The sequence below is a fragment of the Streptomyces sp. ADMS genome (genome assembly GCF_033441795.1).
Lineage (GTDB): Bacteria > Actinomycetota > Actinomycetes > Streptomycetales > Streptomycetaceae > Streptomyces.
This window is the reverse complement of the sequence record NZ_JAVFVX010000071.1, coordinates 1-40,690: the sequence shown is the minus strand read 5'-3', so window position 1 is coordinate 40,690 and position 40,690 is coordinate 1. Positions and strand designations below refer to the sequence as shown.

Below are 40,690 nucleotides of genomic sequence, written 5' to 3'. Positions count from 1 at the left end.
TGTGGCCGCCGGGGACGCGTTCGCGGGTTCGGCTCAGGTAGCCGTGGGCTTCCAGTTCGCGCAGGGCGGCGGCGATACGGTCCGGACCCTCGGGGAACCTCTTGGCGAGGCTCTTGATGTCGACGGGGGCACCGGCGGGCAGCGACTGGATGTGAGTGCCCAGCCCGATCGCGAGCAGCGACAGGTCGGGGTGCTGGGCGAGATGGTTGCCGATCACCGTGAAGCGGGTGGTGTGGCGGGCGTTGTCGTGGATCACCCCGGAGACGCCGGAATTCGGGCGCCTGTGGGGGTGGTTCTTGCCCGGGGTACGGGACTGGGCGTGCGGGGGCACGCTAAGGTTTTTCGTGTCCATCGGGAAGGGCCTAACTTCCTTGGTGGTCAGGCCCTCGCATTGGGAGTGCAATCCCGGCGAGGGCCGTCTCATGTCTGCGGCTGTCTGTGAAGTTGCTGGTGGTGCTGCGCTGAGCGTAGGGCAGGCAACCGGTGGCGGATCCAGCCGAGTTGCCGATGTTCACTCGGGCGAGTGAGTTTGCGCGGCGACGGCAGCGAGGACAGCGGTGGCTGTCCCGGCGGGCGGGAGGGGTGGGGTTTGGTTGGGGTTCTTTCTCTCCAGATGTTCCTTTGGAAAGAGCGCCGGTCACACCGGAACCCACGCGGCCAGGATCCGGGGCGGGTTCACGTTCCGGTAGGAGAAGATGTCTGGCATGCCCAAGACCACACAGCTGCGTACGTACACCGTCCGGGACGGTCGGCTCGACGAGTGGGTGGAGCGGTGGCGGGAGGAAATCGTGCCGCTGCGACTGGAGTTGGGATTCACGATCGGAGGGGCCTGGGTGGACCGGGAGCACAGCCAGTTCTTCTGGCTGATCTCGTACGAGGGCCCGGAGACCTTCGCGGAGCGCAACGCGCTGTACTGGTCGTCACCCAAGCGCGAAGCCATGAGCCTGGACCCGGACGACTACCTTGTCCGCACCGAAGAGCGCACGGTCGAACCGGCCTACTGATCACCGGGTCACGCGGGGTCGAGCGGCAGCAGATGATGCCGCCGTTCCTCGCGGGTGAGGGTACGGAAGACCCTTCCGCGGGCGACCGCCTCCAGCCGGTCGTAGTCCGGCTCCGCCCGCCACACGCGCGCCGTCCCGTCGGCCGATCCCGTGAGCAACCTCGTGCCGTCCGGGGACCAGGCCACGGAGGTCACCTTGTCCTGGTGCACACCGACGACGGCGATCTCCTCGAAGGTGGCAGCGGACCAGACCCGTACGGTGCGGTCGTCGGCGCCCGTGGCAATGTGTCGGCCGTCGGGTGACCAGGCAACGGCACGAAGCCGTCCCTCATGCCCCTTCAGCACCTCGATGCGCCGCCCGGTGACGACGTCCCACACGGCGGCCGTCCAGTCGCCGGAAGCGGTGGCGATCCTCGTCTCGTCCGGGGACCAGGCCGCGTCCTCCACGTAGTTGTCGTGCCCGCGCAGCACTGTGAACTGCCGCCCCTCCCCGATGTCCCACACTCGGCACGTACGGTCGTCGGAACAGCTGGCGAGCAGGCGTCCGCTCGGCGACCAGGCCACGCGCCCCACCCAGTCCTGGTGTTCTGTCAGTTCCAGCAGCTCGGTCCCGTCCGGCGCCGACAGGACACGCACGGTGCCGTCGTGGCCACCGGTGGCGACGCGTCCGCCGTTCGGAGACCAGGCGCACCCCTCGACGACCTCACCGTGTCGTTCGAACAGCGTGCCGCCGCGCCCGTCGGTGATCCGGAGCAGGCCGTCGTTGGTGCTGAACGCAAGCCGTTCCCCGTACCGGGCCCAGGCGACGGCCCAGACCCGGTCCTCCAACTCCGTCACCGGTCCCGCCGGAGCACCGGTGGCCGCGTCCCACACCCGTACGGTGCCGTCGTCCGAGGCCGTGGCGAAGCGGGCACCGTCCCCGGACCACGCGGCCTGGTTGACCGGGTCGCGGTGTCCGTCGGCCAGCACGGCCTCGGCGCCACGCGGGCGCAGGTCCCACACCATGCCGGTGCCGTCGGTGGAACTGGTGGCGAGCCTGGTCCCGCAGGGTGACCAAGCGACGCCCCACACCGTGTCTGCGTGGCCGCGCAGGACGGCCAGGACCTTGGCATCCTCGGTGCCGACGATGCGCACGGTGCGGTCGGAGGATGCGCTGGCCAGCATCCGCCCGTCCGGCGACCAGGCCAGGTTCCACACGTAGTCGGTGTGTCCCCGCAACAGCAGGCGCAGGTCGCCGGTCCCGGCGTCCCAGATACGGGCGGTGTGGTCCCCGGAGCCGGTGGCGATGTGCCGCCCGTCCGGTGACCAGGCGATGCCTTCGACGAAGTCGGAGTGCCCGGTGAGTGTGACGGCCGCTCGTCCGGTCGTCAGGTCCCACACGATCGCGGTCTGGTCGTGTGAGGCGGAGGCGAGGCGGTTGCCGTCCGGTGACCAGGCCACGCCCCATACGTCCTCGTCGTGCCCGTTCAGCTCGTGCACGAGCCGCCCGGCATCGGCCTCCCAGACCCGTACGATCCGGTCCTTGGAGCTCGCCGCGACATGCTGCCCGCCCGGCGACCAGGCCACCTGTCGGTTGATGTCTCCGGCGCCGGTGAGCAGCCGAACCGGCTCCCCCGAAGTGGCGTCCCAGATGCGTACGACGCGGTCGCGGCCGGCGGTTGCCACCCTCGCCGAGTCCGCCGACCAGGCGACGGACTCGACCATGACCCCGTCGCAGGGCAGAGCCAGCAGGCTGCGTCCGGACCGCGCGTCGTGAACACGGGCCGTGCCGTCCCTGGATGCCGTGGCCAGCATGTGCCCGTCGGGGGACCAGGCGATGTGCCGGACAGTGTCGGTGTGTCCGTCCAGCCGGGAGCGGAGGTGACTCGCCGCCAGCGCCGTCATCAGCCCGCGTCGGGCCGAGGGCGTGGGCGTGCACTCGCCGAGCGCGGCGAGCGAGAGCAGCAGGGAGCGCTCCGGCTCGCTCTCCGCGCTGAGAAGGACCTGACGGCCGATACTTTCGGAGACCCGGCTCAGGAAGGTCAGGTCGCGGCGCTGTGAGCACTCGACGAGAGCGCGGGTGGGCGCGGACGCCTGCCCGGATTCCTCCAGTGCTTCGAGCCAGCGCCGGGCCACCGTGAGGCGCTCCCCGGTGAGGAGATAGTCGTCGCTGCGTCCGGCCCTCTCCCAGTCGGCCGCCCATCGCTCCAGTTCGGCGCGCTCGCGAAGTCGTTCGGCCCGCGCCTCGACCTCCTGCCGCAGCGGGGCCCACTGGCGGAACAGGGCTTCGTGCGTCACCTGGGCACAGGGCTCCCTGACGGTAGCGGAGCCGCCGCCTGTGACATCGGTGCGCAGCAGCCGCGCCTCGACGAAGGCATCGACGACATACCGGTCCCGTTCATCGAGTTCGGACAGCGGCACGTGGCGGCGGGCCACGTCCTGGCCCTCGACGGTGACGAATCTGAGCAGGACGCGGAGGACTGAGTCGATACCCACGCCCGTACCGAGCCCGGTCACGGTGTTGTCCGCCTGGCGGGCCAGCGCGCCGGGCACTCCGCCGAGCCGCCGGTACAGCTCCTCGGTGACAGTCCCGCCAGGGCCGGCGGCGAAGTACAACTCCTGGAGGAGGTAGGCGAGCAGCGGTAGTGCGTCGTCCGTACCGGTCTCACTCACGATGGAGTCGACGACTCCGGGCTCGAAGCTGAGGCCGACGAGGGCGCCGGGTCGCTCCACGACGTCGGCGAGCTGTGATCTGCCCAATGTGCCGATGGCGACGGGATGTTGGAGGAGTTCCGCGTGTCCGGTGCCCAGGAGCCGACCGAGGAGGTCCACCCGGAGAGTGACCAGTACGCGGACGGCCGAGTCCTGTTCCACGCAGGTGCGCAGCGCTTCGAGGAACTGGGCGCGTTCACGCTCGCCCGCCAGGGTGACGATCTCCTCGAACTGGTCGACCACGAGGAGTATCCGCCGGAACCGGCCGCCACGCAGCCGCGACAGCTCGGCACGCAGCGCGTCCGGCCCCTGGCGCAGCCTGCGCAGTACGGCGCTCGCCGGTTCCTGCCCGTCGGCGACGGCGGCCAGCGCGCCCGCGAGGGCACCCAGCGGGTTGGGGCCGGGGGCGAAGGCCGGTACGACGGTCCAGCGGCGTTCCCGAAGCCGGGGCATCACCCCGGCCCTGACCAGCGAGGACTTTCCACTCCCGGACGCCCCGACCAGCACCAGGAACCGATCTCCGGGGCGGGTCGCGGTGGCGTTCAGCCTTCGTGCCAGTTCGGCGGCCTGTGCCTCCCGGCCGAAGTAGACGGCTGCCTCGTCCTCGTCGAATGCGTCGAGGCCCGGGTACGGAACCCGCTGACGCGGCCACTCGGTCCGGGGCGGCGCGGGATTCTCCAGCCGGTAAACGACGACCTGCCCCACCACCAGTGCCCCGATCAGCAGCCCGATGGCCGGAACGGAGAACCGCTGAATCGCCTCCAGCACCCAGGGAACATCGTCGGTGCTGGTCGCGTAGTTGGTGGCGATCCCCAGTAAGCAGGCGACGAGTGCCAGCACGATCTGAAGCGCGACCTGAAAGCGGTTCCTCACCCGGCACCGCTCATGACCTTGTCGCCACCCGCCAGCACCGCTCAGCCCCCGTTCCACCGACCTCGAAACGCCGGCACCGCGTCATCCGCCCGCTCCCCCTTGGACCGGTGGGGCAGGCGCTCATGACCATCTTCAGGGGCTTCGCAGGCGCGTTCAACGGTGCGTACGGGTTTCGGCCAGGCAGGCCGCGGTGTGCCGGATCCTGCGCGAACCGGGAAACGTCAGGGCGCGTTCTACGTCAGGTGTTCGCGTTTCGAGGCATCGCATCCGATGGGAGTACGACCTCTGCCCACACCGTTTTGCGCGGGCGCAGCACTGGATCCCACCCCCAGCGATCGGCGAGCGCCTCGACCAGGGCCAGGCCCCGCCCGGACTCCGCGTCGTCAGACGGGGGTTGGGGGCAGGGCGGACGGTCCCCGCAGGTGTCGGTCACCTCGATGCGCATGGTGGCGCCGATGACGTACACGGTGAGCCGGAAATCGCGGCCCGGGACGCGTCCGTGGGTGGCCGCGTTCGCTGCCAACTCGGCCACGATCTGGCGGGCCGGGTCCACCGGGATTTCCCAGGAACGGAGTTGCTCGGCGGTGAGCAGCCGGGCCAGGCGGGCACCACGGGGCGTGGGAGACAGACGCACGCTGAAGTTGCGGAAGGCGTGTTCGAGTTGGGCCTCGGGGGCGGCGGTTTCTTGATTCACGTCACTCAGAGTGGCCGTACATGCCTACCGTGAGCGGTGACTCCGCCGTTGCGTACGGTGACTGTCCGGAGCTTGTCCGGTCGTGTCCGGGCTGTCGGGACGGGGCCTACGGGTAGGGGCGGGGGCAGAACGGCGCGGTACGACGGAGGGCGCGGGCATGAGCGTGGACAGCGACGCGGGGCAGCTCAAGAGCGAGACGGACGAGCCGGGTTGGGAGGTGGATCCCGACGACGAGTGGGGTGTGGCGGTCGTGGAGACCGTCGGGCGTCAGCTGAAGCTGCGCAGGGAGACGGTGGGGATGCGGGCGGCCGACTTCGGCAGGACGCTCGGGTACGGCGAGGACATGGTCTACAAGATCGAGGGCGGGAAGCGGATCCCCCGGCCCGAGTATTTGGTGAAGGCGGACGAGGTGCTGGACGCGGGCGGCTTGCTCGCGGCGATGAACGAGGACCTGGAGAAGGTCCGGTACCCGAAGAAGGTGCGGGCCATCGCGAAGCTGGAGGCGAAGGCGGTGGAGATCGGGGTCTACGAGTGCACCAACATCGTGGGTCTGCTGCAGACGCCTGCGCACGCGCGGGCCTTGTTCGAGGTGTGGCAACCGTCGTACTCGGAGGGGGAAATGGAAAGTCGGGTGGTAGCTCGCATGGCCCGCCAGTCGGTCTTCGACCGAGACCCCGCCCCCGCACTCAACTTCGTCCAGGAAGAGGCGACGCTACGACGCCGAGTCGGAGGGACAATGGAGCGGCGACAGCAGTTCGAACGTCTGCTGGAGGCGGGGCAACTGCGCAACGTCACACTCCAGGTGATGCCGATGGACAGTGTGGCCCACCCCGGTATGGGTGGCAGGATTGAGCTGTTGAAGTTCGCGGACGGCACGGCAATCGGACGCTCCGACGGCGCGTTCAACGGCCGCCCGATTTCCGAACCGAAGCACCTGAGGATCCTTGAGCTGCGGTTTGGCACCATCCGGGCGCTGGCTCTCCCACCGGGGGAGTCACTGGCCCTCATCGAGCAACTGCTGGGAGAAACATGATCCACGAGACTTCCGCCGGGGACGCCTCCGAACTGGAGTGGTTCAAGAGCAGCTACAGCAGCGGACCTGATGGCGACTCCTGCGTCGAGATCGCCACCACCCCCAGCACCATCCACGTGCGCGACTCCAAGAACATAGAGAGCGGCCCCCGCCTGGCCTTCGCGCCCACCACCTGGGCCGGCTTCGTCCCGTATGCGTCCCACGGCTGACCGGGCTCGCGTCTCATACGAAGCAGGCCAATGCGCTACGCCGGGATGTCCACAGAGGTCACTTGGTCCATTGAGGCGGATGCGAATCGCTCTTTCCGAAGCTGGAGTGCGATTACCGCAGGGGCTCTACAGGAGGGACGATCATGCTCTCCGATCTTGTGTACCCACTGCCGGACCAGCCTGTCGAACTGCTCGATGCAGTGGCCGAGACGTTGTATTGGCGTGAATGATGGCAAGTGAGCACAGCAGAGGGTTCAGGGCTTGGGAAGGTTTCGCGCTCGCCGGGGCCACTATCGCCCTGGGCACCATGGTTGTCATGGCGCTCGGCTTGTGGAAGTGGTTCGCCCGGACGACAGCGCCAGCGGTGCTCAACTGGCCCGGCGGGTCATGGGCGTTCGGTGTTGCCGCCGGGGTGATCGTGACCCTCGGCTTCCTCGGCGCCCGGTGGTTCTCTGAACTGACCTTCAGGGGCTCGCGGATGCGGCGGGCCGGTCATGGGGTCGGCACGGCGATCTGCGGGGGAACGGCATTCGCCGTACTGATGTACATCCTCGCCTCCCTGCCCGGCAAGAACTGCCCGTCATACAGGGCCGGTTGCCAGTACATCCCCGGCACGGGAAGTGCCCTCATCGCCTGCCTGGCCACCTCGGCGGTTCTGGGATGGGGCGCGCACTACATCGCGAACGCTCGGGCCGAGGAGCGCCAGAAGCGTGAGCGTGAGCGAATACGGAAGCTGCGCAAGAAGGGCAAAGGAAAGGCCCGCATGGCGCGGTAGTTCGCGCCTTGCGGACCGGATCGCCGCGTTGACACGACGGTCACGGCAATGCCGGAGCCCGGCGGCTGAAGCGCAGCTCAATCGGCTACCTCAGGCAAAGTATCCGTTTCTGCGACCGGTTCGGTGAAGGAGACGGTCTGGAGGATGGCTGCCATCATGTCGCAGAACTCGGCCCAGTAGTCCGTGGATGCTGTGTAGAGGGTGAAGATCGCGGTGAACGGTCCGGTGGAGAAGGGGACATGGACCTGGATCTGCCCCGTGAGGAGATCTGCCGCCTCACCGCTCGCCGTCACTTCCGGCCTCAGCTTGAGTTCGCGCAGGGTTACGCAGAACACCGCAGGGCCGCATGGCAGGTCGAGCCAGCGAGCGTCGTTGTACGAGTCCCTGGAGAGAGTTGCGAGGATTCCCTGGGCCACGATGTCCGTGTCGGCAGCGGCTTGGTCCGTCGGGATGGCAGCCACGGTGAACGCGCACTGGACGGCACCGTCGGAAAGGCTGTGCCTGGCAACATCTCCGTTTTCGTCTCCGTCTTCTTCGTCGTCCGCTGTGGAGAACAGGCCCATCGCGGCGTACGAGACTCCGGTGCCGGCCATGAGTTCGGCTATCGCTGCGTAGTAGGGGGCGGCGGGTTCCCAAATGGTGTCGTCGCCGCCGGAGTAGAGCGCTCTTACGAAGATCTGGGCGTGCTCGGCACGTTCTTCGGGGGTGGCGGCGAGAGGGAGTGCGAAGAAGCCTTCCGGGACGTTGAACGAGAGGGGCGGGGGCTCCACAGCAGCCGGGGTGGGCGGGAGCGTCCTCGTCGAGTCGGTAGGGGATGTCATGGCGGTGAGGTCGTCCTTGGAGAGGTCAGAGGCAGAGCCGGAGTTCAGAAGTCGTCTGGGTGGAGGTCCGCGAACTCAGCCGCCTCGGTGCCCTGTGCGTCCATGATCAATGTGCTTTCGGTAAGACCGAAAGCCGCATTCACTTTGCTCGGTACGACGAACTCGACCCGGTAGTGACCGCAGGGATGGAGACTGACCACCGGGGGTGCCGCGTTCGGCACATTGGATTCGGCAACGAATTTCTCGACAGTGCTGCGCTGCCCCGGCGTGAGCGCGTCCAGAGGGATGAGTTCATGAGGAAGGAGGTACCTGGTGAAATTCTCTCGCGTGATGGCGCCCAGTCTGCACCACGAGCCGTCACTGAAGACGATCTCGGCATCGGTCCCGTCCTTGAAGCGCCTTGGCGTTACCTGGCGGATCTGGGCCAGGGGGATTTCCCAGAGGACTTCGTCCTCGATGAGCTTGTCGTTCTTCTTGGAATAGGGGAAGCCGACGATGACCAGTCGGCGGTCCGTGACGATCGCATGGGTGCGGTAGTGCTTCTCGGGGGAGCGTGCGGGATCCAGCTGCCAGGGAAGGGTGCGAGCTATGGTGCCGGGCGCGGCCCACATGACAGGGAAGTCCAGTACCTCGTTGTTCCGGTCGTCAGGGGTGTCAGAGCCGGATTTATGGGGGCTGTAGGTATCGCTGCCGAGACTGCCGCCGCCACCGCTGAGCACTGCCAGGACAGCGACGCCCAGCGCGATTGCCGTGCCTTTGACGGTGTTGCGTCCGACCACACCCCCCGTCGAACGCGCCGTGTACACGGGGCCCTCGGGCCAGCCGGGCAGTTCGTGCTGGATGTCGTTGCGCTCTGTGTCGCGGAACCACCGCATGCCGCTGACGCGGGCGGCGGCGCCGGTGGCGAAGGTGACCAGCGCGCGGGCGAGAAGAGTCTCGCCCGGTTCGGGCTGCCAGATGTTCATGACCGTATGTATCTTCCTGAGTGGGCGGGTCCGGGCACTTCGCTCCGCGTGTTCACTCTGACAGCGCGCGTCAGCAGTTCAGTGACCGGTGGCCGACTTCTCGAACTGGTCTCCTGGGAAGAGAGCCTCTCCCACGTGCTGGTGGATGCTCGTGATCTTGGGGAAGATCTTGAGCCCGGCATCCATGGCGATGCCTGCCCCCAGGGGGTTGATGGTCACGCCCGGAATGAGATTGGCTCCCTTGGAGCCCACCCACTGGCCGGCGTGGTAGCCCTGGTTGACGATCCCTCCCATGCGTGACAGCACGCTGCTGGTTCCATGAGCGACCTCGTACACGTGGGTGGCCGTACCGCCGAGCACCACCTTGCCGGGCAACAGTTTGACCCCGCCGGTGACAGCCTTGGCCGTATCGCCGGTGGCGAGCAGTACCCGTGAGGCAGCAACCTGCGTTGCCGTAAACCCCTCGCCGAGTGCGGCGGCTTTGGCGAGCCCAGCCGTCCTGGCCGCCCCGCCGGTTTTACCAACCACCTTGACCCCCTTGCTGAATGCCCCGATACCCGGCAGGAGCCCCAGCGCGTCGAGTCCGATCTGCATCCAGCTCACATCCGCACCGCCCGCCTTGGCAACGCCGTGGGCCGCGAGTGCGAGCCCGCTGGTGACGAGCGTGGCCGTGGCGAAGATCGCTGCGAGGGGCGGGAACGGAAGCGTAATGATGGTCAGCAGGGCCAGGATCGCGGTCAGGTCACTCAGCAGGTCGCCGATCAGTTTGATCTGGTCGGCATGTTCCTTGATCCAGTCGCCGGTGGCGTCCCAGGCGTCCGCGACGCCCTTGGTGAGCTTGTCCCAGAAGCCGGGCTCGTCGGGCGCGATGTCGGCGGCCTTGTCGAGTTCCTTGCTGATCTTCGCGGCGGCCAGACCGTAGCGGTCCTCAAGGTCGTGGAGTTTGTCGATGACCCCGTCCACATCACCGGAGGCCTTGCCGTACTCGTCGGTGCCTTCCTTGGCTTTCGCCTTGGCGTCGATCTTCTCCCCGGCGGTCCTCTCCAGCCGGGCCGTCTCGTCCTGGAAGTCCTGGAGTTCGCCCGCCCAGCGATGCAGCGCGCGTGAGGCCTTGTCGAAAGAGTCGTGGCTCTTGCGTATGAGCGGGGTGACGTCCTCGCCTATGTACTCGGTGAAGGCCAGCGCGGCCTTGCCCTTCCACTCCCCCGTTTCGATCCGCTCCAAGTCCCGCAGGGACGTGCCCAGCTCACTCGCCAGCTTGCCGAGTTGCCTGGCCAGGTCGCGGGTGTCCTCGACACTGCCGGGGGTGGGGTCCCGGCCGATGTTCGGCAAGGACGAAAGACGGTCTTTCACGTCACTTGCCCTTCTTCTTGGCCCTGGCGGACTTGAGCGATTCGGCAAGGTCCAGGTCGAGTTTGCTGAACGTGTCGTCGATGTGGTTGATCATCTTGACCGCGCCCTGGGTGTGCTTGCCGAGCTGCTTGATGCCGTAGCCCCAGTCGTCGGCGAAGTCCCGCAGATCCTCGACGAGTTTGCTCTCACCGAGAACCGAGGCGTCGGTGGCGCGCAGGCTGCGGCGGGCCGTCTCCATGCGGTCGCTGATGGTGGAGAAGGTCTTCTTCAGATCCTCGAAGATCGTGTCTTCGAGGCGCAGGTCACTCATGTCGTGTTCCGGTCTCTCCGGGCCGCTGACGGATAAGGACGCGCAAGCTCTTCACCGGTCACCGGTCACCGGTCACCGGTCAGCGGTTGACGGCCTGGATTTCCTGGACGGTGATCGCCTGTTCCCCGCCGAACGTGCCGTCCGGCAGGTCTCCGCCCGCGCCGCCGGTTCCGGTCCAGGCGATGTCCCAGGTGATGGTCGCCCGGAGGTTGAACGTGCCGTTCCCCGAGGAGCGGAGGTACTTGATTCCGCACGGCGGAGTCTGGTTGGACTTGCCCTGGGCGTAGGGCTCGCCGATGGAGCCGTCGGCGTTGATGATGCACTCGCCGGAGGCCGGGTAGGTCGTGGCATCGGTGGTGCCGGGTTCAAGTTTGAGGGAGAGAGGCTTGGCGGTGGCCGTCGCCTGGATGTTGAGGCCGGCGACGTTCAGGGCCGCGGTTACGGAGACCTCTTTGAACATGGCCTTGTCGAGCCAGGCCCAAGTGGCGAGGTTGACCTTGGTTACGTTCTCGGGCGCAAGGGTGACCTTGGTGTCGGGGAGCTGGATCGCGCTGTAGGCGGCCTCGGCCAGCAGCTGGGGGGTGACTGCTTGAGTGACACCCGGGTTGGCGTTGTTCTCCACCCAGAAGGGGGCATTGCTGCACTCCCAGCTGGCGGGGTCGTCCTCACGGTCGGGGTTTCGGACAGCGACCCACCAGTTGCCCTTGCCGGCCTCCCCCTCGTTGTAGTCCCTGTACTCGCCGTCCTTGTAGATGTTCCGGAACTGACCGACCGCGGCCTTGGCGTAGTTGGCTTGGCCAGGAGTGTTGATCGTCTCCTCGTAGAACGCCTCGACGTACGTTCTGAACTCGTCGACGGAACGGGGTTCGTACCAGCACGCAGGCGGCGTCCAGTCGGTGACCGGTTGGACAGCGGCGCCGCTGCCGCTCGACCGTACGGAACCGGAATAGGTCACCTTGGAGACCAGCGTGCCGGCGTTGGAGCTTGCGGTCTGCACGGTGTCGCCCTGGGTGCCTTTGCTCGGCGGCCAGTCCGCGACCGCTGTTCCCGCAACTCCGACGGCGAGGGCTCCCGCGAGAAGGCTTGCCACGGCGAATCGGCTGCGAGATGTCACGACGTGCACGACTTGTGACCCCTCTGCGAAGTCAGCTTGGTTGTCTGCCACACGCCCTGCTTGTTCTTCTCCACGCGCGACGTGTAGAGCACGTACGACTTAGCGGTCACCTCGGTCTTGTAGACCTTCTTGGACGTCCGGTCCTTCGCGTACGCCTTGCCCTGGTCCTCGCAGTAGACGACACCCGCCGACGAGGAATCGAAGACATCGATCTTGGCGTTGTAGTACCGGTTCTCGCCGGTGATGGTGTAACCGTCCTTCACGATGGACTCGACCCAGTCCTTGGCATCGGCCAGTGCGGTACCGCTGTAGTAGAAGCTGAGCGCCGGCACATCGGTATTGGCCTGTGTGATGGCGTAGTTGGTTGCGTCGATCCGCTGGGCGACGTCCCTGAGAATCGTGTCCTCGGTCGCGTCGCCGGTCTTCCAGCTTTCGAAGGTGTCGGTGAGGTCGCTCGGCAGTGCGATCTCGGGACGGTCGACCGTGTCGCTCGGGCTCGGTGAAGCTGATGCCTTTGTGTTGCCGTCGTCGGCTCCGGCAAACTTGTCGGTGTCGCTGGACTTCTCGTCCCCGCTGCCGCAGGCCGTCAGCAGGAGGGCTGCGGTCGCGGCGAGCGCGGCAGCAACGGGCAAAGAGCGGCGCTTCAAGGTGAGCTCCCCGTGAGACAGATGTTCAGTCAAGACGACTGACGGTATCGGTGAGGTTCCCAGTTTCGCCAGTGCGAACTTCCCCGAAAATATGGCTAATTCAGGATGCATGGGGAGCTTGAAAGAGCCCTCTGTTTCCTGATCGTGTTCAAACGGGCGGCGGCCCGGGGCTCCTTGGTGTGCTGGCCGGGGATTCGAAGGTGAGCAGTGCCCAGGCATGCCGGGTCCCCGGCAGGTGAGGTGCGAGAGTGTGACACTCCGCGCCGGAGTGTCACACTTCCAGGAGGATCACCCCGGGCACGCACCGGGCAGGGGACTGCACCGCCCAAGTGCAAAGACCCGAACTACTCGACCTCGGCCTCCGGTACGTCGACCTCGGCGCCCAGGGAGCGGGCGATGGCCGTGAACTCGTTCAGGGCTGACTGGAGGTCGCGGACGATCTCCTCGGCGATCACCTCGGGCGCCAGACCACTGTCGGCGTCGTCGAGGGCCGGGTCCTTCATCCAGGTGATGTCGAGGTTGACCTTGTCGCGGGCGATCAGGTCCTCGTATCTGAACTTCCTGAACGGCCCGTTGTCGTCCTCGGACTCGACGCGGGAGGACCTGGGCTCGCCGGGGCGGTAGGCCGCCACGAAGTCGTCCAGGTGAGCACGGGTGAGAGGGCGCTGCTTGAGCGTGAAGTGCTGGCCGACGCGGAGGTCGTAGATCCAGGTCTTCGTGGTGTGCGGCTTGCCGTCGGCGCGCGGGGGCTTCTTGTCGAAGAAGAGGACGTTGGCCTTGACACCACCGGCGTAGAAGATGCCGGTCGGCAACCGCAGGATGGTGTGAAGGTCGAACTCGTCGAGCAGCTTGCGCCGGACCTTTTCACCGGCCCCGCCCTCGAAGAGGACGTTGTCGGGCAGGACGACAGCCGCACGCCCACCAACTGCCGTGAGCGACATGATGTGTTGGAGGAAGTTCAGCTGCTTGTTGGTGGTCGTCGCGGTGAAGTCATCCCGGTCGTACTGGATGTCCTCCTTCTCGACATCGCCGTCCTGGCCGATCACGGTGATCGCGGACTTGCGGCCGAAGGGAGGGTTCGCAAGGACGAGGGTGGCGTGCCGTCCGCTGGGCTTCTCGGCGAGCGCGTCACCGACGGTGATGAGACTGGGTCCGTCGCTCTTTCCGATGCCGTGGAGGAGCATGTTCATCGCGGCTAGGCGGGCGGTGCCGGTGACGAGTTCGTTGCCCCAGATCTTGCGGCCGCTGTCGTAGGCCATCCGCTCGTCCAGCGACATCTTCTTCATGTGGTGGTCGCGGATGTAGGAGTGGGCCGCGATGAGGAAGCCGCCGGTACCGCAGGCGGGGTCGGTGACGGTGTCGTCGGGGCCGGGCTGGGTGACATCGACCATGGCATCGATGAGGGAGCGGGGCGTGAAGTACTGGCCGGCGCCGGTCTTGGTGTCCGAGGCGCCCTTGTTCAGCAGCCCCTCGTAGGCGTCGCCCTTGAGGTCCGTCCCCTTGACGGTCCACTCCTCCCGGCCGATCAGGTCGACGACCAGTTTCTCCAGAAGGGCAGGCTTCGTGATCCGGTTCTGGGCGTCGGCGAAGATCGTGCCGATGGTGGTGTCGGGGTGGCGGCCCAGGTGTTCGAGGATGTCGCGGTAGTGCTTCTCCAACTCGGGACCGCGCTTGCCGACGAGTGACTTCCAGTTGTACGCGGCGGGCACGATCGCGCTCATGTCGCGCCCGTCCCACGGGTCGTTCTCCATCTCGTCGACCATCTTGAGGAAGAGCAGGTAGGAGAGCTGCTCGACGTACTCGATGGTGGACATGCCGTTGTCGCGGAGGACGTTGCAGTAGTTCCAGAGCTTGGCGACCAGCGTGTTGGTCTGGGCGACGACCTTGGCCTTCTCTGCGGGCTCTGTCGCGGGCTGCGGGGCGTCTGCGGGGGCGGTCACAGGTCGAACTCCTGCTGTACGGCGAGGGCGGGGGCGGGGGTTGGCTCGGGGGCGGGACGCGTTGCGGCTCGCTGGGCGGGCGCCTTCAGCGCCTTGCCGACTCTGCCTGGGCGACCACGCCCGGGCTTGGCCTGGCCAGCTTGATCGGCAGCGATGCGGGCCAGAAGAGGAGCAATAGGTGCATCATCAGGCTGCTGCGAGACCAGCTTCCCGGTGAAGGCTCGATTGAGCAGAGCGGCACGCAAGCCGTTAGCACGCCTCAAGCCACTACTCACCTGCTGCTCCATGGCGTCCACCCCGCTCAGCAGTTCGTCACAGCGCTGGACAAGCCGTTCCTGCACGTCCAAAGGAGGGATCGGAAATTCGACCACCTTCAGGCGTTTACTGGACAAGTGTGCAATGTTGGTTGTAATACGTACTTCGCGCATGAAACGCTTTGCATGCAGGTGTCGCCTAAAAACGAGCAAGGCCCATTCTGGAAGAACCCCATTTCCAGCCTTGAAACGAAGCAGACTGTTAGTAAAAGCAACATCCTTGGGGATTCCTCGATAGAGCGCCGGACGCCCTACAAGGTGAGGACTCTGCCCTTCATTAAGTAGGACATCACCAGGCTCTAGCCGATATTTCTCCCAAAGCCCGGAAAAGTCCATCTCCATCACATCTGCGGTGTCGATCCGATCCTCAAAGACGTTGGCAACACGCAAATAAGGACGCATATTCGGACCGTGATGCCAATCGGGATGACGCGCACGCCCGAGTTCGACGGTTCCCGCCCCTTCCACCGTCGACATCTTCCACGAGGACGGAAGCGCATCCGGAACGGATGACACCAGGATCACCTTCCGCAGGCCCACAAGCCGCCTACGAACTACGTGCAGAGTCGCGACTCCGGCCTCCAGCCGCGACAGCTCCTCTTCGAGGGCCTCGACAATGCGGTGTTGCTCCGCGAGCGGGGGCAGCGGCAGGGAAACCCTTTCAAGGATGGCTTGGTTCAGCTTGTAGATCCCCGCCGTCGTGCGTACTTGCTCCTCAATCTGCCTGCGCACAACCGGAGAGTCCCACAACGATCGGAAATAAGAAGTAGAGATCAGATCATCACTGAGTCGCACGCGAATCATGGTGTCCGGGAACGCAACCGGACTCTCGACTGCCCCTACCAGTCCGCCACGCCCGACCAGACGTTTGGACCCGTTTCCACGGCTGAGAAGAAAATCTCCCTCATGGACCAGGAAGGGCCCGGCCTGTTCGGCTCCCCAAGCACCTTCTTTCGACGCTCCAAGGTCGATATTTCCGCCCGTAATGGCCGTGAGCCTAAGGACAGGAAACCCGCCTTCCATGGTCTTGACCGAGCGCCCATTGATGAGGGGCTCGCTCAGTACGTCCTTCAGGGACACCCACGACCAGGAGTCCGGCAACCCGCCCAGTTCCACGCTCAAGCCAATTCCTGATTCAGCTCAGCCAACAGTTCCAACGCCTTGTCCTTGTCCCCGAACGCCCGCATGAAGCCCCGGCCTCCGCCGCGCTCGGAGAAAGGCGCGTACCCGAAGTCCCCCGGCTCGATGCCGATGTCCTGGGCGATGGCGTTCTTTACACGCTCCAGCCACCACAGCTGGTCCTCCGTGAACTCCACGCCCGCCTGCCGCTGCCGCAGCAGCCAGCCCTCGAAGCGCTCCTCGACCACCGTACGGTACGGCCGCAGCTCGTCGTCGGCGCCGAGCTCGAAGCGGATGAGCCGCAGGAGGTCACCGAGTCCCGCCTCCTTGCCCGGGCTCGCCGCGGCCCTGCCGAGTTGGTCGTAGTGGTCCCAGAGGACACCCGCCGTCCAGGAACGATTCGTCGCCCGGATCCTGCCCGCGAGTTCCTTCAGCGCGTCCCGTGCCTCACGCGGAGTGAACCGGTGCGTACCACTGCCCAGGGCTACCCGGATCGCCGCGTTCTCGTCCCGCTGCTCCTTCGTGAGGAGCGAGTTCCACTCGGCGAGCTCCTTGCGGGCCCGTTCCTCTCGCGGGACCTCCGTCAGTGCGGTTATCCGCACCTCTGTCGTCTCGTCGTACGTCAGGTCCTGCTGGTGCCGGATCTCCAGGATCAGCTTCCGCAGCTCCGGCCGGGAGGTCAGCGAGGACACCGCGTCCTGGACCAGTTTCCGGGCGAGTTCGGAACCACCCTCGTGCCGGGCCCGGTCCTGGGTGTCGACGTCCACCGCGTCGGCGATACGGCGGGCGATGTCGGCCAGGGAAGCTCCCCCTGATGTTTGCGCCAGCAGCCCCCGCTCCTCCTCGCCGAGCTGCCGGTCGATACGGGCCAGCCGGCGCCCCAGCGTCTCCGCCTCGTCCGCCGTCAGTGACCGCGTGCCCGCCTTGTCGAGGAGCTTCGCCAGCGATACGCCCCGCTGCTCCCCCGCCGGGATCAGCGGCCGGGCGTCCACGAGGGGCGAGTCGGTGACGCCCACCGCGTCGATCAGCACGAAACGGTCCTTGGTCAGGTCCGGCGCCGCCTCCGGAGTGACCGCCTTCAACTCGTCCGCGTCGATGGAACGGGCGCCCCGCCCCTTCATCTGCTCGAAGAGCACCGGACTCTTCACCGCCCGGAGGAATATCACGCATTCGAGGGGCTTCACATCCGTGCCCGTGGCGATCATGTCGACCGTCACCGCGACCCGCAGCCTCGGCGAGTTGCGCAGGTCGTTGATGAGCGAGTCGGGATCGTCCCCGTTCTCGCGTGACCGGTAGGTGATCTTCTTCGCGAACTCGTCGCCCCGGCCGAAGATCTCCTTGACCTGCTTGAGAACCTCTTCGGCGTGGTCGTCGCCGGCCGCGAAGACGAGGGTCTTAGGGAGGTCGGCGCGTCCCGGGAACCACCGCTGCCAGTTGTTCCTGTACGTCGTCAGCACGGCCCGGATCTCGTCCTCGGAGATCACCGTGCGGCCGAGCTGCGAGGTGGTGTAGGTGAAGTCCTCGTCGAGTTCCTCGTACCGTTGCGCGCGCGTCTGCCGGTCGCGGATACGGACGGTCGTACCGGCCTCGATCTTCGCGCCGCCGTCCTCGCGCAGGTCGGTGTTGAGGCGCACGATGTCGAAGTCGACGTTGACGCCGTCGGCCACGGCCTGCTCGTACGTGTACTGCGAGACCTGGTTGTTGTCGAAGAAGCCCTTGGTCTGGCGGGTGGGAGTGGCCGTGAGGCCGACGAGGTGGGCGTCGAAGTACTCCAGGACTCCGCGCCACAGGCCGTAGATGGAACGGTGGCACTCGTCGATCACGATCACGTCGAAGGACTCGATCGGGACGTCCGGGTTGTACTCGACCGTGATCGGCTCGTCCGCCTCGTAGGTCTCGTCCAAGGTCGAGGTCGAAGGTGAGACCGAAGTCGAGGTCGTCGCGTCCCCGCTGCCGCCGCCGCTGTCACCTGTCCCCTCAGCGCTCTCGCCGCCCTTGCCGTCCTCCCGGTCCGCCGCCCCCGGCTCGTCCGTGATCGCCTCGCCCCGGAGAAGGGCGTACATCCGCTGGATCGTCGAGATCACCACGGACGACGTCTCCTGGAGCCCGCCCCGGCCCAGCATGTCAACGTTGTAGAGGTCGGTGAGCTTCCGGTTCTCGTCCGGTGTGCGGTACTTGTCGAACTCCGCGTGCGCCTGGCGGCCGAGGTTGTTGCGGTCGACGAGGAACAGGACCCGGCGGGCACCCGCGTGACGCAGCAGGCGGTAGGTCTCGGTGACCGCCGTGAAGGTCTTGCCCGCTCCCGTCGCCATCTGGATCAGGGCACGGGGGCGGTCGGCGGCCAGTGAGCCTTCCAGGCCCGTGATGGCGTCGACCTGGGCCATCCGCAGGCCGTGCGTCTCCAGCAGCGGCATGCTCGTACGCAGGGCCGCCCGGAAGGTGGGCGCCTGCGGGTTCTCGTCGGACTTCCGCATCCAGGCCGCGAGGGTCTCGGGACGGTGGAAGGCGAAGACCTCGCGGGAGCGGGCGTCGGGGTCGACACGGTTGACGAAGTACGTCTCCGTGCCCGTGGTGGCGTAGCGGAACGCGAAGGGCTCCTCGCGGCGCCATACGGCCATCGTGTGTTCCTTGAGCACACCCGCCGCGTACCGCTCGTTCTGGGCGAGGGCTCCGGCGAGCGGTGTTCCCTCGCGCTTGGCCTCGATGACGCCGGCGATCCGGCCGTCGACGTACAGGACGTAGTCGGCGCGACCCGTGGCCACGGTGAACTCGCGGATGGCGACGCCCCTGCCCGCCAGGGGGTTGGCGTCCGCCTTGTCCTGGATCAGCCAGCCCGCGTCGGAGAGCATCGCGTCGATCCTGACGCGCGCCTGAACCTCGTTGAGCGGCGCGGGGCGCTGGGCGCGCTCCACGATGGCGTCCCGGGCGGCGGAGGCGACCTTCCGGGGCCGGAGGCGCTCACGGTCGTACCGCTGCTGGTGCGTGGCACGCAGCTCGGCGACCTGCGCCGTCAGCTCCTCGATCCGGGCGGCGTCCGCGGCCCTGGTCTGCTCGGCACGGGCGATGAGTGTCTCGGTTTCGGCACGGGCCCTGCGTTCGGCCTCCAGGCGGCCGCTGGTCTCCGACAGTTTGATCCGCGACTCGGCCAGCGCACTGCGGTGCCCCTGCAAAGCCTTCTGGAGTTCGGCGATCTCCTCGGGGTCGGCGGCCGGCATCTCGGCCGGAAGCGTCGGCGGGACGAACGCGGCCACGGTCCGCGTCCCGCCCATGGCCCGGTCGAAGAGATCGCCCAACTGCCAGCACAGCTCCAGCGCTTCGAGCGCCTTCGTCGTGTCGAAGAGGTGGTTGTGCGCGGCGTCGTTGCGGCCCCGGCGCAACTTGTCGAAGGCGTCGCGGCTCCAGCCGACGAGCACGCCCGCCCGGGTCAGCGCGTTGAGGCGGTCGACCTGCCGGGTGCCCTCGACGCGCGTACCGGTCCGGGTGACGAACTCCTCGGCCAGGACCTCGCCGAACTGCCCGGCGCTGACGTAGGCGGCGTTCGGGTTGGTCAGGACGGTGAGTTCGGCCTGCGACCCGTAGACGGCCAGGAGCGGCTGGTAGCCGTACAGGCGCCCGAAGTTGGGCGATGCCTTCGCCAGTTCCCGGAGCCGGTCCTCAGCGTTGTGTCCGTCCACGCGCCCCCGCCTCGACCTTCACTTGACCCAATTCCGTCAAGTTTACGGTCGCGGGCGGGGCGAGTGACGCGGAACACGTCACCGGGGTCGGGCTCCGGCCACCAACCTTCCGGAGCCCACCCACCGGCGCTGCTCAGCGGGCGCGGCGTCGGTCAGAACTTGAGGTCGCCGATCATGCCCGCGATGCTTGTCGTCAGGTCGCTGATCGTCGGGGCGAAGGTCGATGAGGCCATGTAGAACCCCAGCAGCATGCACACCACCGCATGCCCTCCCTTGAGTCCTGACTTCTTGATCAGCAAGAAGACGATGATCGCCAGCAGCACGACCGCCGAAATCGAGAGTGCCACGGCGGCTCACCTCCAAGGGGCCCAGGGACGCGGGGGGTCGGACTATGGGGGCAGTTGATCCATACAGTGGCCAGCAGGTTCATACCCACTCACCGCCAGTGATCATAACTATTCGCCCGCGCGCATCGGTCGGCGCACGGCCGCACAAGGGGGCGCATGGCCAATATGGTCGGGGCATGACGACCGAGCCTGTCTCCTTCCCCCGCCGGCACGCCCGCACCCAGCGTTTCTCGCTCGGCGCACCCCGCGCGTTCACCGTGGCTCCCAGCGGTTCACGCGTCGCCTACCTGCGGTCCTCCTCAGGCACCGACCGGGCGAACATGCTGTGGGTGCTCGACCTCCCGGACGGCGGCGAGCGCGTCGCCGCCGACCCTTTCGCGCTCCTCGGCGGGGCCGACGAGGAGTTGTCCGGCGAGGAGCGGGCGCGCCGGGAACGCAGCCGTGAGGGCAGCGCCGGGATCGTCGGTTACGCCACCGACGCGGCCGTCGAACTGGCCGCCTTCGCCTTGTCCGGGCGGCTTTTCGTGGCCGAGCTCCAGGCCGGGACGGTCCGCGAGATCGCCACCCTGGGGCCCGTCATCGACCCGCGCCCCTCCCCCGACGGACGGCTCGTCGCCTACGTCGCGGACGGCGCCCTGTGCCTCACCGACCTGGTCGGCGAGCAGGCCCTCGCGCTCGCGGAACCCGAGTCGGAGACGGTGACGTACGGGCTGGCCGAGTTCATCGCGGCCGAGGAGATGGCCCGTTCGCGCGGCTTCTGGTGGTCCCCGGAATCCGACCGGCTGCTGGTCGCGAGGGCCGACGACGCGCCCGTCAACCGCTGGTGGATCTCCGATCCGGCGCATCCGGAACGCGAGCCGCAGCGGGTCGCGTATCCGGCGGCGGGCACCTTGAACGCCGAGGTGCGGCTCTTCGTACTCACCCTTGAGGGGGTGCGCACCGAGGTCGTCTGGGACCGGGCGCGGTACCCGTATCTGGCGCGTGTGCACTGGTCAGGGGCGGGGGCGCCGCTGCTTCTGGTGCAGTCGCGGGACCAGCGCGGGCAGCTTTTCCTGGCCGTGGACCCGGACACGGGGGCGACCCGGATGGTGCACGCGGAGGAAGATCCACATTGGCTGGATCTTTTCCCTGGCGTGCCCTGCTGGAGCCCCTCCGGACAGCTTGTGCGCATCGCCGACGAGGGTGGCGCGAGGGTGCTTGCCGTCGGCGAACGGCCCCTGACAGGACCGCAGTTGCACGTACGGGCGGTGCTGGACGTCTCGGCCGACGACGTGCTCGTGTCGGCGTCGGCAGGTGCGGAGGCGGTCGGCACCGAGATCGGCGAAGTGCACGTCTATCGGGTGAACGAGCTCGGGTTGGAGCGCGTCTCGCAGGAGCCCGGCGTGCACTCGGCAGTACGCGCCGGGGGCGTGACCGTGCTCGTGTCGGCGGTGCCGGACCGGCCGGGGGCCCAGGTGCAGGTGCTGAGGGAGGGGAAGCGCGCGGCGACCGTCACCTCGTACGCCGAAGATCCCGGTATGTCCCCGCGCATGACCCTCACCCAAGGGGGCGCACGCCGAATTCCATGCGCCCTGCTTATGCCGACCGACTACGACGGCGTCACTCCCCTCCCTGTCCTCATGGACCCCTATGGCGGCCCCCACGGCCCCCGCGTGGTCGCCGCGCACAACGCGCACCTCACCTCGCAGTGGTTCGCCGACCAGGGATTCGCGGTGGTCGTGGCCGACGGACGGGGGACACCGGGACGCTCGCCGGCCTGGGAGAAGGCGGTCCACGGGGACTTCACGGTTTCCCTGGACGATCAGGTCGACGCCCTGCGGGACCTCGCCGAGCGCCACCCGCTCGACCTCTCCCGGGTGGCGATCCGTGGCTGGTCGTACGGCGGCTGGCTCGCGGGACTGGCGGTGCTGCGGCGCCCCGACGTCTTCCACGCGGGCATCGCGGGCGCCCCGGTGACGGACTGGCGGCTGTACGACACGCACTACACGGAGCGGTACCTGGGCGACCCGGCCGCGGCCCCGGAGGCGTACGCGCACAGCTCACTGGTGACGGAGGCCGGGCTGTCCTCGGCCGCCGAGCCGCACCGCCCGCTGATGGTCGTGCACGGCACGGCCGACGACAACGTCGTCTTCGCGCACGCCCTGCGCCTGTCCTCGGCACTGCTGGCCGCGGGCCGCCCGCACGAGGTGCTGCCCCTGTCCGGCGTCACGCACATGACCCCGCAGGAACAGGTCGCGGAGAACCTGCTGCTGCTTCAGGTGGACTTCCTGAAGCGGGCGTTGGGACTGGTGCAGGCCTCGTAAAGGCACGGCAACGGGCCGGGGCTACATGGCGAGCCCCGGCCCGTTTACGGCACCCGCACGGCCGTACGTTCCTCAGAGTGGACCGTCCATATATCGAGATCGGGTCGGCCAAGTTGCTTGCTTGTTAACGCGGTTCGTGACTTTTTATACGGCTATGTCATCCCGTCAGCAAGATCGTCCGGGCGCTCCGCCGCAGGTACGACCCGATCCGGCGCGGGCGCCCAGCGGAACCTACGGCGCGTACCGCACATCACCCAGCAGCTCCTCACCACGCACCCCGGCTAGATCTGCGCGACCGGCCCCGAGATCGAGCACCCGGCCATAGGCCGCATGCGCCGCCCGGACGCCGTCGTCCTCCCCGAGGACGTCCTCGGGGAGGAGGGACCCGCCGTCGACGCGACCAAAGTGCTGGCGGTCATCGAAATCGTCTCGCCGTCCAACCCGAGCAGCGACTACGGCGAGAAGCTGACCGAGTACCCCGCGATGGGCATCGCCCACTACATGATCGTCGATCCCCGCACGGGCACGATCGAGGTGCACTCCGACCCGTGCAAGGGCCGCTACCAGCAGAAGGACCCCTACATCTTCGGCGACCCGGTGCCGGTCGGCCCCTGGACCGTGCGGACCCACGCGTTCCGCCGCTACGGGAAGGCCGGGAACGACCCGAGCTGAACGCCACCGACGGTCAGCCCAGCTCCCCGCGCTCCACGCAGAACTCGTTGCTCTCGGGGTCGGCCATCAGGACCCACCCGCTGCCGTCGGGCCTGCGGTGGTCCGCGACGACCCGGGCGCCGAGGGAGACCACCCGCTCGACCTCCTCGTCCCGCGTGCGTCCGTGCGGTCGCAGGTCGAGATGCAGGCGGTTCTTCACCGACCTGCCCTCCGGCACCCGGACGAACAGCAGCGTGGGCCCGCCGTCCGGGTCCCTGAGCACCGCCTCCGGGTCGCCCGGCTTGTCGTCGTCGGCCAGCGGGCGGCCGAACACCCGGCTCCAGAACAGGCCGACATCGTAAGGATCACCGGTGCAGTCGAAGGTGATGTTGTGGATCGTGGGGAAGGACAACGAGGCCTCCAGGCCATGTGAGGGACACCGCGTGTGAGCGTCCCTTCCCGGCGCCCGCATGTCGAGCGAATAAGTACCGTGCGAAGCGGTCGCCCGGGAACCCGGCTCCAGCCCGTACGCGACAGCACCCATGCCACCCCGTGCCGGGTTCTGGGCGAGCCGGCCGACGGCACCGCGGCGCACGAACGCGACCGGGGGCGGGAGCACCCGGCTCCTGCCCACGGTCGCGCGCGTCAACAGCAGTACGCCGTCGTCGTCACTGCTTGCCGACGGAGTCCTCCGCCGCGTCCGCCTCCAGCGCCTTCAGCGCCGGGTCCAGGACGACGGCCTCGTCGCGGGCCTCCGTGGTCGGCTCCTCCGGGAAGTGGCAGGCCGTCAGGTGGCCCTCACGGTTGCCGGAGATCTGGACCAGCGGGGGCTCCTCGCTCGCACACTTGTCCTGGGCCTTCCAGCAGCGCGTACGGAAACGGCAGCCGGACGGCGGGTGGATCGGCGAGGGGACGTCACCGGCGAGGCGGATGCGCTCACGGGGCTCCGTCTCGTCGTCCATCGCCACCTCGGGGACGGCGGACAGCAGCGCGTGCGTGTACGGGTGACGCGGGCGGTTGTAGATCGACTCGCGGTCGCCCACCTCGACGATCTTGCCGAGGTACATCACCGCGACCCGCTGCGAGAAGTGCCGGACGATCGCCAGGTCGTGGGCGATGAACAGGAACGCGATGCCCATCTCCTCCTGGACCTTCTTGAGGAGGTTCACCACCTGGGCCTGGATGGACACGTCGAGCGCGGAGACCGGCTCGTCCGCCACGATCAGCTTCGGCTTCAGGGCGAGCGCGCGGGCCACACCGATGCGCTGACGCTGACCCCCGGAGAACTCGTGGGGGAAGCGGTTGTAGTGCTCGGGGTTGAGCCCGACCAGCTCCAGCAGCTCCCGGACCCTCTTCTCCCGGCCGCCCGCCGGCTCGATCCCGTTGACCTCCATCGGCGACTTGATGATCGTACCGACGGTCTGGCGCGGGTTCAGGGAGCTGTACGGGTCCTGGAAGATCATCTGGATCTCGGAGCGGACCGGCGCCAGCTGCCTGCGCGAGGCGTGCGTGATGTCCTGGCCGGAGTACGTGATCCTGCCGCCGGTCGGCTCCAGGAGGCGGGTGATGAGCCGGCCCGCGGTCGACTTGCCGCAGCCGGACTCGCCCACCATGCCGACGCTCTCGGCGACACCGATGGTCAGATCGATGCCGTCGACCGCCTGCACGGCGCCGACTTTCCGTTTGATCGGGAAGCCGCCGAAGATCGGGAAGTGCTTCGTGAGGCCCTCTACCTTGAGCAGTTCCTCGGTCGACGTACCGGTGGAACCCTGCTGTGCGGGGAGGGTGAGGTTCTCGCTCATGTCTCGGTGCTCCCTAGCGCAGCCGGGGCTGGATCTTGTCGATGAAGATGGTCTGCTTCTGCTCCGCCGACAGATGGCACGCGGAGGCGCGCCCGTCCGCCAGCGGCGGCCGTGCGTCGGTGCAGAGGCTGCCCGGCACCTCGCCGGTGAAGGCGCAGCGCGGGTGGAAGGGGCAGCCCGAGGGCGGGTTGAGCAGCGAGGGCGGCGATCCGGGGATCGGCGACAGTTCCTCGTGGATGTCACCGTCCAGGCGCGGCATGGAGGTGAGCAGACCCCAGGTGTACGGGTGCTTCGGCGCGCGCAGGACTTCCTTCACGCTGCCGCGCTCCACGGCCCGGCCCGCGTACATCACCAGCAGGTCGTCGGCCATGTTCGAGATGACGCCGAGGTCGTGCGTGATGAAGATGATCGCGGAGCCGAACTCCTGCTGGAGGTCCTTGAGCAGGTCCAGGATCTGGGCCTGCACTGTCACATCCAGCGCGGTGGTGGGCTCGTCGGCGATCAGCAGGTCGGGGTCGCACATCAGCGCCATGGCGATCATCGCGCGCTGGCGCATACCGCCGGAGAACTGGTGGGGGTAGTCGTCGAAGCGTGTCCTGGGCTGCGGGATGCCGACCTTCTCCAGCATCTGCACGGCCCGGTCCCTGGCCTCCTTCTTGGAGGCGCCGGTGTGCTTCATGAACGGCTCGGACAGCTGGCGGCCCACCGTGTAGTACGGGGAGAGCGCGGTCAGCGGGTCCTGGAAGATCATCGCCATCTTGTTGCCGCGGAGCTGCTCCAGCTCCCTCTCCGTGGCGGTGACGAGTTCCTTGCCGTCGAGGACGATCTCGCCGTCGACGGTCGAGGTCCTCGGGTTGTGCAGACCGAGGATCGTCAGGTTCGTGACGGACTTGCCCGACCCGGACTCCCCCACGATGCCCAGGGTCTTGCCGCGCTCGACGTCGAAGGAAAGGCCGTCGACCGCCTTGACGATGCCGTCCTCGGTGGAGAACTGCACCTTCAGGTCGCGGACCGAGAGGAAGCTGTCCGGACCGGTCGGGGCCGGTGCGCCCTCGGGCTTGGTCAGTGTGGTCACGGTGGTTCGTTCTTCCTAGGAGAGCCGGACGCGCGGGTCGATAAAGGCGTACACGATGTCGACAAGAATGTTCAGGATCAGGATGAAAAAGGCCCCGAACAGCATGACGCCCATCGTCAGCGGAAGGTCCTTCTGGCTCGCGCCGTCCACGGCGAGGCGACCGATTCCCTGGAGGGAGAAGGTCAGTTCGGTGACGACACCGCCGCCGAGCAGGGAGCTGATGTCGATGCCGAGCACAGTGACGATCGGGATCAGCGAGCCGCGCCAGGCGTAGCGGAAGAAGACGTACTTCTGTGACATGCCCTTGGCGCGGGCGGTGCGGACGTGTTCCTCCGCGAGCTGCTCGATCATCGAGGCGCGCGCCATACGCGTGTACTGCGCGGTGAAGATGGTGGCCATGACGACCATCGGGATGGACAGCCCGATAAGCCAGCCGACCGGGTCCTCGGTGAAGGGCACGTACTTGGGGTCCTCCATCCAACCGGTCTGGTAGACGAGGACCGTCAGCGCGATCGGGCCGAGGAAGTAGATCTGGAACGAGCTGAGGACCATGGACGATCCGGTGGCGGCCTTGTCGACCAGGGAGCCGCGCTTGTAGGCGGCGAGCATGCCCGCGCCGATGCCCACGACCAGGAAGACGCCCAGCGCGCCGAGCGTCAGCGACAGGGTCAGCGGGAAGCGGTCCATGATCGTGTCCCAGACCATCTCGCCCGAGTAGAACGACTGTCCGAGGCACGGGGCGGAGCAATGGCCGGTGGGGAAGTCACGGCCCATCACGATGCCGGACATGAAGTCCCAGAACTGCTGCGCGATGGGCAGGTTGAGCCCGAGCGCCGTACGGATGTCCTCAAGTCTCGCGGGCGAGCAGTCCTTGCCACAGGCCAGTGAGGCGTAGTCGGAGGGCGCGGCGACGAACAGGAAGAAGGTGGCCGCACCGATCAGGAACAGGGTGACGACGGCACCGACCGTGCGCCGGAGGATGAACTGAAACATGGCGGGAGGGCTGCTCTCTGCGGAGACGGTGGAGACGATGTGGGGCGGGTTCACGGAACCGCGGGGGTGCGCTCCGCCTGGTGCGCACCCCCGCGATCAGCCGTAGCGAGTTACGACTTCAGGAACAGTCGGGTGATGTCGATGTAGCTCGACTCGGTGCTGTAGCGGGCACCGCCGATGTTCGAACCGTAGAGCTGGAACTGCTTGGTGTACCAGAGCGGAGCGGCCGGGTTGACCTTCTCCAGGATGTAGTGGTGCGCTTCCTTCCAGGTCGCGGCAGCCTCGGTCGGCTCCTGGGTCAGGGCCTTCTGGATGAGCTCCTGGACCTTCGGGTCGTTGATGTGCGCGTAGTTCGAGGAACCGTCGGCGATCTGGTCACCGTCGTAGATGGGCGTGATGACCGTGCCCGGCGACGGCCAGTCCTGGCCCCAGCCCGTGATGTACATGTCGTACGGGTTCGCGACCTTGCCGATCTGCTCGTAGTAGCTCGCGGAGTCGATCTCCTTGGAGACTACGTCGATGCCGATCTTGGTCAGCGAGTCCTCGATGGCGACCTTGCGCTTCTGGCCGGCCTCACTGTTGGAGTAGGCGAAGACGAGCTTCTTCTCGGCGGCCGGAACGTCCTTCAGGAGCTCCTTGGCCTTCTCGATGTTGCCCGCCGGCGTCTTCAGACGGCCGTACGGGTCGTACGCGGCCTCGTAGCCCGGCAGGGTCGGAGCGAACAGGTTCGCCGCCGCGTCGCCACCGTAGGCGCCACCCTCACCGGCGATGAGCGACTTGGAGTTGATGCCGTAGGTGATCGCGTCACGGACGGCCTTGTTCTTCACCCGGTCCAGGTTGAACGTCAGCGTCATGACGTAGGGCTGGTAGCCCTTGATCGTGCGCTTGTTCACCGCCGGGTCGCTGATGACCTTCTGGATCTGGGTCGCCTCGACGCCACCGGTGAACTGGATGGCGTTCTTGGAGTCGCCCTGGTCGGCGATCAGCCGGCTGGTCTGGGTCGACTCGGTGACACCGAAGTCGAAGTTGAAGCCGTCCACGTACTGGTGCCGCACGGAGTCGGTCTTCGGGTCCCAGTTCTCGTTCTTGACGAGCTTCATGGACTTGCCGACCTTGTACTCGGCGATCTTGTACGGGCCGGTCGAGACCGGGGCCGTGTCGTACTTCTCCTTGGTGTCGGACTTCTCCGGAACGACGGTGTAGCCCGGCATGGCGAGCGTCTGGGGCAGGTCCGGACGCGCCGTGTCGAAGTGGAAGACGACCGTCTTGGCGTCCGGAGTCTCCAGGACCGAGTCCGGCAGGTGCTTGCTCCCGAAGCCGCCGTCCGGCAGCGCCTCGCGGTACTTCGCGCCGCTCAGCCAGGTCTGCAGGTAGGTCGGGCCGTCGAAGATGAACTCCGCGTACGTGCGCTCGATGCTGTGACGGATGTCGGCGGACGTGATGGCGTTGCCGTTCTGGTCCTTGACGCCGTCCTTCAGCGTGTAGGTCCAGGTCTTGCCGCCGTCCGACGACGTGCCCGAGTCGGTCGCGAGGTCACCGACGACCGAGACGTTGCCCTTGCCGTCCTCCTCGAAGTTGGTCAGACCGCGGTAGAGCAGGTTGGCGACCTGGCCGGCGTCCGAGACGTAGATCTGGCCCGGGTCCAGGTGCGTGAGGCCCGACTCCTGGTAGACCTGGATGGTGCCGCCGCTCTTCGCGCCGGCCACCTCCTCGGCGGGGCCGGTCGACGCGGCGGCGTCGCCGTAGACGACCGCCTTCGACTGCTCGGCGGCCTCCGTCTGGTCCTTCTTGGAGTCCTTGCTGGAACTGCCGCCCTCGTTCTCGGAGCAACCGGTGAGAGCAAGGGAGCCGGCCGCGATAGCGACCACGATGGCCCGCGTTCTGCGCGAGTTGAGCGACTTCATGTGGCGAATGCACCTACCTGTCAGTTGATATCCATGAGTACTGCCTGACGTGACCGGCAGGCCACGCGGGGGCGGCAGCCACCCCCCACCAATGGACGGTTCAGCGCCCGGACTTGGGGTCGAACGCATCCCGTACGGAGTCTCCGAGGAGGTTGAAGCACAGGATGAAGATCACCAGTGCCAAGCCCGGGAAGAACATGAACGCCGGGTCCTGCTCGGCGTATTTGGACGCGGCGGCGAAGAGGCGCCCCCAGTCGGGGGTGGGCTCGACGAAACCGACACCCGCGAAGGAGAGGAACGCGATCGTGAGAATGGTGCTGGGCAGCTGATACGTGAACTGCACCAGGATCGGGGAGACGACGTTCGGCAGGATCTCCTTGCGGACGATCCGCCAGGGCGACGCACCCGAGACCTTCGCGGCCTCCACGAACTCCCGCTCGCGCAACGACAGCACCGTGGAGCGGACCAGCCGGGCCATGCCCATCCAGCCCAGCACCCACAGCACGATCAGGATGGCCAGCGCGCGGAAGTACGTGGGGGTCTCCTCCCGCGGGTCGACGAAGAACGAGGTCACCACGGGCATGAACGCGATGAAGAAGAGCTGCGTGGGGAAGGAGAGGAAGAAGTCGGTGACCCGGCCGACCCAGTAGTCGGTCCTGCCGCCGGCGTAGCCGCCGATCAGACCGATGAGGATGCCGGTGAGCATCACCAGCACGGTCACACCCACAGCCATGAACAGCGAGGTGCGCATGCCGTACATCAGCATGGCGAACAGGTCACGGCCCAGCTGCGGCTCCACACCGAACCAGTGGGTCCCCGAGACACCGCCGAAATAGCCCAGCGGCAGCCCGAACTCGTCCAGGACGGGCCTGTCCGCGTACGTGGGGTCCTGGCCGTACAGCGTGTACGGGTTGGTCCCGCTCAGCTTGGTGAGCAGTGGCGCCGCCAGCGCGATCACGAAGTAGAAAATGACTACGCAGGCGCAGATGACACCGGTACGGTCACGCTTGAAGCGCTGCCACATCAACTGCCCGGGAGAACGACCCTCAAGGTTCTTCTCGCCCTTGACGGGCTCGGGGTTCGTGTCGAGCTCGGGGTCCAAGGCGATCGAGGGCCCGGAGCCTTCAGCCTTGGCTGGACTGGTCATGTGTGTTCTTCCCCCGGGGGGTTGGAGAGTTGAGCGCAGCACAGATACCGGCGGGTTCTGTGGTTTGGGGGAACCTTCGCCAAGTAAGTCAACGCGCGTCAAGGCCGAAAGGCATAGGGATCTCCCTACCGTCGAAATTTTGAGCAAAAATTGCAAAGATTGACACCTGCGCGCGCTTGACACGTCGAACAGCAAATCCACCAAACGGACATAATAGGATCGTTTTCTGTTTACATGTCCGAAACTTGATCGTTGGTTCACCGGTATCCGAACAGCGTTGCACAGCGCGCGGACAGGGATACCGGCAGGGGGCGAGCCCGCTTCCCGCGGCGCATCGCGGACATGCCGAAGGCCCGGTCCCCCACCGGTGGGGGACCGGGTCCTCGTGACGCCGGATCAGCTCCGGATCAGCCGTGCTTGGCGCGGCTCGCGGAGCGGGCGCGCTCGCGGGCGTCCAGATTCACCTTGCGGATGCGAACCGCCTCCGGAGTGACCTCGACGCACTCGTCGTCGCGGCAGAACTCCAGGGACTGCTCCAGGGAGAGCTTGCGCGGCGGGACGATCGCCTCGAACGAGTCGGCCGAGGACGACCGCATGTTCGTGAGCTTCTTCTCCTTGGTGATGTTCACGTCCATGTCGTCGGAGCGCGAGTTCTCGCCGACGATCATGCCCTCGTACACCTCGGTGCCGGGGTCGGTGAACAGCACACCGCGCTCCTGGAGGTTCGTCATCGCGAACGCGGTGACGGCGCCGGCCCGGTCGGCCACCAGCGAACCGTTGTTACGGGTCGCCAGCACGCCGAACCAGGGCTCGTGGCCCTCGTGGATGGAGTGCGCGATACCGGTGCCGCGCGTGCCGGTGAGGAACTCCGTACGGAAGCCGATGAGGCCGCGCGAGGGCACCACGAACTCCATGCGCACCCAGCCGGAGCCGTGGTTGGACATGTTGTCCATCCGCCCCTTGCGGACGCCCATGAGCTGCGTGACCGCGCCCATGTGCTCCTCGGGCACGTCGATCGTCATGCGCTCGACGGGCTCGTGGACCTTGCCGTCGATCTCCTGGGTGACCACCTGCGGCTTGCCGATGGTCAGCTCGAAGCCCTCGCGGCGCATCTGCTCGACCAGGATGGCGAGCGCCAGCTCGCCACGGCCCTGGACCTCCCAGGCGTCGGGACGCTCGGTGTCGAGGACGCGCAGCGAGACGTTACCGATCAGCTCGCGGTCGAGACGGTCCTTGACCTGCCGGGCGGTGACCTTGCGGTCCTTGACCACGGCCTTGTTCTCGGCACCCTTGCCGGTGCCACCGCGGCCGACCATCGGCGAGGTGTTCGTACCGATCGTCATCGAGATCGCCGGCTCGTCGACCGTGATGAGCGGCAGCGCGATCGGGTTCTCGGGGTCGGCGAGGGTCTCGCCGATCATGATGTCCGGGATACCGGCGACAGCACAGATGTCACCCGGTCCTGCCATCTCGGCGGGCCTGCGGGTGAGCGCCTCGGTCATCATCAGCTCGGTGATACGGACGTTGGACAACGTGCCGTCACGCTTGATCCACGTGACGGTCTGGCCCTTGCGCAGCTCGCCCTGCTCGACGCGGAGCAGCGCGATACGGCCGAGGAAGTTGTCGGCGTCCAGGTTGGTGACGTGCGCCTGGAGCGGGGCCTCCTCGTCGTACGACGGGGCCGGGACGTGCGACAGGATCGTGGAGAAGAACGGCTCCAGGCTGTTGCTGTCGGCCGGGACGGTGCCGTCCTCCGGCTTGGTCAGCGAAGCGACACCGTCACGCGCACACGCGTAGACGATGGGGAACTCGATCTGCTCCTCGTCCGCGTCCAGGTCCAGGAAGAGGTCGTAGGTCTCGTTGACGACCTCGTCGATCCGGGAGTCCGGGCGGTCGGTCTTGTTGATGCACAGGATGACCGGCAGTCGCTGCTGGAGCGCCTTGCGCAGCACGAACCGGGTCTGCGGCAACGGCCCCTCGGAGGCGTCGACGAGCAGCACCACGGCGTCCACCATCGACAGACCGCGCTCCACCTCGCCACCGAAGTCGGCGTGGCCCGGGGTGTCGATGATGTTGATGGTGATGACGTCCCCCCCGTCCTTCGGGTGGTACTTCACCGCCGTGTTCTTGGCGAGGATCGTGATGCCCTTCTCACGTTCCAGGTCGTTCGAGTCCATCATGCGGTCGTCGAGCGACTCGGCGGCGTGCGCGGCGAAGGCACCGGCCTGCTTCAGCATGGCGTCGACCAGGGTCGTCTTCCCGTGGTCGACGTGGGCGACGATGGCGACGTTGCGGATGTCGTGGCGCGTGGCCATAGTGCGGCGTACTCCCGGAGTTGAGGACGGCCTGCGCGTACGTCTGCGTCACGCGGGCCCTGCCGGGCTGAACATGCCACGGCCTTACCCCATCGTACGGGCCCGTGGACGCAAGGGCTCGCCGGGCCGGGCGGGTGAGGCGACCGTCACGGCCGGGACGAGGGCCTGCTGCCCGGTGTCACGCCCTTCTTCAGGAACCCCATGTCCTCGTAGAGGGGGGTCTCGAAACCGAAGGCGCCCAGGTTGGCGACGTTCTTCTTCACGGCCATCAGCTGGGGCCGCTGGAAGAGCGGGATGGACCCGCCGGCCGCCCAGATCCGGGCGTCGGCCTTCCGCACCAGCGAGGCCGACTTCTTCTCGTCGAGGGTGGCGATGGCCTGGTCGAACAGCTGGTCCACCTGGTCGGTGCCGACGCGGGTGTAGTTCTGCTCGACGTTGAGCGACCCGTCGGCGGCGGGCACCGGCTTGGCGTAGATGGGCCGCGCGTCGGTGGCGGGGAAGGCGGACGCGGGCCACGAGTACAGAGCCAGGTCGTACTGCCCGCTGGCGATGTGGTCCTTGAAATAGCTGTCGTCGGGCACCTTGGTGACGGCGGTACGGATACCGACCCTGTCCAGCATCCGGGCGATCCGCTCGCCCACGGCCCGCAGCGTGGCGGATCCCGGCCCCGAGGGCAGCACGAACCGCAGGGTCAGCGGCTTGCCGTCCTTGGCGAGCGCCCCGGCGGCGGCCCCGGCGGGAGCAGGGGTGCCCTTGGGCGCGTAGGCCCCGGGCGCACCGCCCTGCTCCGGGTGCTTGAGGACGGACTGCCTGCCGTCCTGAGCGAGGTTCTTCGTCCCCTGACCATCCTCATGACCCTGATGATCCCGGGGGTCCTGATGATCCCGGGGGTCCTGATGATCCCGGGGGTCCTGGTGGTCCTCACGGACGGGCTCGCCGTACGGCTTGTCGTCGTCGCCGACGACGTAGGTCCCCTCGTCGTCACCGCTGCTCTTACTGGCCTTCGGGGAGGCTGAGGGCGCCTCGGACCTGCCACCGGCCTTCTTCCCCTCGCCTCCGGCGACCTTCTTCGGCTTGTCGATCGGACCGCCCTGCACCCACCCCGCGTCGGCGAGCAGCGCCTCGGCCTCGTCGGTGTCCTGACCGCCGAGCGCATCGCTGTTGTCGGCGTAGGCGGCCTGTCCGGAGAGCGCGAGATGGCTGCCGACCGGTACGGCGGGCAGCCCCAGCGGCTTGAGTACGAGCCCCGCGATCTCCTCGCGGTCCAGCGCACGGGCGACGGCGCGCCGGACACGCTCGTCGGCGAGGGGGCCGCCGTCGCCGTTGAGGGCGAGCTGGGTGTAGGCGGGTTCGAGGGACTTGCGCACCTCGAACCCGCTGAGCGACCGCTGCTGCTCGCTGTATCTGGTGACCGCGTCGCGCTGCTTGCGCCGGGCGCTGATCTCCGCCTCGGCGGCGTCCTCGTCGGACCCGTGTGCGAGAGCCCAGGAACGCAGGGCGCGCCCCGGGGTGAGCGCGGCGCCGGGGCCCTGCAGCGGGGTGGGGTTGCCGCGCGCGGCGAGAACGACGCGCTCGGCCTCGGCGGGGTCGACCTCGGCGACGTCCACCTTGCCGGCGGCGAGCGCCTCGGCGCGCTTGTCGCGCGGGACCGCGTGCAGCACGATCCCGTCGAGCCGGGGGGTACGCCCCCACCAGCGCGGGTTGCGTACGAGGACGACGTCGCCGTCCGCCTTCGCGACCTTCTTGAGGTTGAAGGGCCCGGCGGTGACCTTGAGCTTGCGCCGCGCCCCGTCGTTGAAGGCGTCCGGGGTCCCCATGACGTCCTTGGGGTACAGCGGCGAGAACAGCGACTTCCAGTCGGCGTACGGACGGCTGAAGGTGACCCTGACCTCAAGGTCGTTCGCCCCGCGCTGCACCTTCTCGATCCGGTCGTACCCGGCGTTGCGCGCGGTCCAGTACGCGGAGTCCCTGCCGGACAGGGCACGCCACTGGGCGGCGAAGTCGGCGGCGCCGATCTCCCGGCCGTCGCTCCAGACGGCCTGCTGGTTCAGCTTGTAGAGGACGACCTGCTTGGGCTCGGTCTCGACGGTCTTCGCGGACTCCAGGAACTCGGCGTTGCGCTGCGGCCGCCCGTTCACATCGAGCCGGTACATCGACGGCAGCACGGCCTGCGCGACCCGGGTGGTCGTCGCGTCGGCGTCCGCCTGGAAGGTGTTGAGCGTCTCCGGTACGGAGTCCACGGCCCAGCGCAGAGTGCCGCCGCCGGCGAGCAGGGAGCGGGCGGCGGGGGCGATGTCCTGCCCGGCGAGAGGCCTGCTCGACTCCTCCTCGTCACCGCCGCACGCGGTGAGCAGGGGCACGGCGAGCACGCCGGCGGTGAGAAAGGCGACCGAGCGCGTGACCGCGCGCAGTCCGACGCCGTGGTGGGACATCAGGTCTACCTCCGGTGGCGCGTTAAGTCGCTGATCAGATGTATGGGCAACTGAAGAGGAGAGGGTTCGGCAGCGGGGGGCGACACGGCGGCGCGGGGCGCGAAGCCCAACCGATTGGCGCAACAACCTGGAGGCTCTGGCGCCGACCCGCATTTCCAGCCCGTTTGGCGATTGAGGACAAGCGCCTTCAGCGCGGCCGGGGGTTTGGGGGGCGGAGCCCCCCAAGGACGCGCACCCCAACGCACCCCCACGCCCCCCTTCCCTCAGCCAATCCATGCACACCGCTTCCCACCGGCAGGTGTGACGCGCAACACTCTCAGGCGCATGAACGTCTCCGCCCAGGGCCAAACCCGCCCCCGGAAGTGAGGTCACGTCATGTCCGTGCACGACGAACTGACGTCAGTACAGCGCTGCCTGGACGACCTGTTGCGTTCGATGGGCCGCCTGGAACAGCAGATCGGCAAGGGCGGCCTGGAAATGCGCCGCCTCCGCAGCGACGCCAACCACCTGCGCGAAAGCCTCGCGCTGCTCCGCGAGGCCGCCCCCGCACTCGGCCAGCCCCGGCGCCCCGACCTCGTGACGATCCCCGACACCCCGTACGACAACACCCTGTGGACGGACTCGGACGACGAGGGCCTCGGCGCGCACCACGGCCCCAACCACTGAGCGGAGCCCGCCTTGGCCACCGGTACCGAACCCCCGGATACAGAACCCCGTCCGAACGTCGGCGGCGGCGGCGTACGGACCCGTACGCGCGCCGCCATCGACGCCCCGCATCTGCGGACCGACCGCTGGTGGCTGGCGCCCGCCGCCACCGCCGCCGGCCTGCTGGCGTTCATCGTGTACTCGACCTGGCGGGCGTTCGCTAACGCCGACTACTACGCGGCCCCGTACGTCTCGCCGTTCTACTCGCCCTGTCTGGCGGACAACTGCGCGCCCATGCGGGACGGCCCCAACGCCGATCTGTTCGGCGGCTGGTGGGGCGTCTCCCCCGCGATCATCATCCTGATCTTCCCGCTGGGCTTCCGTCTGACCTGCTACTACTACCGCAAGGCCTACTACCGCGGCTTCTGGGCGTCCCCGCCCGCCTGCGCGGTTGCCGAGCCGCACAAGAAGTACACCGGCGAGACGCGCTTCCCTCTCGTCCTGCAGAACATCCACCGCTACTTCTTCTACGCGGCACTGCTGGTCGCCGGCATCCTCACCTACGACACGATTCTCACCTTCCGCGACGAGCACTACGAGTGGGGCCACATGGGCCTCGGCACCCTGGTCTTCCTGCTCAACATCACGCTGATCTGGGCGTACACGCTCTCCTGCCACTCCTGCCGGCACATCGTCGGCGGCAAGCTGAAGCACTTCTCCAAGCACCCCGTGCGCTACCGCGCCTGGCAGTGGGTCGGGAAACTGAACGCCCGTCACATGCAGCTCGCCTGGGCGTCGTTGGTGAGCGTGGCGCTCGCCGACTTCTACGTGTACCTGGTCGCCTCCGGCGCTTTCGACGATCCGAGGTTGTTCTGATGTCCGTGGTCGATCGACAGGAATGGGACGTCGTAGTGGTTGGCGCCGGCGGCGCCGGACTGCGCGCCGCCATCGAGGCACGCGAGCGTGGCGCCCGTACGGCCGTGATCTGCAAGTCGCTGTTCGGCAAGGCGCACACGGTGATGGCCGAGGGCGGGATCGCCGCCGCCATGGGCAACGTCAACTCGGGTGACAACTGGCAGGTCCACTTCCGCGACACCATGCGCGGCGGCAAGTTCCTCAACCAGTGGCGGATGGCGGAGCTGCACGCCCAGGAAGCCCCGGACCGGGTCTGGGAGTTGGAGACCTGGGGCGCCCTCTTCGACCGTACGCACGACGGCCGGATCTCCCAGCGCAACTTCGGCGGCCACGAGTACCCGCGTCTCGCCCACGTCGGCGACCGCACCGGCCTGGAACTCATCCGCACCCTGCAGCAGAAGATCGTCTCCCTCCAGCAGCAGGACAAGAAGGAGACCGGCGACTACGAGTCCCGGCTGAAGGTCTTCCAGGAGTGCACGGTCACCCGCGTCCTCAAGACTGTGCCTGACAGCGGCTCCGCCGCGGGCGACCGGGTCTCCGGTGTCTTCGCCTACGAGCGTGAATCGGGCCGTTTCTTCGTCATCGAGGCCCCTTCCGTCGTCATCGCGACCGGCGGTATCGGCAAGTCCTTCAAGGTGACGTCCAACTCGTGGGAGTACACCGGCGACGGCCACGCGCTGGCGCTGCTCGCCGGGGCGCCGCTGCTCAACATGGAGTTCGTGCAGTTCCATCCGACGGGCATGGTCTGGCCGCCGTCCGTCAAGGGCATCCTCGTCACCGAGTCGGTGCGCGGCGACGGTGGAGTGCTGCGCAACTCCGACGGCAAGCGGTTCATGTTCGACTACGTCCCGGACGTCTTCAAGGAGAAGTACGCCCAGTCGGAGGCCGAGGGCGACCGCTGGTACGAGGACCCGGACCACAACCGCCGGCCCCCCGAACTGCTTCCCCGGGACGAGGTGGCCCGCGCCATCAACTCCGAGGTCAAGGCGGGCCGGGGCTCCCCGCACGGCGGTGTCTTCCTGGACGTCTCGACGCGGATGCCGGCGGAGGTGATCCGGCGCCGGCTGCCTTCCATGTACCACCAGTTCAAGGAGCTGGCGGACGTCGACATCACCGCCGAGGCGATGGAGGTCGGGCCCACCTGCCACTACGTGATGGGCGGTATCGCGGTCGAGTCCGACACCGCCGCCGCACGCGGCGTACCCGGCCTCTTCGCGGCCGGCGAGGTCGCCGGCGGGATGCACGGCTCCAACCGGCTCGGCGGCAACTCCCTCTCCGACCTGCTGGTGTTCGGCCGCCGCGCGGGCCTGCACGCGGCCGAGTACGCGAACACGGTCACCGCCCGCCCAACCGTGGACGACGACCAGATCGCCACGGCGGCGGCAGAGGCCCTGCGGCCCTTCTCGGCGGAGGGCCCCGCGGCGGGCCAGGACAGCGGACGCCCGCCGGAGAACCCGTACACCCTGCACCAGGAGCTCCAGCAGACCATGAACGACCTGGTCGGCATCATCCGCCGCGAGGGCGAGATGGAGCAGGCGCTGGAGAAGCTGTCCGAGCTGCGGGTACGGGCCCACCGCGCCGGCGTCGAGGGCCACCGCCAGTTCAACCCGGGCTGGCATCTCGCCCTCGACCTGCGGAACATGCTGCTGGTCAGCGAATGCGTGGCCCTGGCGGCGCTGGAGCGCACCGAGTCGCGCGGCGGCCACACCCGTGAGGACCATCCGGTGATGGACCGCGAGTGGCGCAACGTGAACCTGCTGTGCCGGCTCTCCGATCCCGCCAGTGGACTGGCGGCCACGAACCCGGTGAACGGCCTGATCGCCCTCACCCGTGAGACCACCGACCCCGTCCGCCCCGACCTGCTCGCCCTCTTCGAGAAAGAGGAGCTGGTCAAGTACCTCACCGACGAGGAGCTTTCCGAGTGAGCAGCAGCTACGAGGCCCGCTTCAAGGTATGGCGCGGTGATGTGAAGGGCGGCGGCCTCAGGGACTTCGCGGTCGAGGTGAACGAGGGCGAGGTCGTCCTCGACATCATCCACCGGCTCCAGGCGACCCAGGCCCCCGACCTCGCCGTCCGCTGGAACTGCAAGGCGGGCAAGTGCGGTTCGTGCTCGGCGGAGATCAACGGGCGCCCCCGGCTGCTGTGCATGACCCGGATGTCGGTGTTCACCCGCGAGGAGACGATCACCGTGACTCCCCTGCGGGCCTTCCCCGTTGTCCGGGACCTCGTCACCGACGTCGGATTCAACTACGCCAAGGCCCGTGAGGTGCCGTCCTTCGTCCCGCCGGACGGGCTGAGCCCCGGTGAGTACCGGATGACGCAGGAGGACGTGGACCGGTCGCAGGAGTTCCGCAAGTGCATCGAGTGCTTCCTGTGCCAGGACACCTGCCATGTGGTCCGCGACCACGAGGAGAACAAGCCCGCGTTCGCCGGCCCGCGCTTCCTGATGCGCGTCGCGGAACTCGACATGCACCCCCTGGACGCGGCGGCGGAGTCCGGCCTGGACCGCAAGCGCACCGCCCAGGACGAACACGGCCTCGGCTACTGCAACATCACCAAGTGCTGCAGCGAGGTGTGCCCGGAGGGCATCCACATCACGGACAACGCACTGATCCCCTTGAAGGAACGGGCGGTCGACCGCAAGTACGACCCGCTGGTGTGGCTGGGCTCGAAGATCAGGAGGCGGTCGGGGGGTTCATGAGGTACGGGGGCTCATGAGGAGGCCGATGACCTGTTCGAGGCTGTGTCCGGCGATCTCACGCATGAAGGCGGGGCCCGGGAACGCGCCCGCTCCGAGCAGCCGCAGCGGGCTGGCGGTGGCCAGGGAGAGGTGCGTCCCCCGCTCCGTTCGAACACGTCTGCGGGGACCTTACCCACTCCTCTCCCGACACCCCTGCCCCGTCCCGGTCGCGCAACCGGGATCACCCCCATACGCTCGCAAATGTGACGCCCTCCCTCACCCGGGGCCGGCCGCGGCGAGCCGCCTCCCACATACCCGCACGCGTGGCGTACACCGCGCTGGGCGGGGTGATCGGGGTGATGTGGCTGGTGCTGCCAGGGGTGACGGCCGACCACGGGAGGTACGAGCGGTACGAGGTTCCCGTCTCGGCGGTCGCCGGCGCACCGGCCGTGCCCGATGCCTCGTCCGTGGCAGCCCGCGAGGAGGAGACCTCCACCGGCGACCTGGCCCTGCCCCTCGTGGTGGCGGGGGCGGCGATCGCGGTGGCCGCGTACGGTTACGCCCGCCGCAGACGCCGCGCCAGGACCCGTACGACTCCCGCTGCCCTGCCTCCGGTCGCGCAGCCCACCGCCCCCGAACTCGACCGGCAGGCCCGCAGGTCGCTGGTGGCGGCCGACGACTGCCTTCGCACCAGCCGGGAGGAACTCGGCTTCGTGGAGGGGCTGTTCGGAGCCGAGGCGGTCGCACCCTTCACGGAAGCCGTGCGCCACGCCGAATCCGAGCTGTCGGCCGCCTTCCAACTGCGCCAGACCTACGACGACAACCCGGCGGCCGTCTCCCGGGCCACCCTCGACGAGATCGTCGCCCGGTGCGTGGACGCGGGGCGGCGACTGGATGCGGAGGCCGCCGGCTTCGACCAACTGCGGGCCCTGGAACAGGACATGAGCGACGCCCTCGGACACGCCGAGGCGCGCTTCCGGGAGCTGACCGGCCGTACGGGTGCGGCGGCGGCGACTCTCGCCGACCTGGGCACGCGGTACGCGCCCACCGCCTCCTCCTCCGTCTCCGGCCAGGTCGAACAGGCGAAGGACCGGCTCGTGTTCGCCACGGCCGAACTCAACCGGGCCCGCCAGTCGGCCGACCTGGACGCCCCGGAGAGGGCCGTGCTGCATCTGCGCGCCGCCGAGGGCGCGATCGCCCAGGCCGAGGTGTTCGTGGACGGCGTCGACCGGCTCGCGTCAGCGCTGGCCGCCGCCGCACAGGCCGTTCCGGACGCGCTGGACGAGGCGGAGGCGGCGGTCGTGGAGGCACGGGAGCGGGTGGCCGAGGGTACGGAGGCGGAGGTGCCCGTCGGCGCGCTGGAGGGCCATGTCAGCCGCGCCGAGGCCGCACTGGCCGCCGTACGGGAAGAGGCCTCCGCCGGGTCCTACGACCCCCTGGAAGCCCTGCGCCGGGTCGCGGCGGTGTCCGGGCCCCTGGGGACCGTGCCCGGTGCCTTCCGGCTCGTCGCGCGCCGTGCCACCGACACCGCGGACGGCTTCGTCGGCACGCACCGGGGCGCGGTGGGCGCCGAGGCACGGACCCGGCTGGCTGAGGCTCGCCGGCTGCTGGACCGGGACCCGGCGGAGGCCGACGCCTGCGCACGGCGGGCCCGCGAGCTGGCCGAGCGGGATGTGCGCGCACACGGGAATCCGTACGGCGGGCGGCCCGAGCACGCGAACGGGGTCGCCGGGGCGGTCCTCGGCGGGATCCTGCTCGGCGACCTGCCGGACGCCGAGGCCGAGACGCTGACCGGCGGCGCGCCCGGGTCGTTCGGCGGGCCCGCCACGCGTGCGCGGCGGGGCGTCGCATCGTAAGAGCTCGGCGGGAATCCGGTAAGAGGGCCCGGCGGCGGGGTGGTGTCCCGCCATGTGTCCGCCATGTGGTGCAGCGGATCGAGGCGCCGG

Annotated in this window: 31 protein-coding genes and 1 pseudogene; 11 read left to right on the top strand and 21 right to left on the bottom strand. The window is 68.1% G+C overall.

Going from position 1 to position 40,690, the window contains the following annotated elements; translation table 11 throughout:
• Nucleotides 1-352 (bottom strand): annotated as a pseudogene (locus tag RB628_RS26985) (helix-turn-helix domain-containing protein); the annotation flags it as partial.
• A gap of 352 nt (nt 353-704) precedes the next feature.
• On the opposite strand from RB628_RS26985, the gene RB628_RS26980 reads away from it, so the two are divergent.
• Nucleotides 705-1,004 carry an NIPSNAP family protein gene (locus RB628_RS26980; RefSeq protein ID WP_318323117.1) on the top strand — a complete coding sequence of 100 codons (300 nt, stop codon included), beginning with the start codon at nt 705-707 and terminating at the stop codon, nt 1,002-1,004.
• Nucleotides 1,005-1,012: 8 nt separating this feature from the next.
• On the opposite strand, the gene RB628_RS26975 is transcribed toward RB628_RS26980, so the two are convergent.
• Nucleotides 1,013-4,567: an eIF2A-related protein gene (locus RB628_RS26975; protein WP_318323116.1), complete on the bottom strand. Its 3,555-nt coding sequence runs from the start codon at nt 4,565-4,567 to the stop codon at nt 1,013-1,015.
• Nucleotides 4,568-4,805: 238 nt separating this feature from the next.
• The gene (locus tag RB628_RS26970; protein ID WP_318323115.1) at nt 4,806-5,261 is read right to left on the bottom strand and encodes an ATP-binding protein; all 456 of its coding nucleotides are present in this window, start codon (nt 5,259-5,261) and stop codon (nt 4,806-4,808) included.
• Nucleotides 5,262-5,418: 157 nt separating this feature from the next.
• On the opposite strand from RB628_RS26970, the gene RB628_RS26965 reads away from it, so the two are divergent.
• From RB628_RS26965 to RB628_RS26955, 3 genes are all read left to right on the top strand, one after another.
• A complete protein-coding gene (locus RB628_RS26965) occupies nt 5,419-6,294 on the top strand; it encodes a helix-turn-helix transcriptional regulator (RefSeq protein WP_318323114.1) in 876 nt (291 codons plus the stop codon).
• Nucleotides 6,291-6,503, top strand: coding sequence for a DUF397 domain-containing protein (locus RB628_RS26960; protein WP_318323113.1), 213 nt, complete (start codon nt 6,291-6,293; stop codon nt 6,501-6,503). The genes RB628_RS26965 and RB628_RS26960 overlap by 4 nt, the downstream gene beginning before the upstream one ends.
• A gap of 316 nt (nt 6,504-6,819) precedes the next feature.
• Nucleotides 6,820-7,278 (top strand): hypothetical protein, encoded by a 459-nt coding sequence (locus RB628_RS26955; protein ID WP_318323112.1) that lies wholly within the window; start codon nt 6,820-6,822, stop codon nt 7,276-7,278.
• Between the two features lie 77 nt (nt 7,279-7,355).
• Here RB628_RS26955 and RB628_RS26950 read toward each other — a convergent pair whose 3' ends face one another.
• The 10 genes from RB628_RS26950 to RB628_RS26905 form a co-directional block, all read right to left on the bottom strand.
• Nucleotides 7,356-8,048 (bottom strand): hypothetical protein, encoded by a 693-nt coding sequence (locus tag RB628_RS26950; protein WP_318323111.1) that lies wholly within the window; start codon nt 8,046-8,048, stop codon nt 7,356-7,358.
• A gap of 95 nt (nt 8,049-8,143) precedes the next feature.
• Nucleotides 8,144-9,064: a hypothetical protein gene (locus RB628_RS26945; RefSeq protein ID WP_318323110.1), complete on the bottom strand. Its 921-nt coding sequence runs from the start codon at nt 9,062-9,064 to the stop codon at nt 8,144-8,146.
• 78 nt (nt 9,065-9,142) lie between these two features.
• Nucleotides 9,143-10,417 (bottom strand): putative T7SS-secreted protein, encoded by a 1,275-nt coding sequence (locus RB628_RS26940; protein WP_318323109.1) that lies wholly within the window; start codon nt 10,415-10,417, stop codon nt 9,143-9,145.
• 1 nt (nt 10,418) lies between these two features.
• The gene (locus RB628_RS26935) at nt 10,419-10,727 is read right to left on the bottom strand and encodes a hypothetical protein (protein ID WP_318323108.1); all 309 of its coding nucleotides are present in this window, start codon (nt 10,725-10,727) and stop codon (nt 10,419-10,421) included.
• Nucleotides 10,728-10,806: 79 nt separating this feature from the next.
• Entirely contained in the window at nt 10,807-11,817 is a 1,011-nt protein-coding gene (locus RB628_RS26930; RefSeq protein WP_318323107.1) for a hypothetical protein, read from the bottom strand.
• 20 nt (nt 11,818-11,837) lie between these two features.
• Entirely contained in the window at nt 11,838-12,488 is a 651-nt protein-coding gene (locus RB628_RS26925; RefSeq protein ID WP_318323106.1) for a hypothetical protein, read from the bottom strand.
• A 344-nt stretch (nt 12,489-12,832) separates the two neighbouring features.
• Entirely contained in the window at nt 12,833-14,428 is a 1,596-nt protein-coding gene (locus tag RB628_RS26920; protein WP_412180729.1) for a type I restriction-modification system subunit M, read from the bottom strand.
• Nucleotides 14,425-15,858, bottom strand: coding sequence for a restriction endonuclease subunit S (locus tag RB628_RS26915; RefSeq protein ID WP_318323118.1), 1,434 nt, complete (start codon nt 15,856-15,858; stop codon nt 14,425-14,427). Before RB628_RS26915 ends, RB628_RS26920 begins: the two co-directional genes overlap by 4 nt.
• Nucleotides 15,859-15,860: 2 nt before the next feature.
• Nucleotides 15,861-19,535 carry a DEAD/DEAH box helicase family protein gene (locus RB628_RS26910; protein WP_318323105.1) on the bottom strand — a complete coding sequence of 1,225 codons (3,675 nt, stop codon included), beginning with the start codon at nt 19,533-19,535 and terminating at the stop codon, nt 15,861-15,863.
• Nucleotides 19,536-19,687: 152 nt separating this feature from the next.
• A complete protein-coding gene (locus RB628_RS26905) occupies nt 19,688-19,882 on the bottom strand; it encodes a hypothetical protein (RefSeq protein WP_006375723.1) in 195 nt (64 codons plus the stop codon).
• A gap of 176 nt (nt 19,883-20,058) precedes the next feature.
• Here RB628_RS26905 and RB628_RS26900 point away from each other — a divergent pair, with 176 nt between their 5' ends.
• Together RB628_RS26900 and RB628_RS26895 are read left to right on the top strand one after the other, a co-directional pair.
• Nucleotides 20,059-22,185, top strand: a complete 2,127-nt coding sequence (locus tag RB628_RS26900) for a S9 family peptidase (protein WP_318323104.1) — start codon at nt 20,059-20,061, stop codon at nt 22,183-22,185.
• Between the two features lie 330 nt (nt 22,186-22,515).
• Entirely contained in the window at nt 22,516-22,857 is a 342-nt protein-coding gene (locus RB628_RS26895; RefSeq protein ID WP_318323103.1) for a Uma2 family endonuclease, read from the top strand.
• A gap of 13 nt (nt 22,858-22,870) precedes the next feature.
• Here the strand turns inward: RB628_RS26895 and RB628_RS26890 are convergent, their stop codons facing one another.
• From RB628_RS26890 to RB628_RS26855, 8 genes are all read right to left on the bottom strand, one after another.
• Nucleotides 22,871-23,248 (bottom strand): VOC family protein, encoded by a 378-nt coding sequence (locus tag RB628_RS26890; protein ID WP_318323102.1) that lies wholly within the window; start codon nt 23,246-23,248, stop codon nt 22,871-22,873.
• A 256-nt stretch (nt 23,249-23,504) separates the two neighbouring features.
• On the bottom strand, nt 23,505-24,638 hold the full coding sequence (locus RB628_RS26885; RefSeq protein WP_318323101.1) for an oligopeptide/dipeptide ABC transporter ATP-binding protein: 1,134 nt from the start codon (nt 24,636-24,638) through the stop codon (nt 23,505-23,507).
• Nucleotides 24,639-24,651: 13 nt separating this feature from the next.
• On the bottom strand, nt 24,652-25,713 hold the full coding sequence (locus RB628_RS26880) for an ABC transporter ATP-binding protein (RefSeq protein WP_318323100.1): 1,062 nt from the start codon (nt 25,711-25,713) through the stop codon (nt 24,652-24,654).
• Between the two features lie 15 nt (nt 25,714-25,728).
• Nucleotides 25,729-26,706: an ABC transporter permease gene (locus RB628_RS26875; RefSeq protein WP_318323099.1), complete on the bottom strand. Its 978-nt coding sequence runs from the start codon at nt 26,704-26,706 to the stop codon at nt 25,729-25,731.
• Between the two features lie 110 nt (nt 26,707-26,816).
• On the bottom strand, nt 26,817-28,610 hold the full coding sequence (locus RB628_RS26870) for an ABC transporter substrate-binding protein (protein WP_318323098.1): 1,794 nt from the start codon (nt 28,608-28,610) through the stop codon (nt 26,817-26,819).
• A 100-nt stretch (nt 28,611-28,710) separates the two neighbouring features.
• Nucleotides 28,711-29,757, bottom strand: a complete 1,047-nt coding sequence (locus RB628_RS26865) for an ABC transporter permease (RefSeq protein ID WP_318323097.1) — start codon at nt 29,755-29,757, stop codon at nt 28,711-28,713.
• A 407-nt stretch (nt 29,758-30,164) separates the two neighbouring features.
• Nucleotides 30,165-32,072, bottom strand: coding sequence for a translational GTPase TypA (gene typA / locus RB628_RS26860; protein ID WP_318323096.1), 1,908 nt, complete (start codon nt 32,070-32,072; stop codon nt 30,165-30,167).
• 146 nt (nt 32,073-32,218) lie between these two features.
• Nucleotides 32,219-34,504, bottom strand: a complete 2,286-nt coding sequence (locus RB628_RS26855; protein ID WP_318323095.1) for an ABC transporter family substrate-binding protein — start codon at nt 34,502-34,504, stop codon at nt 32,219-32,221.
• A 375-nt stretch (nt 34,505-34,879) separates the two neighbouring features.
• On the opposite strand from RB628_RS26855, the gene RB628_RS26850 reads away from it, so the two are divergent.
• The 5 genes from RB628_RS26850 to RB628_RS26830 all read left to right on the top strand — a co-directional run bounded on the left by RB628_RS26850 (nt 34,880) and on the right by RB628_RS26830 (nt 40,600).
• Nucleotides 34,880-35,170: a hypothetical protein gene (locus RB628_RS26850; protein WP_318323094.1), complete on the top strand. Its 291-nt coding sequence runs from the start codon at nt 34,880-34,882 to the stop codon at nt 35,168-35,170.
• A 12-nt stretch (nt 35,171-35,182) separates the two neighbouring features.
• On the top strand, nt 35,183-36,025 hold the full coding sequence (locus RB628_RS26845; protein ID WP_318323093.1) for a hypothetical protein: 843 nt from the start codon (nt 35,183-35,185) through the stop codon (nt 36,023-36,025).
• A complete protein-coding gene (locus RB628_RS26840; protein WP_318323092.1) occupies nt 36,025-37,989 on the top strand; it encodes a fumarate reductase/succinate dehydrogenase flavoprotein subunit in 1,965 nt (654 codons plus the stop codon). Before RB628_RS26845 ends, RB628_RS26840 begins: the two co-directional genes overlap by 1 nt.
• Nucleotides 37,986-38,765, top strand: coding sequence for a succinate dehydrogenase/fumarate reductase iron-sulfur subunit (locus RB628_RS26835; RefSeq protein ID WP_318323091.1), 780 nt, complete (start codon nt 37,986-37,988; stop codon nt 38,763-38,765). Before RB628_RS26840 ends, RB628_RS26835 begins: the two co-directional genes overlap by 4 nt.
• 302 nt (nt 38,766-39,067) lie before the next feature.
• Nucleotides 39,068-40,600 (top strand): hypothetical protein, encoded by a 1,533-nt coding sequence (locus RB628_RS26830; RefSeq protein WP_318323090.1) that lies wholly within the window; start codon nt 39,068-39,070, stop codon nt 40,598-40,600.
• Nucleotides 40,601-40,690 lie beyond the last annotated feature (90 nt).

What these genes read in the sequence shown, in the direction of transcription:
- RB628_RS26895 (WP_318323103.1), top strand. Translation starts at nt 22,516, where the DNA reads ATGCGCCGCCCGGACGCCGTCGTCCTCCCCGAGGACGTCCTCGGGGAG.
- RB628_RS26965 (WP_318323114.1), top strand. Translation starts at nt 5,419, where the DNA reads ATGAGCGTGGACAGCGACGCGGGGCAGCTCAAGAGCGAGACGGACGAG.
- RB628_RS26875 (WP_318323099.1), bottom strand. Translation starts at nt 26,706, where the DNA reads ATGTTTCAGTTCATCCTCCGGCGCACGGTCGGTGCCGTCGTCACCCTG.
- RB628_RS26960 (WP_318323113.1), top strand. Translation starts at nt 6,291, where the DNA reads ATGATCCACGAGACTTCCGCCGGGGACGCCTCCGAACTGGAGTGGTTC.
- RB628_RS26885 (WP_318323101.1), bottom strand. Translation starts at nt 24,638, where the DNA reads ATGAGCGAGAACCTCACCCTCCCCGCACAGCAGGGTTCCACCGGTACG.
- RB628_RS26945 (WP_318323110.1), bottom strand. Translation starts at nt 9,064, where the DNA reads ATGAACATCTGGCAGCCCGAACCGGGCGAGACTCTTCTCGCCCGCGCG.
- RB628_RS26850 (WP_318323094.1), top strand. Translation starts at nt 34,880, where the DNA reads ATGTCCGTGCACGACGAACTGACGTCAGTACAGCGCTGCCTGGACGAC.
- RB628_RS26900 (WP_318323104.1), top strand. Translation starts at nt 20,059, where the DNA reads ATGACGACCGAGCCTGTCTCCTTCCCCCGCCGGCACGCCCGCACCCAG.
- RB628_RS26955 (WP_318323112.1), top strand. Translation starts at nt 6,820, where the DNA reads ATGGCGCTCGGCTTGTGGAAGTGGTTCGCCCGGACGACAGCGCCAGCG.
- RB628_RS26840 (WP_318323092.1), top strand. Translation starts at nt 36,025, where the DNA reads ATGTCCGTGGTCGATCGACAGGAATGGGACGTCGTAGTGGTTGGCGCC.
- RB628_RS26865 (WP_318323097.1), bottom strand. Translation starts at nt 29,757, where the DNA reads ATGACCAGTCCAGCCAAGGCTGAAGGCTCCGGGCCCTCGATCGCCTTG.
- RB628_RS26870 (WP_318323098.1), bottom strand. Translation starts at nt 28,610, where the DNA reads ATGAAGTCGCTCAACTCGCGCAGAACGCGGGCCATCGTGGTCGCTATC.
- RB628_RS26980 (WP_318323117.1), top strand. Translation starts at nt 705, where the DNA reads ATGCCCAAGACCACACAGCTGCGTACGTACACCGTCCGGGACGGTCGG.
- RB628_RS26935 (WP_318323108.1), bottom strand. Translation starts at nt 10,727, where the DNA reads ATGAGTGACCTGCGCCTCGAAGACACGATCTTCGAGGATCTGAAGAAG.
- typA (WP_318323096.1), bottom strand. Translation starts at nt 32,072, where the DNA reads ATGGCCACGCGCCACGACATCCGCAACGTCGCCATCGTCGCCCACGTC.
- RB628_RS26855 (WP_318323095.1), bottom strand. Translation starts at nt 34,504, where the DNA reads ATGTCCCACCACGGCGTCGGACTGCGCGCGGTCACGCGCTCGGTCGCC.